Raw genomic sequence first — 55,329 nt, forward strand, 5'->3', positions numbered from 1 at the left:
AAGAACAGCTTATACCGGTCTCTCTTGAGGAATCGGTGCTTCACTATGCCAAGCTAACGAAGGCAGCAGGAGCTGACGGTGTTGTTTGTTCGGTTCATGAAGCAGCAGCGATTAGTGAGGCATGCGGAACGGAATTTTTGAAAGTAACACCAGGGATACGCATGAAGGAGGATGACGCAAACGACCAGCAGCGTGTAGCAGATCCGGCACTTGCCCGGACACTTGGCTCCTCTATGATTGTTGTTGGCCGTTCGATTACAAAGTCAGAGAACCCGATCGAAGCGTATCGAAAAGTAAAGCAGCAGTGGGAAGGGGAATAAGGATGTTAAATAAAGAAATAGCCCAGAAATTGTTGGAGATTAAAGCGGTATTCTTGCAGCCGAATGAGCCATTTACATGGTCGTCAGGGATTAAATCACCTATTTATTGCGATAATCGGCTGACATTGTCCTATCCAGACACGAGGAAAGCAATTGCTAAAGGCCTTGTTTCTTTAATTGAAGAGCATTACCCGGAGGCAGAGCTGATTGCTGGTACAGCGACAGCAGGCATTCCGCACGCCGCTTGGGTTAGTGACCTTATGAACCTTCCTATGTGTTACGTGCGCTCTAAGGCGAAAGAGCATGGAAAGGGAAATCAAATTGAAGGAAAAGCTGAAGCAGGAACGAAGGTAGTTGTTGTGGAGGACTTAATTTCTACTGGAGGAAGTGCGATTAAAGCAGTTGAAGCTCTTCGTGAAGCAGGATGTGAAGTGCTTGGAATCGCTGCGATCTTTACATACGAGCTGGAGTCCGGAAAGGAAAAGCTAGCGGATAGCGATATAACGGCCCATAGTCTAAGCAATTATTCTTCCTTAATTGAAGTAGCTGTTGAGAAGGAATATGTGCAGGAACGGGATTTAGAAACGCTGCGTAAATGGAAAGAAAATCCTTCCAATTGGGAATAAATAAGAAATAGCCACCGCTCAATTAGCGGTGGCTATTTCTTATTGTTTCATCGAAAGTACAAGATCTTCATTCGGTGTCACATAGACGGTTTGCTGGTTATCGTAAATGACGAATCCGGGCTTAGCACCGCTTGGTTTTTTCACGTGCCGCACTTTTGTAAAGTCAACAGGTACGGAGCTCGAAGATTTTGCTTTACTGAAATAGGCAGCCAGATTAGCGGCTTCGAGAATGGCTTGCTCAGAAGGGGCATCACTCCGAATAACGACATGAGAGCCTGGAATATCCTTTGTATGCAGCCAAACGTCATCTCGGCGAGCAAGCTTATTCGTTAAATAATCATTTTGCTTATTGTTTTTTCCAACATATACGAGTGTCCCGTCGCTTGTTTCATATGTTTCCAATTCAGGCTTGTGGTGAGCAGGCTTCTTTTTCTTCGTGATTCTAGCCTTCATATATCCTTCTTCGATCAGCTCTTCCCGAATTTCTTCGATATCCTTCGGTGAGGCAGATTCGATTTGCTGCAACAGATGATCCAAGTAGAGGATTTCTTCCTTTGTACTCTCAATTTGCTCATTTACTGCCACGACGGCATTCTTCGCCTTTTGATATTTGGAGAACCATTGCTGGGCATTTTCTGAAGGGGTCTTTTGCGGATCGAGCGGAATGGTAAGGGTGCCTCCGTTCTCATCGTAGTAATTAGTGACCTCAATTTCCTTCATTCCCTTTTCAACTGCATACAGATGGGCAGTCAGCAGTTCGCCATAGAGTTGAAGGTGATCAGCATTTTCAGCTTCCTCCAACGTGCGTCTAAGCTTAACCAGCTTCGCTTCATTCTTCTCTTTTTCGTTCTTGATGAAACGTTCGATATCATTGGCTTGCTGCCGCACTCTATCCCGGTCCGCCTTCCCTACGTAAAAGCGGTCTAGCAATTCGCTTAGTGAATCAAAAAGCTTCCGGTTCCCTGTTAAATGATTTAAGTCTTTAAAGTAGAAGTGTGTTTTGTCCTCCTGCTCGATCAGCACAGGTGTATATTCATGTTTCCGGCTTGCTTCCATTTCATTTATGAAGGCCTTCGGCAGTGTCTCGCGGTTCGCCATCCCGCTTTGAAATACAATTTCCTTCGCCATGAGCGGTGAAAGGCCGGCAAAACGGGCGACCAGCTGTCGATCAATCCGTCCGCTGTTAAAATCTACCTGTCGCAGCACATCTTCAGAACCGGCTTCCAGCGGATTTAATTTATCCTGGGCAGGAGGAAAAACATATTCATGACCGGGGAGTACGGTACGGTAGCTATTCACTGCCGCTGAAACGTGCTTTACGCTGTCAATAATCGTCTTCTTATTTTCATCCACAAGTACAATATTGCTGTGGCGACCCATTATTTCAACGAAAAGCTGCTTATAGGCTGTATCTCCGATTTCATTCTTTCCTTTGAAGCGCAGGATCACCAAACGGTCTAATCCAGCCTGTTCCACAGATTCAAGAATCGCCCCTTCTAAATGTTTTCGCAGCATCATGCAAAAAAGCGGAGGTTCCTTTGGATTCTCATATGACTCCTCTGTCATCTGTACACGGGCGTAAGAAGGGTGTGCGGAAAGCAAAAGCTTGCGGTTTTTGCCTTTAGCCCGAATATTTATGACGATCTCGTTTTTGTAAGGCTGGTGAATCTTGTTTACACGTCCGCCAAGCAGAGTTTCTGATAATTCTTTTGTGATTGCTCTTGTAAATAAACCATCAAATGACATAAGCTGTCTTCCTTTTCTCTCACATTAGTTTGTCGCTTCATATAAAATTGAAAAACTTAATTAAATCATAACATGTTTTCTTCCCGTGCTGAATAATCTTGCTATGAGAGGGATGAGTTTGTCCATTAAAGGGAGTGAAGAAATGAAGTTTCACGAGCTGAAACGAGAAGAAGTAGAATCGCAGCTTCAAACCAGCACTCAGCGCGGCTTGACAACGGAGGAGGCGGAAAAGCGAAGGGAAAAGCACGGCAGTAATGAATTAATGCAAGACAAGCTTCCGTCTGCCTGGATCGTATTCTTTCATCAGTTCAAAGACTTTATGGTCCTGGTGCTTATAGGGGCTACTATCGTCTCTGCCCTAATGGGAGAATACATTGATGCAGCCGCCATTTTTGCTATTATCATCATTAATGGGCTGCTCGGATTCCTGCAGGAAAGAAAAGCTGAAAAGTCTTTGCAGGCGCTGAAGCAGCTGTCAGCTCCTCAATCGCTTGTGTTAAGAGACGGCGAGTGGAAGAAGGTTCAGTCGGCTCATATTGTTCCGGGAGATGTGCTAAAGTTTACGGCGGGTGATCGGATTGGCGCCGATGTCCGGCTGGCCGAGACGATAGACTTAGAAATTGAAGAATCTGCTATGACGGGAGAATCGGTTCCGGTTGAAAAGCATGCCTTGCCCTTAAGAGAAGATGCCCCGGGGTTAGGGGATATGAAAAACATGGCCTTTATGGGCACGCTCGTAACGAGAGGCAGCGGGGTTGGCATCGTAACAGCTATCGGTATGAAAACCGCTATGGGGAATATTGCTTCTATGCTTCAGCAAGCTGGACAAACAGAGACCCCTTTACAGCGAAGGCTGGAGCAGCTTGGAAAAATACTCATTGCGGCTGCCTTATTCTTAACCTTGCTCGTTGTCGTGATTGGACTTGCACAAGGGCATGAGCTCTATACAATGCTTTTAACAGGCGTATCCTTGGCTGTAGCGGCCATACCAGAAGGGCTGCCTGCCATCGTGACGGTTGCTCTGTCTCTCGGTGTTCAGCGCATGATCAAGCAAAAAGCGATCGTTCGGCAATTAGCCGCTGTTGAAACGCTTGGATGCACAACGGTCATATGTTCAGACAAGACAGGAACGATGACACAAAACCAAATGACAGTAACCGATGCTTGGAGCGGCGGCAGGCATTGGCAGATTAGTGGAAAAGGATACGAGCCTAAGGGTAAATTCTTCGAAGGGACAACGGAAATTTCTCCTTCATCAGAAAAAAGCCTCTATCAGCTGCTTACCTTTGGGCTGCTCTGCAATCATGCCGAGCTGAAAACGAAGGAAAATGAGTTCATTATCCAAGGCGACCCGACAGAAGGTGCGCTCTTGACAGCTGCACTAAAAGCTGGATTAAGCCGTGAGCAGCTTTCCCATACCTTTACAATTGAAAAAGAATTTCCCTTTGATTCTAAACGAAAGCGGATGACGGTGATCGTTCGCGATGACAAGGGCAGCCGCTTCGCTGTAACAAAGGGGGCGCCTGACGTTCTGCTGAAAAAGTGCGATTTTGTTCTTTGGGACAAGAAGCGGGAGGTATTCTCTGCTCCCTATCAAAAACAAACGGAAGAAATGCTTCAAGCGCTGGCAGGAAGAGCTCTTCGAGTGATTGCTATTGCTTATAAGCCGCTCCAAGAGGAGAGCCGGGCCAATGAATCGGCGGATGTGGAAGAGGGGATGACATTCATTGGGATGCAGGGAATGATCGATCCTCCGCGCCCTGAGGTAAAGAAAGCTATAGCAGAGTGCCGGCAAGCAGGCGTAAAGACGATAATGATTACAGGAGACCATAAAGAAACGGCTGCTGCGATTGCGAAGGATCTTGGCCTCGCTAACAAATCCTCTCAGATCCTCGACGGGCAAGCATTGAGCGAGTTATCTGAGGAAGAGCTTGAGAAAGCGGCAGAAAAAACCTCCGTATATGCTCGTGTTTCTCCTGAGGATAAGCTGAAGATTGTACGAGCCCTGCAGAACAATGGCCATATTGTCGCGATGACTGGAGACGGAGTGAATGATGCTCCGGCGATTAAAGCGGCGGATATCGGCATTGCAATGGGCATAACCGGAACAGATGTAGCGAAGGAAGCATCCTCTTTAATTCTCGCCAACGACCACTTTGCTACTATTAAGGCAGCAGTGGAAGAGGGAAGAAACATCTATGAGAACATTCGAAAGTTTATCCGCTACCTTTTAGCATCGAATGTCGGGGAAATTCTGGTCATGCTATTTGCGATGATCTTAGCCATGCCGTTGCCGCTCGTTCCTATTCAAATCCTTTGGGTAAACCTGGTGACGGACGGACTGCCGGCATTAGCCCTTGGATTAGATAAAGCAGAAGACGATGTTATGAAGCGGCCGCCCCGGCATCCGAAAGAAGGTGTATTTGCTAGAGGGCTCGGCTGGAAGATTATTTCCCGAGGTTTCTTAATAGGTGCAGCGACCCTTGGTGCCTTCATGATTGTATACAATGGAGAATCAGATAATCTGGTGTATGCACAGACTGTCGCTTTTGCCACACTTGTCACAGCACAGCTGATTCATGTGTTTGATTGCCGCAGCGAGAAGTCGGTACTTGCGCGCAATCCTTTTGGCAATATGTATTTAATTGCCGCTGTGATCTCTTCGTTTCTGCTGATGCTTGCGGTCATTTACATTCCTCAGCTGCAGGTTATTTTCCACACAGTCCCTCTTGAAGCAAGGGAGTGGCTGCTTGTAATGGGGATGGGGGCTTTGCCGACATTTTTGCTGGCCGGGTCGCTTTTTGCAAGAAAAAGAAAATAAAATGTGTTATAATCCAAAAGGTAATAGGGAATGTTCTCTATTGCCTTTTATTATGTTAACAAGGTGTGTGGATGGCTGATGGCAGTGAGTATGACTGGATACGGAAACAGCAAATTAAAGTCAGCCGATTTGTCGGTGATGGTAGAAATGAAGTCGGTGAATCACCGCTTCAGTGAATTCCAAATAAGAATGCCGAGACAATTAATGAAAATTGAAGATAAAATAAGAAAGAAATTGGCATCATACATAAAAAGAGGACGGGTAGAAGTATTCATCACCATTGAAGGAAAAGGTCTCGTTCAACGAACGCTCCAGCCGGATTGGCAGCTGATCGATGAATTCGTCCATCTTGTCAAAGAAGCAGCTGCTAAATATAGCATGCCGGAAACAGTAGAGTGGACGGAGGTATTAAGCCGTCCTGACTTTATCGAAGTGGCAGAGAAAGAAGAAGAAAATGAGACGATCAATGAGCTGATTCTCGAAGCAGTAGGACTTGCAGCTGAACAACTGTACGCGATGAGACAAGCGGAAGGAGAAGAGCTTAAGAAAGACCTGTCCCTTTTGTTAAGCGAGATGGAGAAAGGACTTTCAAATGTGAAAGCGCTGGCGCCTGCCGTGGTAGAAGCCTACAGGGAGCGCTTGGAGCGCCGGATGCAGGAGCTGGCTTCATCTGCCGTTGATAAAGATAGACTAGAAGCAGAAGCAGCTATATTCGCGGAGAAGTCGGATATACATGAAGAATGCGTTCGGCTGGAAAGTCATATTCAGCAATTTCGGCGTACTCTTGAACTGGATGAGCCAATTGGTCGCAAGTTGGACTTTCTCATTCAAGAAATGAATCGCGAGGCAAATACCATCGGTTCGAAAGCCAATGATTCGAAAATCAGTTCAAGTGTGGTGGAATTGAAGACCAGCCTTGAAAAGATGAAAGAGCAAGTGCAAAATATTGAATAAAAAAGAAAAAAGCTGGCAGGGTGAAGACAGCTTTTACATTGGGGGAAGGATATGTCCATTCCATTGATAAATATTGGGTTTGGCAATATGGTGTCGGCGAACCGGATTATTTCTATTGTAAGTCCCGAATCAGCCCCCATTAAGAGGCTTATTCAGGAAGCAAGGGAAGCTCAAACACTCATCGATGCAACGTACGGACGAAGAACGAGAGCGGTCCTGATTATGGACAGCGATCATGTTATTTTATCCGCTGTACAGCCGGAGACCGTTGCCCAGCGTATTGTCTCCACAGAGGAAGTAACCGAAGAAGGGTAGGAAGAAAATGAAAGAAAAAGGATTGCTGATTGTGTTATCAGGTCCTTCTGGAGTGGGAAAAGGGACTGTAAGAAAAGAGCTTTTTTCCAAGCCAGATGTGGCGTTTGAATATTCAATTTCCATGACAACGCGCGCACCGCGTGAGGGTGAAGTAGATGGAGTGGATTATTTTTTTAAGACGAGAGAAGAATTTGAACAGCTGATTGATGACGGAAAGCTGCTGGAGTATGCTGAATTTGTTGGTAACTATTACGGAACCCCGGTAGATTATGTGCGGGAGACGCTTGATGCTGGCAAGGACATTTTCCTCGAAATTGAGGTCCAGGGAGCGAAGCAGGTACGGGAGAAGTTTCCGGAAGGGCTGTTTATCTTCCTTGCTCCGCCGAGTTTATCCGAGCTGTATAACCGTATCGTGAATCGCGGAACAGAAAGCGATGAAGTGATTCAAGGGCGGATGGAGAAGGCTCGTAAGGAAATTGAAATGATGAGCTTGTATGATTACGTCGTGGAAAACGACGAGGTAGAGAAAGCATGTGACCGTATTTTATCTATTGTGGTAGCTGAACATTGCCGCCGGGAGCGTATTCAGCACCGCTACCAAAAAATGTTGGAGAGTGATTAATATGTTGTATCCTTCGATTGATAGCTTGTTAACTAAGATTGATTCCAAATATTCATTGGTCAGCGTGGCTGCTAAGCGTGCGCGCAGCCTGCAGGAGGATGAAACCACTCACCTGCTTGGTTCTTATGTTTCTCATAAGTATGTTGGCCGGGCACTTGAAGAAATTCATGACGGTCAGCTTACAATGAAAGAGAAAGATGCCGGCGAAATATACGAGGATGAAGTCTAAGAGCAAGTAACGCAGCAATCTTCGCAGGTTGTTCTTTTCAGGCTGTTAAGTAATACCTGTTTCCTTTTAGTTAAATCATTTTGCAGTATCAGCCTGAAACTATCAAACAAAGACCGGATGTACAACCTGGATAACAACCTTTTAAAGGTTGTTATTTTTTTACTTAAAACGAGAAGTCATTTCGATTGACCGGCCTTTACCGATTGAATGTTTGTCATGACTAAAAATTAGGAGGCTCATCATGCTAGAGAATAAAAAAGTACTATTGTGTGTAGCCGGAGGAATCGCTGTATATAAAGCGGCTGCACTGACAAGCAAGCTGATACAGGCGGGGGCGGAAGTGAAGGTAATCATGACAGCTTCTGCCTGCCAATTTGTTACCCCGCTTACCTTTCAGGCATTATCACGAAATGATGTATATACGGACACCTTTGATGAAAAGCATCCCGAGGTGATCGCCCATATTGACTTGGCAGATTGGGCAGATTTAATCCTTATTGCACCCGCTACTGCCAATATGATCGGCAAGCTTGCGAACGGTATTGCAGATGACATGGTTTCTACCACATTACTTGCCTCTACTGCGCCTGTATGGATCGCGCCGGCGATGAATGTACATATGTACGATCATCCGGCGGTGAAGAGGAATATGGCGGTTCTGGCTGGTTACGGCTATCAGTTTATCGAGCCTGGTGAAGGGTTTCTCGCATGTGGATATGTTGGAAAAGGACGTTTGGAAGAGCCGGAGACCATTGTGGAACTTGTGGAGCAGTTTTTCGGTCAAAACAAAGAACAGCCGCTTGCTAACAAAACGGTTCTCATTACAGCAGGTCCAACGAGGGAAGCAATTGATCCTGTTCGTTTTTTGACAAACCATTCTACAGGAAAGATGGGTTATGCATTAGCTGAGACCGCTCATCAATTGGGGGCAGACGTGTATTTAGTCTCAGGTCCTGTCTCGATTGATCCGCCGCAAGGAGTGCAGGTAACGTATGTGCAGAGTGCTGAAGAGATGTATCAAGCTGTAATGGAGAGGTTTGCAGAATGTGATATTGTCATCAAAACAGCAGCAGTAGCAGACTATCGCCCGAAAGTGACGCACACGGAGAAAATGAAGAAGCAAGAAGGCGACCTCGTCATCGAAATGGAACGGACTCGGGACATTTTAAAAACACTTGGACAGGAAAAAACACACCAGATGCTTATCGGCTTTGCTGCCGAAACAACAAATGTAGAAGAATATGCGGTGAAGAAGCTCCGTACAAAGCAGGCAGATATGATAGTCGCTAATAACGTGAAGCTGGCTGGAGCAGGGTTTGGCAGTGACACAAACATTATTTCCATTTTTAAGAAGGATGGTACGCATAAAGACTTTGAATTGATGTCAAAGAAAGAAGCGGCAAGGCATATTCTGCTGGAGGCAGCAGCTGACTTGAAAGAAGGGGAAAATGAATGCAAATAGCGAGCGTCATCGTAGACGTAGCAGCTATGCAGACAGATCGGGAGTTCGATTATAAGGTTCCGGAAAAATGGGAAGGGATTGTGCAGCCAGGGATGCGGGTGATTGTGCCGTTTGGACGGCGAAAGCTCCAAGGCTTTGTAACTGCCTTAAAAAGCGAATCAACTGTAAAGAATTTAAAAGCCATTATTGAACCGATGGATTTGCTGCCAGTGTTAAATGAGGAACTATTGAACCTTGCTGACTGGCTGACGGAGACGACCCTTTGCTTCAAAGTGTCCGCTTATCAGGCGATGCTCCCTGCTGCTATGAAAGCAAAGTACGAAAAGGTATTCCATGTGCGTGACGAAGCGGTAAGTGCCGGACTGGCCGATCTCTTTGGCCGTCGTGAAGAAGTAACCTGGAAGGAAGCTGAAAAAGCAGGAAAACTCAATCGGCTGCGGCAGGAAGTGAAGGATGGACGTATTGAACTGATTTATAAAGTGAAGAGCAAAGGCAAGAAAAAAAGCATCCGTATGATTGGCACAAGGCTGTCAACGGAAGAGCTCAAGGTCCAGTCGGAAGCTTTGCCGGCTAATGCCCAGAAGCAAAAGGATGTACTGAACTACTGGATTCATGCAGATGAGTCCTTTATTTCCGCAAAAGAGCTTATGGAGCAAACGGGGGCAAAGAATGCCACATTAAAAAGCTTAATCGACAAAGATATTCTCGTTGAGCGTGAGCAGGAAATGTATCGGGATCCGTATGAGGATCGCCGCTTTGAGCGCACAGACCCCCTCCCTCTAACAGCGGAACAGCAGGAAGCTATTGCGCCTATTTTAGGTGCGATCGAAGAGAAGCGGCACCAGACCTTTCTGCTTTACGGTGTAACAGGAAGCGGGAAGACAGAAGTGTATTTGCAATCCATCCAAAGAGTCATGGAAGAAGGAAAAGAAGCCATTGTTTTGGTTCCGGAGATTTCTTTAACGCCGCAAATGGTTTCCCGTTTTAAAGCGCGGTTCGGAGACGACGTAGCCGTACTGCACAGCGGGCTGTCTATTGGAGAGAAATACGATGAATGGCGAAAAATTCAGCGCAAGGAAGTCAAGGTTGTTGTCGGTGCGAGATCGGCTGTATTTGCCCCGTTTGAAAATCTCGGACTGATCATTATTGATGAGGAGCATGAAACGAGCTATAAACAGGAAGAGAATCCGCGCTACCATGCAAGAGAGACAGCTATTAGAAGGGCCAGCTTCTATAATTGCCCCGTCATTCTGGGCAGTGCAACGCCTTCTTTAGAAAGCTTTGCCCGCGCTAAGAAAGGCGTGTACCAGCTTCTGACGCTTCCTAAGCGGATGAATAACCAAAGTCTGCCTGAGGTTGGAATTGTTGATATGCGCGAGGAGCTGCGCGACGGCAACCGCTCGATGTTTTCACGGGCGCTGTTTGAAAAGCTGACTGACCGTCTTGAAAAAGGAGAGCAAACCGTCCTTTTCCTAAACCGAAGAGGCCACTCGTCCTTTATTATGTGCCGAGACTGCGGCTATGTTGCCGGCTGTCCGCATTGTGACATATCGCTTACCTACCACCGGCACTCTCACCGTATGAAGTGTCATTACTGCGGATTTGAAGAGCCGGTTCCATCTGTTTGTCCTGAATGCGGAGGTGAGCATATCAGATACTTCGGTACAGGAACACAGAAGGTAGAGGAGGAACTGGCTAAATTGTTGCCGCATGCAAGAGTAATACGGATGGATGTAGATACGACAAGCCGGAAAGGAGCCCATGAAAGGCTGCTGGATCAGTTCAAAGAAGGAAAAGCAGACATTCTCCTTGGGACTCAAATGATCGCGAAAGGACTTGATTTTCCGAATATTACACTGGTTGGTGTACTTAGTGCGGATACGATGCTTCATTTGCCTGATTTCCGTTCTGCCGAGAAAACTTTTCAGCTTCTTACTCAAGTAAGCGGTCGTGCGGGCCGTCACCACCTGCAGGGAGAAGTCATTATACAGACATATACGCCGGAGCACTACAGCATCCAGCTGGCAGCTAAACAGGATTATGACCAATTCTACCAACAGGAGATGAGGATTAGAAAATTTGGCAGCTATCCGCCTTTTTACTACCTGGCACTCGTAACGGTCAGTCATGAAAATGTATTAAAGGCGACAAAGGTAACGGAAAACATTACCCAATACCTTCAGTCCCGTCTATCTGATGAAGCGATCATCCTTGGGCCCGCTGCTTCACCTATTCCTCGGATCAATGATAGATATCGTTACCAATGTTTGATAAAATACAAACGAGAACCGCAGCTAACAGATATGTTAAAGACGGTTATGGAGCATTACACAAGACAGCAGAAAGATAAGCACTTACAGGTTTCAATAGATGTCAATCCTTTTATGATGATGTAAAGGAACAGGCTTCAGCTTATTTAGACAACAAGGAGGATTTTTGTTGGCACAGTTACCAATCGTGAAATATCCGGATCCCATTCTCGAAAAAAAATGCGAACCGGTCACACAATTCGATAAAAAGTTAAAAAAACTTGTAAATAATATGTATGAGACGATGGTGGAGGCAGATGGAGTTGGTCTTGCGGCTCCACAGATAGGGAAAGACCTGCAGCTTGCCATCGTAGATATTGAAGATGAACATGGCCTAATCGTTCTAGTCAATCCCGTCATTGAAGAAGCAAAAGGGAGCGAAACAGATGTGGAAGGATGTTTAAGCTTTCCTGGCATATATGGCCATGTCACGCGCCCTTCTTATGTGAAAGTAAAAGCACAGGACGTGAAAGGGCGCTTTTTCACTTTGCAGGCAAAAGGGTATTTAGCGCGCGCGATTCAGCATGAGATTGACCACTTGAATGGCGTGTTGTTCACTTCGAAGGTCGAGAAGTATGTAAATGAAGAAGAGCTTGAAACGGAGGAGCTGTCATGACGAACATAGTCTTTATGGGAACGCCCGACTTTTCAGTACCAGTACTAAATGCGCTGATTGGGGATGGATACCATATTCAGGCGGTTGTCACACAGCCGGACCGTCCTGTTGGCAGAAAGCGGGTTATGACCCCCCCTCCGGTAAAGGCAGCTGCTTTGGAGCATGGCCTCCCAGTTTTACAGCCGGAAAAGCTGAGAGGCTCGGAGGAATTGCAACAGATCATTGATATGAACCCAGATGTTATCGTGACAGCGGCATACGGACAGATCCTCCCTAATGAGCTTCTTGAAGCACCAGCATACGGCTGTGTAAATGTTCACGCTTCCTTGCTGCCCGAGCTGCGCGGGGGAGCACCTATTCATTATGCGATTCTTCAAGGGAAGAAGAAAACAGGCATTACAATTATGTATATGGCAGAAAAGCTCGATGCAGGGGATATCATCAGCCAGGCGGAGGTAACAATAGAAGAGACGGATCATGTCGGAAGCCTGCATGATAAGCTAAGTCAAACAGGTGCCCGTTTGCTTTCTGAAACTCTGCCAAAGCTGATAGCAGGTGAGGTGTCCCCGGTTAAACAGGATGAATCAAAAGCTTCCTTTGCTTCTAACATAAGGAGGGAGCAAGAGAAGATTGACTGGTCAAAACAAGGTGAAGACATTTATAATCATATCCGTGGGTTGCATCCATGGCCGGTAGCTTACACGACACTCGAGGGACAAGTCGTGAAAATTTGGTGGGGCGAGAAAATTCCAGCAGGAAAAGAAGCTCCTCCAGGAACGATAATTGCAGTTGAAGAAGACGGCTTTGTTGTTGCCACAGGAAATGACACAGCTATTAAAGTCACGGATCTGCAGCCTTCCGGAAAGAAAAGAATGTCAGCTGAACAATATTTAAGAGGAGCCGGCGCGCATATTGCCCCTGGCTTGAAGTTAGGAGAATAACATTGCCACGAAAAAAGAAACGAGTGCGTGAAATTGCTCTTGATTTAATCGAAGCGGTAGAGAAAAATCAGTCGTACAGCAATTTGCTGCTCCATTCTGCCATAGAGAAGCATGAGCTCTCAGGAAGGGATGCCGCCCTGTTAACAGAGCTTACCTATGGCACGATTCAGCGGAAAATGACACTTGATTATTTTCTTGCTCCGTTTATCAAGAAGAAAATAGAGCCGTGGGTTCGCCAGCTTCTTCGGCTTTCCTTATACCAAATAGTCTATTTAGATAAGATCCCTGAACGGGCAGTCATTCATGAAGCGGTAGAAATTGCTAAATCGAAAGGGCATAAAGGCATTTCCAGCCTCGTAAACGGCGTGCTTCGTTCCGTACAGAGGAACGGCTTGCCGGATATTCAGGACATCAAGGATGAGGCAGAGCGGATCTCTATTGAGACGAGTCATCCTTTATGGCTCGTTAAAAGATGGATCGCTCAGTTCGGCGCCGAGAAAACAAGAGAAATGTGCCTAGTCAATTTAACCGCCCCGATGCAAACACTTCGCGTGAATGAAACAAAGGCTACGCGAGAGGAAGTCCTGGCGCTTCTCCAGCAGGAAGGGTTCGAGGCCGAGCCGAGCGAGGTTATTCCGGAAGCTATCCGAATGCTGAAGGGAAATGCCGCCCGTTCCCATGTGTTTGAGAGCGGCTTGGCCACCATTCAAGATGAAAGCTCGATGATCGTTGCTTATGCACTCGATATAGAGCCAGGCGAACGCATTTTAGATGCATGCGCAGCTCCGGGGGGCAAGACAACGCATATTGCTGAAAAGCTGCGCGGGGAGGGCTCTGTTTCCGCTCTTGACTTGCATGAGCATAAGATTAAACTAATCAAGCAAACTGCAGATCGTTTAGGATTAACGAATGTGGAAGCCAAGGCTTGGGACAGCCGCAAAGCAGCAGAGGTCTTCGGTGAAGAAACCTTTGACCGGATTCTTGTTGATGCCCCGTGTTCAGGGCTCGGCGTCTTGAGGAGAAAGCCGGACATTAAATATGTAAAAGACGAAAGAGACTTGTATGCGCTGCAGGAAGTGCAGCTTGATATATTATCGGCTGTTGCCCCGCTTTTGAAGAAAGGCGGCGTGCTGGTTTACAGCACTTGTACAGCTGACCGTGAAGAGAATGATGAAACTGTCGCAAAGTTTTTAGAGGCTCATACTGATTTCGAACCAGACAGCCTTAGGGGGCTGCCGCCACAAGTTCAAGCGCTAGCTGACGGCTATAAATTGCAGGTACTTCCGCAGGACTTTGGCGGAGATGGGTTCTTTATCAGTAAATTAAGAAAGAAGGTGCAATAGTGGAGCAAGCAGTAACAACAACGAGTGAACAAAATAAAGAGAAGCAGCTGCCATCTATTTATTCATTGCAATTACAGGATTTGAAGGATTGGTTAGAAGAACAAGGTGAGAAGCCATTCCGTGCGGAGCAGATTTTCGATTGGCTATATAAAAAACGAGTCACTTCTTATGAAGAAATGACCAACTTATCGAAAGGACTTCGTGACAAGCTCGAAGCTCACTTCAAGATTACTACTTTGAAAACTTTAATTCAGCAGGAATCTGCTGATGGAACGATTAAGTTTTTATTTGAACTGCATGACGGCTATTCGATCGAAACCGTTTTAATGCGCCATGAATATGGAAACTCTGTTTGTGTAACCACGCAGGTAGGCTGCCGAATCGGCTGTACTTTCTGCGCTTCTACGCTCGGCGGGTTAAAGCGTCACCTTGAAGCGGGAGAAATTGTTGCGCAGGTCGTGAAAGTCCAGCAGGCGCTTGACGAGAAAGAGGAGCGCGTCAGCTCCATCGTTATTATGGGGATTGGCGAGCCGTTTGATAATTACGATCAAATGCTGGCCTTCTTGAAAATCGTGAACCACGATAAGAGCTTGAATATTGGGGCACGCCATATTACTGTTTCAACAAGCGGAATTGTTCCAAAGATTTACAAGTTTGCAGATGAAAATATGCAAATCAACTTTGCGATCTCTCTTCATGCACCGAATAATGAACTGAGAACGAAGCTTATGCCGATTAACAGAGCCTATAAGCTTCCGGATCTCATGGAGGCGGCCAAGTATTATATTGAAAAAACGGGCCGACGCATTAGCTTCGAATACGGATTATTTGGTGGTCAAAATGACTCTTTAGAGCATGCAGAGGAGCTAGCTGAGCTTTTGAAAGGGATGAAGTGTCACGTTAATCTAATCCCTGTTAACTATGTACCGGAGCGCAACTATGTTCGTACGCCGAGAAACAAGATCTTCGCTTTTGAGAAAGCATTAAAAGAGCACGGCATCAATGTAACGATCCGCCGCGAACAAGGTCATGATATCGATGCGGCTTGCGGGCAGCTTCGGGCGAAAGAGCGGTCAGAAGAAACGAGGTGAGCCGTATGGATTCTGTCTTTCGGACAGATAGAGGCCGTGTTCGTCTTCATAATGAAGACAGCGGTGGAGTATTTGTTCATGCAAGCGGCAGCCGCCTAGCGATCGTAGCAGATGGCATGGGCGGCCACAATGCCGGTGACGTTGCCAGTCAAATGGCAGTCGAGGCCATTCAATCTCAATGGATGCAAGTGAAAAAAATTGACGACGCCAACCAGGCAGAACGGTGGCTGAGGGAAGCTATTAATGAAAGTAACGAAAAGGTCTTTTCTCATGCCAATTGTTCTCCTGAATGCAGCGGCATGGGGACGACACTTGTTGTTGCGCTATGCACCGACAGGTTTTGTACAATTGCGAATATCGGTGACAGCCGCTGTTATTTATTTAACGAAGATGGCTTCGTGCAATTAACTGAAGATCATTCTCTTGTCAACGAGCTCGTAAAGTCAGGTGAAATAACAAAGGAAGAGGCAGAGTATCACCCCCGCAAAAACATACTCACACGAGCGTTGGGCACAGCTTCTGAGGTGACAGCAGATTTTCATACAGTTATGTTTGAACAGGGGGATGCTCTTCTTCTTTGTTCAGATGGCTTATCCAATAAACTGGCACAGCAAGAAATGCAACAAATTATGGAAGCCTCCCTTCCGCTCGAGGAAAAAGCTGACTCATTTATCCAGACCGCCAATCAAAAGGGCGGGGAAGATAACATTACGCTTGTTATTCTCGAGTACTCTGCTGGCCTGGGAAATGGGTGACACATCATGTTAATCGGAAAGAGACTAAGCGGCCGCTACAAGGTTCTTGAGTTAATTGGCGGAGGCGGCATGGCCAATGTATATCTAGGCCGTGATATAATTCTAGAGCGCGAAGTAGCTATTAAAGTGCTGCGGCTGGATTTCGTAAACGAAGAAGAATTTCTTCGCCGGTTTCAGCGGGAAGCTCATTCTGCAACCAGCCTCGTGCACCCTCATATCGTCGGTATATATGATGTAGGGGAAGATGAAGGCATTCATTATATGGTGATGGAATATATCGAAGGAATGACGTTAAAGCAATACATCCAGCAGAACGCGCCTATTCCTGTAGAGAAAACAATTGATATTATGAAGCAGCTGGCCTCGGCTTTGGCTTTCGCTCATTATCATTCCATTATCCATCGCGATATTAAACCGCAAAATATACTGATAGACCGGGAAGAGAATGTAAAGATTACTGATTTTGGCATTGCTATGGCGCTTAGCGCTACATCCATTACTCAAACCAATGCTGTCTTAGGTTCTGTTCACTACATTTCTCCTGAACAGGCGCGAGGCGGTACCACCACTAAGAAGTCGGATATTTATGCCCTCGGAATTGTGATGTTTGAGATGCTTACAGGCCAGCTTCCTTTCTCGGGGGAATCGGCTGTATCCATTGCTTTAAAGCATTTGCAGGAAGAAACACCTTCAGTCAGAAGATGGAATTCATCCATTCCGCAAAGTGTGGAGAATGTGGTTCTCAGAGCAACGGCTAAGGATCCGTTTCACCGGTACGACAGTCTGAGCGAAATGGAAAGGGACTTGGACACGGCGCTCGATCCAGAAAGAGCCAATGAGGAGAGGTTCTCCATCAATGAGGAAGAAGAGAAGACAAAAGCCATTCCTGTTATTAAGGATGAGCCTGCCGACCCGGAGGCAACGGTTATTCATACTGCCGGAAAGAAGGAAGAAACAAAGCCTGTGCAGCAGGAGCAGCCGAGGAAGAAAAAGAAAAGAAAATGGCCTCTTGTTTTGCTGATTCTTGCTCTTCTTATTATTTTACCTGTCGCTGCCATTGCGTTCGTTCCATCTTTGCTCGGACCGAAGGACGTCAATGTGCCGGATGTGAGCGGCGAGCCATTAGATGACGCTATTTCTACACTGGTGACAGCCGGCTTCATAATAGGGGAAACGAAAGAACAGTTCAGTGATTCGGTTCCAGAGGGCAGTGTCATTAAAACAGACCCTGCTGCTCATCGAGTACTGAAAGAAGGAGACACGGTTGATATTTACTTAAGCTCAGGGAAGGAAAGAGTCTCCTTTGCAGATTACCGAGGACGGCCATTTGAAGAGGTGAAAAAGGAGCTTGAAGAATTAGGGTTTAAGTCGGTCGAGCAGCAAACGAGACACGATGAAAGCGAGCCCGGCACTATTCTCGATCAAGACCCTTCCTCTAATAATCAAGTGATACCTGAAGAAACAGAGGTAACTTTCACCGTCAGCACCGGACCAGAGCAGGTTTCATTGATTGATTTAACGGACTATAATGAAAAAAGCTTAAAGGATTACGCTCTTTCGTCGGGATTAAACGTTGTCGTCCTGAAAGAGGTATACTCTGATACAGTGCCTGAGGGATTGGTGGTTTCCCAATACCCGGATAAGGGGACAAAGCTGGATAGAGGGGATGAAGTACAAGTCACTTTGTCCAAAGGCAAAAAAGAAATCCCGCCAAAGACTGTTACAAAGGAAATTGTGATTCCTTATGAGCCGGAAGAAGAGGGGCAGCCTCAGGAAGTGCAAATATATATTGAAGATATGAATCACAGTATGACAGAGCCGTTTGAAGTACTGACGATTCAGGAAGATTTAAAGAAAACGCTGGAATTTGTAGTGACGAAGGACGGTAAAGCAGGCTATAAAGTGATCCGTGACCAGCGAGTCATTATTGATGAAACGATTCCTTATCCAGAAGAAGGAGAGGAAGCAAGCACAGAAGGAGAGGAAGAGCAGGCACCCCAAGCGGCGGCAGAAAAAGGGGTAGCCAGCGGAATATCGAGTACTAATTAAATGATTCACAGGAGGAATGCCATGCCTAAAGGAAAGATTGTCAAGGCGCTGAGCGGTTTTTATTATGTAGCGGATGGAGAGCAAATGATTCAGTGCAGGGGCAGAGGTGTATTCAGGAAGCGAAAAGTGTCGCCTCTCGTCGGAGATTATGTGGAATACCAGGCAGAAAACGAGCTGGAGGGCTACATTTTAGCTATTGATGAGAGGGAGAATGAGCTTGTTCGTCCTCCAATTGCTAATGTTGATCAAGTGATTTTAGTTTTTTCTGCGGTGCGGCCTGACTTCAGCACCGCCTTGCTCGACCGTTTTCTCGTCTTAGTGGAGTCAAAAAATATTGAACCCCTCATTTGCATTACAAAAACGGATTTGCTAAGCAAGGAAGAGGAAGACGTGATTCATCAGTATGCTGAACAGTACCGCTCGATTGGTTATCCAGTTATTTTGACCTCGCTAAATAAAGAGGAAGCCATTGGAGAGCTGAGGAGCTGCTTGAAAGGAAGAACTTCTGTGTTCGCCGGACAATCCGGCGTCGGGAAATCCTCTTTGTTGAATGCACTAAAGCCTGAACTGGAACTGAAAACAAATGACATTTCTGATTCTTTAGGCCGAGGAAAACATACTACTAGACATGTAGAGCTGATTAATGTAGAAGATGGACTTGTTGCTGATACGCCCGGTTTCAGTTCTTTAGAGCTTACGGAAATTGAAGCGGAGGAGCTGGCCGGCTGTTTTCCGGAGATGGTGGAACAGAGCGACGCCTGCAAGTTTAGAGGATGCCTGCACGTTAACGAGCCAAAGTGTGCAGTGAAAGGAGCCGTAGAAAGCGGCAGTATTCCGTCCTACCGTTATGAACATTATTTGCAGTTTATGGATGAAATTAAAGAGAGAAAGCCGAGGTATTAACATGGTTAAGATTGCCCCATCCATCTTGTCAGCTAACTTCGCGAAGCTGGGAGAGGAAGTAAAAGAGGTAGAGACAGGAGGCGCTGACTGGATACACGTTGATGTTATGGATGGTCATTTTGTGCCTAATATTACGATTGGACCGCTGATTGTTGATGCGATCCGCCCAGTAACCGATCTGCCTTTGGATGTTCACCTGATGATCGAAAACCCTGATCAATACATTGAAGCGTTTGCTAAAGCCGGCGCCGACTATATTACGGTGCACGCAGAGGCTTGTCCGCACCTTCATCGTACAGTGCAGCTGATCCGGTCATATGGAGTGAAGCCTGGAGTTGTGCTCAACCCCGCTACACCAGCCGAGGGATTGGAATATATCCTAGAGGATATTGATTTAGTGCTTTTAATGACTGTCAATCCAGGTTTTGGCGGACAGTCGTTTATTCATTCTGTCGTGCCGAAGATTCGAAAGGTGAAGGAAATGATTGAATCTAAAAACTTAGATGTCCTTATCGAAATCGACGGGGGCGTGAACACAGAAACGGCTCGCCTCTGTACGGAAGCCGGAGCGGATGTGCTTGTGGCGGGCTCAGCAGTATATAATAAGCAAAACCGTGCGCAGGCGATTGCTGATATTAGAAAGTCTGCTGAGCAATAATTATGATAGAATGACAGGAATGGAGATGGGGCCCTTAAAGGAGGCCCCATTTCGTCTATTAAGGGAGGATGGAGAGTTGAAAGCTGTTTTGGTAGCGGGTGGACCAGAAGCGGATTTGGCATCTATTGAGGAGTTCGTGAAAGAATCCGTTTGCTGGATAGGCATCGACCGCGGCACATTATACTTGCTGAATAGGGGGATAAAGCCTGAGGTTGCTTTCGGTGATTTCGATTCTGTAGCTGAGAGTGAATGGCAGCAAATCCAGCAGGAAGTGAAGCATATTCGCCAGTTTCCGTCTGTAAAGAATGAGACTGATTTAGAGTTAGCGTTACAGTGGGTATTGAAGCAGCAGCCCGAAGAGGTCATTATTTTAGGTGCAACGGGAGGGCGTCTGGACCATTTCTTTGGCACAGTCAGTCTGCTGACGAATTCCTTCATCATTTCTAGTAAAGCAAAGATAGAAATTGTCGATCAGGTGAACCGCCTATCAGTGTACAGACCAGGAGAGCATGCAATATTAAGGGATGAAAGGTATAAGTATGTCTCCTTCTTCTCCCTTTCTGAACGGGTCACAGGTTTCTCCTTGAAGGGCTTTAAATACCCGCTGGATAACCATACCATCGAGAGCGGTTCCACCCTGTATGTAAGTAATGAATTGGTCGGAGAAAGTGGTACTTTTTCCTTTGCTAAAGGCATATTAATGGTGATAAGAAGTACTGATGATTGAGCAGTTTTAAACTGGAGGGGTGCAATCATGAAATTCTATACCATTAAGCTGCCTAAGTTCTTGGGAGGGCTTGTGAAAGCGATGCTTGGAACTTTGAAAAAGTGAAAATCGGCATCATTGGAGATAAATGACATCATAAATAAAGAAAAACCGGCTGGAAACCAGCCGGTTTTTTGATGGGGAAATTATACGCGCTCAACTTTTCCGGATTTTAAAGCTCTTGCAGAAACCCAAACACGTTTAGGTTTGCCATCTACTAAAATACGGACTTTTTGAAGGTTTGCTCCCCAAGTACGTTTGTTAGCGTTCATAGCGTGAGAACGACTGTTGCCTGAACGGGCTTTACGGCCAGTTACAACACATTTCTTTGGCATATTTATTCACTCCTTACTATTGAAGTTGAACATACATTCATTTCATTACTTCATGGTATTCTAAAGATACCTTAATAATTTATCACACAACCTTCGTGAATGCAACAGTATTGCGACGGCTTTCAAGAAAAAAACCTTGACACCCTATGTCCAGTTTGAAATGATATAGAGCGGATGAGAGATTTCTTTTAAATTAAAGATAAGTATAGTAAAATAGCTGTAGCTTGCAACCAATTCAAGGGGGGATTCTTAGTGGCGCTTGAACTTAGAACAAAGTACGGACAAATTGATATTTCAAATGATGTAATTGCCATGATTGCGGGAGGAGCGGCTGTAGATTGTTACGGCATCGTGGGAATGGCATCGAAAAAACAAATTAAAGATGGTATCACTGAAATATTGCGCAGAGAAAACTTCACCCGGGGCGTCATTGTACGTCAAGAGGATGACCAGGTGTTTATCGATATGTACATCATTGTAAGCTACGGAACGAAAATTTCTGAAGTAGCAAGCAATGTGCAATCTAAAGTTAAGTATACGCTCGATCAAACAGTTGGATTATCTGTTGATGCGGTAAATATTTTTGTGCAAGGGGTTCGGGTGACGAACCCGTAGTGTGAGGAGGAAATACTTGTGTCAATTATTTCATTGGATGGTAAGCGGTTTGCCGGCATGGTTCAGGCAGGGGCTGCACACTTGTCAGAGCATGCAGAGATGGTAAACGCGCTCAATGTTTTTCCTGTTCCGGATGGAGACACGGGAACCAACATGAATTTATCAATGACTTCAGGAGCCAAGGAAGTCCAGCAGCAATCAACCGGCCATTTTGGACAAACTGCGGCAGCCCTTTCAAAAGGCTTGCTTATGGGCGCGCGAGGAAACTCTGGCGTTATCCTGTCCCAATTATTCCGGGGATTTTCCAAAGCGGTAGAGGACAAGTCTGAGGTATCGGCGAAGGAACTGGCCCAAGCGTTTGAATCAGGCGTAGAAACAGCCTACAAAGCAGTGATGAAGCCGGTAGAAGGAACGATTCTCACGGTAGCGAAAGAAGCGGCAAAGAAGGCCGTTGCGGCTTCAAAAAACCGCGGGGATGTCACTTCTGTGCTTGAGGCGTTAGTAGAGGAAGCGCAAAATTCACTGGCCCGGACGCCTGAGCATCTTCCTGTATTAAAGGAAGTTGGGGTAGTCGATAGTGGAGGACAAGGTTTGCTCCTTATCTATGAAGGGTTCCTAGCTGATTTGAAGGGTGAGAAGCTGTCAAAGGCCAGTGCGACCACGCCGACAATGGATGAGCTTGTTAACGCACAGCATCATCAAAGTGTGCACGGTTTTATGAACACAGAAGATATCGAATTTGGTTATTGCACGGAATTTATGGTGCGCTTTGATGAAGAAAAGCTAAAAGATCAACCTTTCTCCGAAGAAGTCTTTCGTATGGACTTAAGCCGATATGGAGACTCTTTGCTTGTCATCTCAGATGAGGAGATAGCAAAAGTACATATCCATTCTGAACAGCCGGGAGAGGTATTGACTTACGGCCAGCGCTACGGCAGCTTAATTAACATGAAGATCGAAAATATGCGTCAGCAGCATAGTAATTTAGTTGACAAGGCAACTCAGTCTCCAGCAGTTTCTGCTGCCCCACAAAAAGAGAAGCAGGAGTTCGGAATTGTAACTGTATGTATGGGAGAAGGAGTAGCGAAGCTATTTAAGAGTATCGGTGCTTCCTCCATCATTGAGGGCGGACAAACGATGAATCCGAGCACGGAGGATATTGTAAAGGCCATCGAACAGACAAATGCGAAGAAGGTTATTGTGCTGCCGAATAATAAAAATATTATCATGGCGGCTGAGCAGGCGGCTGAAGTAGCAGATGCAGAGGTGAAGGTAGTACCTTCTAAAACAATTCCACAGGGCATGTCTTCTTTGCTTGCCTATAACCCGGAAGCAAGTCTGGAGGATAATGAATCCGCTATGACGGCGGCCCTTGCTCATGTGAAGACAGGGCAAGTTACCTTCGCGGTACGAGATACAAATATTGACGGCGTTGATATTGCTAAAGGTGACTTTATGGGTATTGCTGACGGCAAGATTTTGCTGACGAATAAAGATCAGGTTCAGGCAGCTAAGGAATTGCTGCAGGAAATGGTAGATGAGGATTCGGAAATTGTCACAGTGATTTATGGAGAAGACGCTTCTGAGGAATCAGCTGAAGCTGTTTCCCAATTTATTGAAGAACAATTTGAGGATGTAGAGGTTGAAGTTTATGAAGGACAGCAGCCGCTCTATCCGTTCATTTTTGCAGTCGAATAACGCATAAAAGAGAAGGGAAGCCACCCCTTCTCTTTTCTATGTATGCGTTTTTAGGGAAAGAGTAGTAAAATAGAGATAATGAGCAGCTCCCTCAAAAGCTGACAGATATAAAATATGTAAAAGTTTAATCACTAGCAAAGTGGAGGAGGCGTGCCATGAATAGAAAGAAAAAGTGGCGCAGACGAATTAGCTGAGGCGGTGAAGCCTCCTCTTATTCATCTTATATACGTTACACATAGAGGAAGAAGCACCAAGAATCTTAAAATGCAGGTTGGAGGAAGACATGTATGAAAGACAGCTCTGTTCTTAATGGTCATTCATCACCTCTGTACCAATCAGTAGAAGTACTAAAGGGAGTCGGCAAGGAAACAGCTTCCGCACTAAATGGGCTAGGCATCGAGACGATTGCCGATTTAATTGATTATTTTCCTTACCGATACGAGGACTACCGACTCCGAGACTTAGCAGAGGTAGAGCATGACGAGAGGGTGACGGTAGAAGGAAAGGTACAAAGTCAGCCATCAATAATGTTTTATTCAAAGAAAAAATCGCGCCTGACATTTAAGCTGCTTGTGGGCAGATATTTAGTTAACGTTGTGTTTTTTAATCAGCCTTATTTAAAGAGCAAGATCAGCTTAAATGAGACAGTGACCGTTACCGGAAAATGGGATAAACATCGGCAGAACATTACTGCTCAGCAATTTACACAGGGGCCCCATAAGCAGCAGGGGGATTTTGAGGCTGTTTATTCATTAAAGGGCGCCGTGTCACAGAGACTGTTCCGGAAATATATCGGTCTCGCTCTATCGGAGTACAGTGACTGCCTAGAGGAAACGCTTCCCAATCATTTTTTGTCTCAATATAAATTGCTCAACCGCCGCGAGGCTATCCGTGCTCTTCATTTTCCGGCTTCGCCCGAGGAGCTGAAGCAAGCACGCAGGCGTTTCGTGTATGAGGAGTTTCTTGCTTTCCAGCTAAAAATGCAGGCACTCCGGAAGTATGAAAGAGAGCATTCAGCAGGGATAGCACAAAAATATGATCTGCAGAAGCTGAAGCAATTTATAGATTCTTTGCCATTTACAATGACAAATGCTCAAAAAAGAGTCGTCAATGAAATATGTGCGGATCTAAAATCACCTTACCGGATGAACCGTCTGCTTCAAGGAGATGTGGGCAGCGGCAAAACGGCTGTAGCAGCCGTTTGTCTGTATGCCAGTGTAACAGCGGGCTACCAGGGCGCATTAATGGTACCGACAGAGATATTAGCTGAGCAGCACGCAGAATCACTTTTTCAGCTGTTCAAAGAGACAGACATCAAAGTGGCGCTTTTAACAAGCTCAGTGAAAGGAAAACGCCGAAGAGAGCTGCTGGCTCTTTTGGAATCTGGAGCAATCGACATTTTAATAGGCACGCATGCGCTTATTCAGGATGACGTAAACTTTAGCCGTCTCGGCCTCGTCATCACGGATGAACAGCATCGGTTTGGGGTTGAACAGCGCCGGGTCCTGCGCGAGAAAGGTGAAAGCCCTGACGTTCTGTTTATGACAGCGACACCAATCCCGCGAACCTTGGCAATTACGGTATTTGGTGAAATGGACGTATCTATTATTGATGAAATGCCTGCCGGCAGAAAAGCAATTGAAACATACTGGGCGAGGGAAGAAATGCTTGACCGCGTTCTTACCTTTATGGAGAAGGAACTGGCGAAAGGAAGACAGGCTTACGTGATCTGTCCGCTAATTGAAGAGTCAGAGAAGCTGGATCTTCAAAATGCGCTGGATGTCCATAATCAGCTCGTTCAGTATTTTCATGGACGCTGTAAGGTTGGATTGATGCATGGGCGGTTATCAGCCGATGAAAAAGAAGAAGTAATGAAAGCCTTCACTGACGGAGAAGTAGATGTGCTTGTCTCTACAACCGTTGTAGAGGTGGGTGTGAATGTACCGAATGCGACACTGATGGTCGTGTATGATGCGGAAAGGTTTGGACTGTCGCAGCTGCACCAGCTTCGAGGTCGGGTAGGACGGGGCAGTGAGCAGTCCTATTGTATTTTACTTGCCAATCCGAAGACGGAAGTCGGCCAGGAACGGATGAAAATTATGACGGAAACGAATGACGGCTTTGTTCTAAGTGAGAAAGACCTTGAATTACGGGGACCTGGTGACTTTTTTGGAAAGAAACAAAGCGGGCTTCCTGAGTTTAAAGTAGCTGATATGGTCCATGATTACCGGGTGCTGGAAGTAGCAAGAGAGGATGCTAAGAGCCTTATTGAGTCAGAGGTATTTTGGCAGAGCAAAGAATATAAGAACCTCCGAGGCTATTTAGAAAAATCGGGCGCTTTATCCGGAGAAAAGCTGGATTAGAAAAGAATGTAAGGTTTTTCTTGCATTCTTTTTTTTAAGCTCTTATACTACTGTTAGTACCTAGTCCTAATATCGGATGGTGTGAATATGAAACGTACAAAGAAAGAAAGACAGCAGCTGCTGCAGGAAACGATCGGGGAAAACCCCTTCGTAACAGATGAGGACCTGGCAGAGCAGTTTGGAGTTAGCGTGCAGACAATCCGGCTCGACCGCATGGAATTGTCTATACCGGAGTTGCGTGAAAGAATTAAGCACGTGGCAAAAAGCAGGCTGACGGATGAGGTTCGGTCATTGCCTATTGAAGAAGTAATCGGGGATGTCATTGATATTGAGTTAGACAGCAGTGCGATTTCTATATTTGATGTAAGAAAAGAGCACGTATTCGTCAGAAACGGTATTGCCCGGGGCCATCACCTGTTTGCACAGGCGAACTCATTGGCTGTTGCCGTGATCAATGATGAGCTTGCTTTAACAGAACGGGCGACTATCCGCTTTACACGACCAGTCCGCGAGGGAGAAAGGGTAGTTGCAAAAGCGAAGGTAACAGAAGTCAATGCAAAAAAAGAGCGAACAAAGGTAGAAGTAAAGAGTTATGTTGAAAAGGAACTCGTCTTCCGGGGTGACTTTATCATGTATCGTTCTAATATAAGAGCGGAGGGTGAAGCAGAATGAAAGTAGCGGTAGACGCCATGGGAGGCGACCATGCCCCGAAAGAAATTATTTTAGGGGTAAATAAAGCACTGGCTGACATGCCGGATTTAGAAGTGCTGATTTACGGTGATCAAGAAAAGATTGCTCCTTTGCTCGAAAAAAACAGCCGGGCGAAAATTATACATACAAATGAAAAGATTTTAGGGACAGATGAGCCGGTCCGGGCAGTAAGGAAGAAAAAGAAAGCCTCTATGGTTATGATGGCTCAGGCTGTCGCTGACGGAGAGGCAGATGCGTGTGTATCAGCAGGAAACACGGGTGCCCTTATGGCGGCCGGTCTGTTTGTTGTTGGCCGTATTCCTGGCATTCAAAGGCCTGCGCTGGCTCCAACTTTGCCGACTGTGGACGGAAGAGGCTTTGTTATGCTGGACTTGGGAGCGAATGCGGATGCGAAGCCTGAGCATTTGCTGCAATATGCTCTAATGGGCTCAATTTATGCTGAAAAAGTAAGAGAAATTTCTGAGCCGCGTGTAGGACTTTTAAATATCGGCACAGAAGAGAAAAAGGGAAATGATTTAACGAAAGAAGCCTATCAGCTGCTCAAACAGCAGGAAAACATCCATTTTATCGGAAATGTAGAGGCGCGTGACTTGCTGAATGGGGTAGCTGATGTTGTAGTAACAGACGGCTTTACAGGAAACATGGTATTAAAAACAATTGAGGGAACAGCGCTTTCCGTTTTCTCTATGATGAAAGCGGCTCTTACCTCCTCAATGAAGGCTAAGCTTGGAGCCGGCCTTTTAAAGGGTGAGCTCTACCAGCTCAAAGAGAAGATGGATTACACAGAATATGGAGGAGCTGGCCTTTTCGGATTGAAGGCCCCGGTGATCAAAGCCCATGGATCCTCCAACGCAACAGCCTTTTATAATGCATTGAAGCAGGCATATATGATGGCAGAAGCGGGTGTTGCCCGCAAAATTGCGGAATCGGCAAACGATATTGCTTTAGAAAAACAATAAGGGGGAGAAAAAATGGGGAAAGTAGCTTTCGTATTCCCGGGACAAGGGTCTCAAACGGTAGGCATGGGCAAGGCCTTGGCTGATGAATTTCAAGAGGTTAAAGAGCTGTTTGAAGCAGCAGATGCTAAGCTTGGCTTCCCGTTAACCGATTTAATGTTTAACGGTCCAGATGAACAGCTCACCTTGACCATGCATGCTCAGCCAGCTATTCTGGCTGCGAGCATAGCGGCCTTGAAGGTGTTTGAGAAAGAAGGAATCACTGCGGATTTTGCAGCGGGTCACAGCTTAGGCGAATATACGGCACTTACGGCTGCCAAGGCCATGTCTTTTGAGGAAGCGGTATATGCTGTACATAAGCGAGGTCAGTTTATGGAACAGGCTGTTCCTGCCGGAGAAGGCACGATGGCAGCTGTGCTCGGTATGAAGCGGGAGGAGCTGCAGCAGGTGACAGATGAAATCACCAATGCCGGTGATGTAGTGGGGCTTGCCAACTTGAACTGTCCTGGACAGATCGTCATCTCAGGAACGAAAGACGGAGTAAAAAAAGCAAGAGAAGCAGCGAAGGAAAAAGGAGCAAAACGAGTACTCCCGTTAAATGTGAGCGGTCCTTTCCACTCCCCGTTAATGGAGCCGGCATCGGACCAGCTTGAAGCTGTACTTAATGAAATAACTATTAATAACTGTGAGATTCCTGTGATTGCGAATGTGGATGCACAGCCGGTTACGCAGGCGGCGGATATCCGTAAGAAGCTCTTGCAGCAGCTATATTCTCCTGTCCTATGGGAAGACAGTGTGGAAACGTTAATTAATGAGGGTGTCGACACATTTATCGAGATTGGGCCAGGAAAAGTGCTGTCAGGCCTCATTAAAAAAGTGAATCGCCGGGTGAAAACATATGCTGTTCAAGACAGTGCCTCAATCCAGGAAGCAGTGAAGGCATTAAAAGAGGAGGCTGCACAATGAAGCTAGAAGGAAAGACAGCGTTAGTTACGGGAGCATCCCGCGGGATTGGCCGCGCAGTAGCGCTTGAGCTTGCTAGAGAAGGAGCAAGGGTCATTGTTAACTACTCTGGCAGTGAAGAAAAAGCGAAGCAAGTAGTAGAAGACATCAAAGCAATTGGCCGCGAAGCGATAGCTGTAAAGTGTAACGTAGCGGACAGTGAAGAAGTAGCAGATATGTTCAAGCAAGCACTTGAAGCTTTTGGCAAGGTTGATATTCTTGTCAACAATGCGGGTATCACGCGCGATAATCTATTAATGCGTATGAAAGAAGAGGAATGGGATGCCGTTATCAATACGAATTTAAAAGGCGTCTTCCTTTGTACTAAAACGGCGACACGTCCAATGATGAAGCAGCGCAGCGGAAGAATCATTAATATTGCTTCCGTAGTAGGAGTAAGCGGAAACCCAGGACAGGCTAACTATGTCGCTGCTAAAGCCGGCGTGATTGGGCTGACAAAAACGACAGCGAAAGAGCTCGCTCCTCGGGGCATCACTGTCAATGCGCTGGCACCTGGGTTTATTACGACTGATATGACCGATGCACTGCCGGAAGAGAACAAAGAGGCACTGCTAAGTCAAATTCCTCTTGGCCGTTTAGGAGATCCTGAAGACATCGCTAAAGCAGCTGCATTTCTTGCTTCGGATGATGCTGGCTATATCACAGGTCAGACCATCCATGTAAATGGCGGCATGGTGATGTAATAAAACTTATTTTATCTTCATTCAAAATCGTCTATAATGACTTGAGGGGAGGTGAACGATAATGGCAGAAGTACTAGATCGCGTAACAAAGATTATTGTCGACCGTCTTGGAGTGGAAGAATCCCAAGTAACTCTTGAAGCTTCTTTTAAAGAAGATCTTGGAGCTGATTCTCTTGACGTAGTTGAGCTTGTAATGGAATTGGAAGATGAATTTGATATGGAAATTTCTGACGACGATGCAGAGAAAATCGCAACAGTGGGTGACGCTGTGGATTACATAAATAGCAAGCAGTAATCGTTGGAAAGCTGGAAGCTCCGTTTTGTAAACGGAGCTTCACACTGTTGACAAGCATTCACCATCCTTGATGAGCGATTGTTGTCTACAAACTAAAGCTCCGTTTCATAAACGGAGCTTTAGTTTGTAGACAGGTATATGAGAACCCTTTATAATAGGCTGTTTTTTGCGATTTTATCCAATTTGGACTACACTGCTTGTGTGGATATAAATTAGTTTGATAGCGGAGGAAATTCCATGAAAAAACCACATAGAGAACACAAAAAACATGTTAATAAAAGAGATCAGCTCTTTAAACAGCTGCAATCTGAGCTGGACATTCAGTTTCAAAACGAAAAACTTCTAAAAAATGCTTTTACACATTCATCCTATGTGAATGAGCATCGAAAAAAACCTTATGAAGACAATGAGCGGCTGGAATTCTTAGGAGATGCTGTGCTCGAGCTCACTGTTTCTCATTACCTGTATAAGAAGTATCCGCTTATGTCAGAGGGAGATTTGACGAAATTAAGAGCAGCAGTTGTTTGCGAGCCATCCCTTGTTACATTTGCTAACGAGCTGAACTTTGGCCAATATGTACTTCTCGGCAAAGGAGAAGAATTGACTGGAGGGCGCATGAGACCCGCTTTGTTGGCAGATGTCTTCGAAGCATTTGTGGGTGCCTTATTCTTAGACCAGGAAATGGAAGCCGTTCTCTCATTTCTTGAAAAAGTTGTTTTCCCGAAAATTGATTCCGGTGCTTTTTCTCATATGATGGATTATAAAAGTCAGCTGCAGGAGTACGTACAGCGACAAACGAAAGGTTTATTGGAGTATGATATTTTGCAGGAGAAAGGACCGGCCCATAGCAAGGAGTTCATTTCCCAAGTATCTCTTAATGGAGAAGTATTAGGAAAGGGAAAAGGAAAATCTAAAAAAGAAGCAGAACAGCTCGCCGCTCAAATGGCATTAGCAGCATTGAAACAACATAATGAATAAAAGGCAGGGGAAGGCACATGTTCCTGAAACAGTTAGAAGTTGCGGGCTTTAAGTCGTTTGCAGATCGGGTGTCGATAGAATTTATTGATGGAATTACGGCTGTAGTTGGCCCTAACGGTTCGGGAAAGAGCAATATTACAGACGCAATCCGCTGGGTACTTGGTGAGCAGTCAGCTAAAAGCCTGCGCGGCGGCAAAATGGAGGATGTTATTTTCGCTGGCAGTGACAGCCGGAAGCCTGTGAATGTGGCAGAAGTCACATTGACGCTTAACAACGAAGCTCATACGCTCCCCATTGATTTCCATGAAGTCAATATAACAAGAAGAGTGTACCGGTCAGGTGACAGCGAATACTTCATTAATAAACGAGCCTGCCGATTAAAGGACATTGTCGATTTATTTATGGATTCAGGGCTTGGCAAAGAAGCCTTCTCCATTATCGGTCAAGGAAAGGTGGAGGAGATTTTAAACAGCAAGCCGGAGGACCGCCGTGCCATCTTCGAAGAGGCGGCTGGCGTGTTAAAGTACAAGACTCGTAAGAAGAGAGCGGAACGAAAGCTTGATGAGACACAGGAAAATCTGCTGCGTGTTCAGGATATTTTGCATGAGCTGGAGGGCCAGCTGGAGCCTTTGCGAATGCAAGCGTCCATTGCCCGGGATTATATTGACAAGAAAGAAGAAATGACGAACTACGATATTGCCGTTCTCGTATACGAAATTGAAGAGCTTCATGAGGCCTGGGAGAAGGTCAAGGCTGACTATCAGCAGCATGAAACAGAAGCCGCCAACCTGGCCTCCGTTCTCCAAAGAAAAGAAGCGGAGACAGAAAAGCTTCGCCGCCAGATCCATGCGATGGATGAATCAGTAAATGATCTTCAGGCTGCTTTATTAACGGTAAGTGAGGAGCTTGAGAAGCTGGAGGGACGCCGGCAGGTCCTTGAAGAGCGAAAGAAGCATGCGAACCAAAATAAAGATCAGCTTGCGGATAACTTATCGGAGACGAAGGAAAGAATGCGTCTTTTGTCTGAACAAGCGAAGGCAAGAAGAGAAAAGCTGGCAGCTGATCAGGCAGAGAAAGAAAAGTGGGAAGAACAGCTAGCTGTGAAACAGAAGGAGCTTGCGAGTCTTTCAGGGAATCTGGAAGATGCGATCGAGTCGCTGAAAGCCGATTATATTGAGATGCTGAACGCCCAGGCATCCGCTAAAAATGAAAAGCAATACGTTCAGCAGCAGCTCGAGCAGATTGTCAGCAAGAGAGCGCGCCTGGAATCAGCGAATCAGAAGCAAGTGGCTGAGAGGCAGGAAGCAGAGGCAAGAGGACAAGCCTTAAAGCAAGCTTTAGAGCTAGAGCAGAAGCGCTTGGCTGACCATGCTGCTGCTTTAAAGCAGGAGCTGGAAATGCTTGAGAAGATGAAATCGAACTATGCGTCTCAGGAGTCACGGCTGTATAAGGCCTACCAGCTTCTGCAAGATGCAAAATCAAGAAAAGGCATGCTCGAGTCTTTAGAGGAAGATTATTCAGGCTTTTTTCAAGGAGTAAAGGAAATCCTGAAAGCAAGAGGGCAAGCGCTTCAAGGAATTGAAGGAGCTGTTGCCGAAGTGATTGAGGTGCCGAAAGAATACGAATCGGCGATTGAGATTGCACTTGGAAGCAGTATGCAGCACGTTATTGTCTCAGATGAACAAGCAGCCCGACAGGCTATTCAGTATTTAAAGAAGCATAAATTTGGACGGGCAACGTTTCTGCCTCTGACCTCTATGAAAGGTAAAGTTTTTCCTGCTTCCTTGTATGCATCGCTAAAAAATGAACGCAATTTTATTGGTATTGCTTCAGAGCTGATCCGCTTTCCCGATAAATACAGTCCCGCTATTACCCAGCTGCTTGGGCAGACGGTTGTTGCTTCTGACTTGGAAGGTGCCGGTGCTTTAGCGAAATTGTTAAATTACCGCTATCGCATTGTGACACTTGAAGGGGATGTTGTTAACCCGGGAGGCTCCATGACAGGAGGGGCGATGAAGCAAAAGGGACATTCGTTCATCAGCCGGAAGAATGAATTGGAATCTTTAAGGGATAAGCTCGCGGTCATGGAAGCGAAAACGGAAACGGCTGAGCGGGAAGTCCGGAAGCTGAAGGAGAACATTGCGATGAAAGAGGCTCTTGTTCAAAAGCTTCGCGGCGAGGCAGAGGAAATCAGGGAGAAGGAACAAGAATGCAAAAGCAGCTGGCTGGAATGGCAGTTTGCTTTTCAGTCAGTCAATAATCAGCTTGCTATCTATGATGCTGAGAAGAACGAATTCGCGGAAGAGAAGCTTCGTCTTGAGAAGCGGCTTACTGAGCTTAACGACCGGTTGCAAAGGAGCCGTAAAGAGATAGAGGCTGCTGATGCAGAGATTAAACAGTTAACAGAGAAAAAGACGAAGGAAAGCTCAATACGGGAAGAGCTCGTTCAGTCGGTCAGTGAATTGAAATCTCGGCTTGCCGTTAAGAAGGAGCAGCTGGCTTCAGGGAATGAGCGTCTGCAGCAGGTGCTCGGGGAGCTGAAGGAGGCTGAAAAAAGGTACCAGCAATGGACGGAGGACTTTCATTGGCTTCAATCGGAAATGTCCGCCAGCTGCAAGGGAGAGGAAGAGTTGGAGGAAGCTATCCGCACGAAGCGCAAAGATAAGGAAGAAACGGCTAAGCAGATTACAGAGCGCCGGAAGGAACGGACAGAGAAGCTAAACCTGCTAGAAGAAAACGAGAAAGAGCTTAAAGAGGTTAAGCGCCTTCACAAAGCAATGACAGAGGCGATTCAGGAGGAAGAAATCAAGATGAATCGCCTGGATGTAGAGCTTGAGAATCGCTTGGAGCAGCTAAGGAAGGAATATATGCTGAGTTACGAGGCAGCTAAAGCTAATTATCCTCTTTCTTCCTCCATTGAAGAAGCGAGGAAGAAGCTGCGTTTAATTAAGCTGTCGATTGAGGAGCTTGGAAACGTCAATCTTGGAGCAATTGAAGAATATGAACGGGTATCTGACCGATACGCTTTTCTTGAGGAACAGCGAGCCGACCTGCAAGAAGCAAAGGATACGCTCTTCCAGGTGATTGAGGAAATGGACGAGGAAATGACAAGAAGGTTTAAGGAAACGTTCGAAGCGATCCGTGCTGAGTTTCTTCCTGTATTTCAGGCGCTGTTTGGCGGCGGGCGGGCAGAGCTAACGTTAACAGATTCAGAGGATTTGCTGAATACAGGCGTGGATATTGTCGCACAGCCGCCAGGGAAGAAGCTCCAAAACCTCAGCCTGCTGTCAGGAGGAGAACGAGCATTAACGGCGATCGCTCTGCTGTTTGCTATTTTAAAAGTGCGTCCTGTTCCTTTCTGCATTCTCGATGAGGTAGAGGCTGCCCTTGATGAAGCCAATATCGTCCGGTTCAGCCAGTACTTAAAACAGTTCAGCCAGGATACCCAGTTCATCGTCATTACACACAGGAAAGGCACAATGGAACAGGCTGATGTTCTTTACGGCGTCACTATGCAGGAATCAGGCGTCTCCGCGCTTGTCTCGGTTAAAATAGACGAGAGAAAAGCGGAAGCACCCGTCTGATTTAGAAACAGCCGGCTGTGGAAGCTGTATGATGAGAAAGCAGTAGTGCCTGCTTCATATAAAGCGAATATGTACTTGCAGGAGGAGAGAAAATGGGATTTTTTAAGAAGTTAAAAGATAAACTTACAACATCAACCGATCAGGCTACAGAGAAATTTAAAAGCGGGCTGACCAAAACAAGAGACAATTTTTCCAATAAAGTAAATGACTTAGTAGCCCGTTACCGAAAAATCGACGAAGATTTCTTTGAAGAGCTGGAAGAAATTTTAATTGGAGCGGATGTCGGCTTTGACACCGTTATGGAGTTGATCGACGAGCTGAAACATGAAGTAAAACGCCGAAACACCAAGGACCCTGAAGAAGTTCGAGATATTATTACAGAGAAAATGGTAGAGATTTACCAGGGGGACGACGAAGCACCTAACGAACTGAATATGCAGGAAGGCGAATTAACCGTTATTCTTTTCGTCGGTGTAAATGGAGTAGGAAAAACAACGACGATCGGTAAAATGGCTCATCAGTTCAAGGAGGATGGCAAGAAAGTATTGCTGGCGGCTGGAGACACGTTCCGAGCAGGAGCTATTGAACAGCTGGAGGTATGGGGGGAGCGCACCGGCGTAGATGTTATCAAGCAGGCGGAAGGGTCGGATCCAGCCGCTGTTATGTACGATGCGATCCGTGCTGCCAAATCGAGACAGGCCGACGTGCTGCTGTGTGATACAGCGGGTCGCCTTCAAAATAAGGTAAACCTGATGAAGGAACTGGAGAAAGTCAAGCGGGTAATTGAAAGAGAAATACCAGGAGCTCCGCATGAGGTGCTCATTGTATTGGATGCCACAACTGGCCAAAATGCGATGATTCAAGCGAAAACCTTCAAGGAAGCAACCGATGTAACGGGGATCGTTTTAACGAAGCTGGATGGAACCGCTAAGGGAGGAATCGTGCTAGCCATTCGCCATGAGCTTGATATTCCGGTGAAGTTCGTAGGCCTCGGTGAAAAGGTCGACGACTTGCAGCCATTTAACGCCGAACAATACGTATACGGGCTATTTGCTTCCGCTTTTGAAGAAAAAGAAGATGATGAGAGCGAAAGCGAGGACGAGTAACCGACCACACGATTTCAGTCAAGTGCGTAAAGATATTTTCTTGACATATCCCCCGAAAATGAGTAAACTAATTTAGTGTAAAGTGTTTTAACTTAACAAGGGGGGCTGTTTATGCTGGAGAAAACAACAAGAATGAATTACCTGTATGATTTTTATCATTCCTTGTTAACTGATAAACAGCGCAGTTATATGTCCTTGTACTACCTGGATGATTTCTCCCTTGGCGAGATCGCAGAGGAATATGAAGTAAGCCGTCAGGCGGTTTACGACAATATTAAGCGAACAGAAGCTATGCTGGAAGAGTATGAAAGCAAATTATCGCTATTTAAAAAATTTCAGGAGCGCAACCATTTATTGGAGCAATTAAAGAGGCTTGTTTCAGAGGATGGGCTCGCTTTAATTGACGCGCTTGAGAAATTAGATTAGGAGGCGGCATTATGGCATTTGAAGGACTAGCCGACCGACTGCAAAATACTATGCAAAAGATCCGCGGCAAGGGAAAAGTAACCGAAGCAGATGTAAAAGAAATGATGCGGGAAGTGCGCCTTGCCCTTCTTGAAGCGGATGTTAACTTTAAGGTCGTAAAAAACTTCGTTAAGAAAGTCAGTGAACGCTCTGTCGGCCAAGAGGTAATGAAAAGCTTAACTCCCGGCCAGCAGGTCATTAAAGTAGTAAAAGAAGAGTTGACTGAGCTGATGGGTGGAGAGCAGAGCCAAGTGGCTGTGGCCAAACGTCCGCCGACGGTTATTATGATGGTTGGTCTGCAAGGGGCCGGTAAAACGACCACTACAGGCAAGCTGGCGAACCTTTTACGAAAGCGTTACAACCGCAAACCTCTCTTAGTTGCTGCGGATATTTACCGTCCAGCGGCGATTAAGCAGCTTGAAACATTAGGAAAGCAGCTGAGTATGCCGGTTTTCTCTCTCGGCGACCAAGTGAGCCCGGTAGAAATCGCCAAGCAGGCAATTGCAAAGGCGAAGGAAGATCACCACGATTACGTGCTGATTGATACAGCGGGACGCCTGCACATCGATGAAGAACTAATGGGCGAGCTGAAAGAAATTAAAGAGCTGTCTAACCCTGACGAGATCTTTCTTGTAGTTGATGCTATGACCGGACAGGATGCAGTCAACGTTGCTCAGAGCTTTGATGAGCAGCTAGGCGTCACTGGTGTGATCCTTACGAAACTGGATGGCGATACCCGGGGCGGGGCCGCTCTATCGATCCGGGCCGTAACAGAAAAGCCGATTAAGTTTGCAGGTATGGGCGAGAAGCTCGATGCGCTGGAACCTTTCCACCCTGAACGAATGGCTTCTCGCATTCTAGGTATGGGTGATGTACTCACACTGATCGAAAAAGCACAGACAAACGTAGATGAAGGAAAGGCAAAAGAGATGGAACAAAAAATGCGTACCATGTCATTTACGTTTGATGACTTTTTAGATCAGCTGGGACAAGTGCGCAGCATGGGGCCTCTCGATGAGATTATTAAAATGCTTCCAGGCGCCAATAAGATGAAAGGCTTGAATAATATCCAAGTGGATGAGAAGCAGATTTCTCATATCGAAGCGATTATCCAATCGATGACGAGTGAGGAGAAGCAGCATCCGGAGATCATTAATGCAGGCCGCAGGAAGAGGATTGCGAAAGGAAGCGGTACGTCTATTCAGGAAGTGAACCGTCTTTTAAAGCAATTTGAAGAAATGAAGAAAATGATGAAACAAATGTCCAATATGCAGCAAAAAGGCAAGAAGAAAGGAATGGGCGGCATGCCTTTTAAATTCCCATTCTAAAGAGAAGTGTGGACAGTTTCCGGGGCTCGTAAGCTGGGCTAGATAAAATGTAAAGAAAAAAACCTTTACAAACCATATTGTTGTTTGTTATTATTCTATCTTGTGTAAAACTATTCGGAGGTGCTTTAAAAATGGCAGTAAAAATTCGTTTAAAACGCATGGGTTCTAAAAAATCCCCATTCTATCGTATCGTAGTAGCAGATTCCCGTTCTCCTCGTGATGGACGTCAAATTGAAACAGTAGGCACATACAATCCTGTTGCTAAGCCTGCAGAAGTAAAGATTGATGAAGAGCTAGCTCTTAAATGGCTTCAAAATGGTGCAAAGCCATCTGATACGGTTCGCAATCTTTTCTCTAAAGAAGGCATTATGGAGAAGTTCCATAACGCTAAACTTGGCAAATAAGAAGTATGGAAGAATTAATCTTAGCAATTGTGTCTCCTCTTATTGATCATCCGGAAGAAATGACCATTGAGAAGAGAGAAGAAGAACATAAAGACATTTATCGTTTGTTTCTTCATTCCGATGACATAGGAAAAGTCATTGGAAAGCAAGGAAGAGTTGCTAAGGCGATTCGCACCATTGTGACAGCAGCAAATGCGGATCACTCAAAAAAAGTGTATGTAGAAATAGCCGAATAGGGAGGGAAACCTCCCTTTTTTCGTATAAATTTTTCGGTGTTTTCTTCAATTTTGTGAAGAATAGAAAAGACTAGAAGAACTGATCTGCAATGATCAGTACGACGGACAAGTTAAAAAGGTACGCCTGTCATAGAAGGGGAGGCGGAAGCATGCAAATTTTGCAGAAGGTTATCGTAAAGCAGGTTTTAACTGAGAAAATGAAGCAGGCACTCCTCTCTTCTTATGAAGAGAAACAGAATCAGCTTGAGAAAGAATATAGGCAGCTGCAATTTGAACAGAAGAAGGCAGAGAGGCAGTGGAAGAACCAATCTGCAAAAACTTATCATTTCTATGAAAAAGAAATGGAAAAACGGGAAGAAATGATAAAGAATGTTGAATTTCAAAGAAGCCAGCTGGAACTCTTGCCTTTAGGGAGTGAGCTGAAAGAAAAAGAAGCTCAATCCATTGTTGATATTCGTGTAGGCGACCGCTGGGAAGGCACGGAAAAAACAGTCATTGTAAAGGATGGCATTGTCATTGAGATTCGTTAGAGGTGAATCAAAAATGGAAAAGTGGTTAAATGTAGGGAAAATTGTCAATACTCATGGTATTCGCGGTGAAGTCAGAGTCATTTCGAGAACAGATTTTGCGGAGGAAAGATACCAGGTTGGAAATACCCTGTATCTGTTCATGCCGGGGGAATCAGAAGGCCGGCCGCTTACCATAGCATCCCATCGCAAGCATAAGTCATTCGATCTTTTAACCTTTGAGGGGTACGAAGGCTTGAATGCTGTGGAGCCGTTAAAAGAAGGCATTCTTAAGGTAGATGAATCACAGCTTGGTGAGCTGGAAGAGAATGAATTTTACTTTTATGAGATTATCGGCTGCACGGTGGTGACGGTTGAGGATGAGGAAGTTGGCAGGGTGACAGAAATTTTAACACCTGGAGCCAATGATGTATGGGTTGTAAAGGGGAAAGACGGCAAGGAGCATTACATCCCGTATATTGAGGATGTAGTCAAAAAGGTGGATATAAAGGAAAAGAAAATTGTCATTGAAGTAATGGAAGGTTTGTTATCATGATGAAAATTGATGTTCTGTCTCTTTTTCCTGAAATGTTTGAAGGGGTGCTTAACTCCTCCATGCTGAAGAAGGCGGCAGAGAAGGAAAAGGTAGAGTACAATATCATCAACTTTCGTGATTATGCGGAAGGAAAGCATAAAGTAGTAGATGATTACCCATACGGCGGCGGAGCCGGAATGGTGCTCAAGCCTCAACCGGTGTTTGATGCGGTGGCTGCTGCTAAAGAGAAGGCTTCCCATCCCGCTCCCCGCGTCATCCTAATGTGTCCCCAAGGAGAGCGCTATACTCAGAAGAAAGCCGAGGAACTGGCCAAGGAGGAGCATTTAATCTTTATATGCGGGCATTATGAGGGCTACGACGAGCGAATCCGTGAACATTTAGTAACAGACGAGATTTCCATTGGTGACTTCGTGCTTACCGGGGGAGAGCTAGGGGCGATGGTGGTCATAGACAGTGTTGTCCGACTGCTGCCGGATGTGCTGGGTAATGAGGATTCACCCGTACTGGACTCTTTTTCTTCAGGCTTGCTGGAGCATCCTCAATATACACGGCCATCTGACTTCAGAGGGTTAAAAGTACCGGATGTACTGCTTTCGGGCAACCACCGGTTAGTGGATGAATGGCGTGATAAGCAGTCGCTGAAGCGTACATGGGAGCGGCGTCCAGATCTGCTGGAGCGCTATGCCTTAACTGAGAAACAGCAAAACTGGTTAAAAGAATGGAAAAAAGAAAGAGACTCTTGATTTGCAAGTCTTTCTGTGGTAGGATTTCTTAGTGGGTTCTGACAACGGTCGGCCCTTATTATAACGGTGTTCCGCTGCGATTCTTCCTATAATTGTATGAGCATCGGTAGAAGGAGAGGAATTCAATTATGAACAAATTGATTCAGGAAATTACTCAAGAACAGCTTCGCACAGATATCCCAGCTTTCCGTCCTGGAGACACTGTACGTGTACACGTAAAGGTTGTCGAAGGAACACGTGAGCGTATTCAGATATTTGAAGGCGTTGTAATCAAGCGACGCGGCGGCGGAATCAGTGAAACATTCACTGTTCGCAAAATCTCTTACGGTGTAGGTGTTGAGCGTACATTCCCGCTTCATACACCAAAAATCGAGAAAATCGAAGTAATTCGCCGTGGTAAAGTTCGTCGTGCGAAACTATACTACTTGCGTAATCTTCGCGGTAAAGCAGCTCGTATTAAAGAAATTCGATAATCATAAGCACGCAGCAAAAGGAGCTTGGAGACAAGCTCCTTTTCGTTTGCAAAGAAATATTTTTTCCTTATGTACTCAGATAAGTAAAAAGGGGATATTTTCAAATTCGGCGAGTCCTTTCTTTTCTCTTTGTCAGTCGAAGTGATATGATAATTACATAAAAAAATAGGTGGTGGCAAACTTGGCAAAAGAAAAGAATGAGTTTTGGGAATGGGTGAAAGCCTTCTTAATCGCAATTGGCTTAGCAGCAGTTATTCGTTATTTTATTATCGCCCCAATTGTGGTTGATGGTGAGTCGATGATGCCCACACTAAATGATGGCGACTGGATGATCGTCAATAAGCTGGGAGAAACAGAACGGTTTGATATCGTCGTTTTTCACGCGCCCGAGAACAAAGATTACATTAAGCGAGTAATTGGACTGCCGGGCGATACAGTGGAGTATAAGGATGATAAGTTATATATTAATGGCAAGTATTATGAAGAACCTTATTTAGAACAATATAAAGAACAGACCAGCGGCCCTCTCACGCCTGACTTTACCCTAGAGGAGATCACAGGAAGAAAGACCGTGCCTGAGGGGGAGGTTTTTGTGCTGGGCGATAACCGCTTATTCAGTAAAGATGGCCGCCATATTGGCACGGTCGATATGGATGAAGTGGTAGGTGAAACAAGCGTTGTTTTTTGGCCGTTGAATAAGCTGAGAATCGTCGATTAACAGGCTAGTAATTATAGATGGAAGAGAGGTGAGGCTGATGACCATTCAATGGTTTCCCGGCCATATGGCCAAAGCAAGGAGAGAAGTAACAGAAAAGCTTAAGCTCGTAGATATTATTTTTGAACTTGTAGATGCACGTCTTCCAATTTCTTCGCGGAACCCAATGATTGATGAGATCATACAGCACAAACCGAGATTAATCTTACTGAACAAAGCAGATATGGCAGACCCAACTGTCACCGCTGCCTGGCTTTCTTACTTTAAAGAGAGAGGGATCCATGCCCTCGCCATTAACTCTCATGCAGGGAGCGGTTTAAATGCGATCAGCAGGGCAGCAAAAGAGATCTTAAAGGAAAAGTTTGACCGAATGAAAGCGAAAGGCATTAAGCCGAGAGCCATGCGGGCTATGATTGTTGGGATTCCCAATGTAGGGAAATCTACACTGATTAACAGGCTTGCGAAGAAGAATATAGCAAAGACGGGCAATACACCTGGGGTAACAAAAGCCCAGCAATGGATCAAAGCCGGCAAAGAAATGGAACTGCTAGATACACCAGGTATTCTATGGCCCAAGTTTGAGGATCAGGAGACCGGCTATAAACTGGCTCTCACTGGAGCAATTAAGGATACCATTCTAAATTTACAGGATGTAGCTGTTTATGGTTTGCGCTTTCTTGAAAAAAGGTATCCGAACCGCTTGAAGGAGCGGTATCAATTTGAAGAGATACCCGAAGACCTGCTGGAGCTGTTTAACCACATTGGCAGGCTGCGCGGCTGCCAGGCAGGCCGCGGTGAAGTGGATTACGATAAAACTGCCGAAGTCATCATTCGTGATATTCGCGGTGAGAAATTAGGAAGGTTGACGCTTGATTTTCCAGAGGAACAACACAAAGCTGAATAAATAAAGGTCCTTTTACAAGGGCCTTTATTTTATTTCAAAAAGTCCGATAGTAAGAGAGAAGAAAATTAATTGTTTCTAAAAACATTTTGTGCAAAATTCAAAGTAATATATACATAAAAACAGGAGGGTGAGCAGGATGTCCTTATCAGTGTCGGAAATAAAGAAGCTGCTGCAGACGATGCAGTCAGAAGAGGACCCTCAATTTCAGGAGTGGTTAAATGACCCAAGGAAAGGTGTTCAACAAGAGATAAAGAAGTGGTACCGCTTGAAGGAGCAGAAAGAAAAGGAGCGTTTACAATATAGGAAAATGACGGCATATGAACAGGACCTATTAAATAAAGGAATAGCTTCTATTGCGGGAGTAGATGAAGTAGGAAGAGGGCCGCTTGCCGGTCCGGTCGTTGCAGCCGCTGTCATCTTGCCAACAGATGCAGAGCTGACAGGCATTAACGATTCTAAGAAACTGAGCAAAGCAAAGAGAGAATCTTTCTATAAAGAAATAATGGAAAAGGCAGATGTAGGAATCGGAATTATCGAAGCTTCAGAAATTGATGCCATGAATATTTACGAAGCGACGAAAGAGGCGATGAAGCTGGCTATTAGCAATTTATCGCAGGTGCCCGAGCATTTATTAATTGATGCTATGAAGCTGCCTTTATCTATTCCCCAAACAGCCATTATAAAGGGGGACAGCTTGAGCGCTTCCATAGCCGCGGCCTCTATAGCTGCTAAAGTGACGAGAGATAAATTAATGGAACAGTACGCTGCACAGTACCCCCATTACGCGTTTGAGAAGAACATGGGCTATGGAACGAAGGAGCATTTGGAGGGGCTTGAAACATACGGACCGTGTCCTATACACCGAAATAGCTTTTCCCCGGTCAAAGAGATGAGAAGAGTCCAGCAGAGATAAGGAGGCAATTGATGTGAGAATTGAACAAACAGCTCTTCTGCAGGAACCATTTACCAAGGATAAGCCATTGCAGTTAAAAGATGGACAGGTGCTGCCAGCAAAAGTAGTAAAAGTACTGCCAAATGGGATGGCTGAGCTCTCAGCCGGTTCGGCAAAGGTTATAGCTAAGCTGGAAGCTTCTCTTCAAGTAGGAGGAAAGTATTGGTTCCGGGTTTCCATGCAGACAGATGGCTGGCTGCTGAAAGTTGTCGCTCCTCAAGCCAGTAACGTAAAGGACAGAGCCCAAACGGCTGAATATTTGCTTCGTTCATTTAGCTTGCCGCTGACCCAAGAAAATAAAGCCGTAGCTGAAATGCTTATACGTGAAAAGCTCGTCTTATCCAAAGAAGTGCTTGAGCATGCTGGGAGGTGGCTGTCTAAAGGAAAGGTTTCTGAAGGAGTGCAGACCATCCAGTCCATGCTGAACCGTTCGCTGCCAATGACGAACGAGATCTATCAATCGCTAAGAACTGTTTATTCTCCTGCACCAATGGTACAGGTTATAAGCGAGCTGGAGAGCCAGTTAAAACTGCTGTCGAATCCGCCAGAGGCAGCTGTACGGGTAATTCAGTTGTTGGATAATTGGCGGCAGCCTCCGTACAGCAAACAGTTAATCCAGCAGGTGCTGTCCGCTTTAGTCGAGCAGACTTTCTCCTCCATCCAGTTAAGCAGTTCTTCGTCTGCTGTAGAATTGTTGAAGTCATGGGGAATTACTTCCACAGAGGCAGAGACAGCAGAGGAAGCGATTGTTCAGATAATAAGTCAGTGGAGCAAGCAGATAGGAAAACAGGAGGGCGGTACAGCTGAAACCCTGGCACAGCTGAAGGAAACAACAGGCCGGCTTCTTATGCAAGGGACGTACTCTAAAGAGGCTCTGCTTCCCTTACAGCAGGCGTTTGAAGGGATGGTGAAGGCAGCGAAGGCAAGCAAACAGCCTGTCTTGGCGTTAGAAGTTCAGCAGCTTCTCACACGGCTGGATACACCGGGCTTGTCGGGCGAGAAGCTGACAAGCCTATTCAAGGCAACCGCAAGAGCCGTCGTTTACCATACGGAGCCAGATGAAGCAATCAGACAATTGTCTTCACTTTTCCAGCAAGGGGAGGATGAATTGCTTCATAAGGTCGCTGCCGGAATGGATAGGCTGGCGGCTATGCCGGCAAAGCTTCTGGCAAAAGAGCCGTCTTTATCTCAGTATATAGCAGCAGCAGCGAAGGCTGAACAAACTGGATATCTAACTGGAAGCGCAGCTTACTCACTATTAAAGGATGCTCTCCGTTTCCTTGGGGGGAATATGGAGAGCATGCTCGCAGCAGAAAGAGTAAAGGCTCAGGAGATGGAGGACATGTTAAAGCCTCATCTTCTGCGGCTCACAGCCTCACCTCTTCCTTCACATACGAAAGAATTAGCTGAGCAGCTGATTGGCCGTATCCAAGCTCAATCCCTCCTTTCATTAGAAAGCGGTCCTTTTCAGCAGCTCGTTATGAGTCTTCCGATCAATTTATTTGGCTTTCAAACGGATATGATTATGCAGTGGTCTGGAAGAAGGAATGAGAGAGGCGAGCTTGATGCGAACGATTGCCGTGTCCTCTTTTATTTAGAGCTCCAGTTCCTCCGCGAAACTATCATTGATATGCAGGTGCGAAATCGCTTTGTTTATTTGCAAATATATAATGCCCACACTGATCTGAAGCAGCTGGCTGGCCCGCTTCTGCCTATGCTCGAAGAGGGGCTTAAGAATCAAGGCTATCAATTATCAAGCATCCAATTTCGAAAAACTAAGCTCGCTGGCAGCAGGTTGCTGGTGCAGGCAGCTGAAGCGGAGCCGTATGAAGGGATAGATGTGCAGGTATGAAGGAAAAACAGAAAAGAAAGCAGGCAGCCGCTTTATCTTATCAGCCAGAATGGACACAGGCACCTCAGTTAATAGCGAAAGGCAAGGGAAAAGTAGCCGAGCAGATCCTTGAGCAGGCTAGGAAGCATGGCATTCCGATACAGGAGGACCCCGCTCTCGTCGAACTGCTGGGGAATTTGGAAATCAATGAGAAAATTCCTGAAGAGCTTTATAGAGCGGTGGCAGAAGTTTTTGCTTTTATTTACCAGCTTGATCAGCAGAAGCAGAATTAAAATTACCTCTTTTTTTCCTTTCGTGTCCTATAATTACTGGAAAATGTCAGAATATGCTGTCTAAAAAATAAATTTCAGCTCAAATTATAGACATAAATTCAGGATTTATATACAATGAAAACGCAGTCTACTTTTGAGATTGAAGGATAGGAGGATAAAGAATGAATATCCATGAGTATCAAGGCAAAGAAATCCTCAGAAACTATGGGGTGGCCGTTCCAAACGGCAAGGTTGCATTCTCTGTAGAAGAAGCAGTAGAAGCAGCAAAAGAACTCGGCACTGATGTGTGTGTCGTAAAAGCACAAATCCACGCTGGTGGCCGTGGTAAAGCTGGCGGCGTTAAAGTAGCCAAAAATCTTGATGAAGTGCGTACATATGCTGAAGAAATTTTGGGCAAAACACTTGTCACGCATCAAACTGGTCCAGAAGGAAAAGAAGTAAAGCGCTTATTAATTGAAGAAGGCTGCGATATTCAAAAAGAATATTACATTGGTTTCGTTTTAGATCGCGCGACTTCTCGGGTTGTATTAATGGCTTCTGAAGAAGGCGGTACTGAAATTGAAGAAGTAGCAGAAAAAACACCGGAAAAAATCTTCAAAGAGTATATTGATCCGGTACTAGGCTTAATGCCGTATCAGGCACGCCGCATTGCATTCAACATCAACATTCCAAAAGAGCTTGTCAACAAAGCAGTGAAATTCATGACTGGTCTTTATACAGTATTCGTCGAAAAAGACGCTTCTGTTGCTGAGATCAACCCGCTTGTTGTTACAGGTGACGGCAATGTTATGGCGCTTGATGCAAAGATCAATTTCGATTCTAACGCATTGTACCGCCATAAAGATATTATGGAATACCGCGATTTAGAAGAAGAAGATCCAAAAGAAATCGAAGCATCTAAATATGACTTAAGCTATATCTCCTTAGATGGCAACATTGGCTGTATGGTCAATGGGGCAGGTCTTGCTATGTCCACAATGGATATCATCAAGCACTACGGCGGCGATCCAGCTAACTTCCTTGATGTTGGCGGCGGCGCAACAGCTGAAAAAGTAACAGAAGCATTTAAAATTATTCTTTCCGATAAAAACGTAAAAGGTATCTTCGTTAACATCTTCGGAGGTATCATGAAGTGTGACGTTATCGCAAGCGGTGTAGTAGAAGCTGCGAAGCAAGTCGGCTTATCGGTGCCTTTAGTTGTCCGCTTAGAAGGTACGAATGTTGACTTAGGTAAGAAAATTTTAAGTGAGTCTGACATTGACGTTGTTCCAGCTGATTCAATGGCTGACGGTGCACAGAAAATCGTTGAGCTTGTAGGCAAATAATTCGAAGAGTTGACCATAGAAAGGCAGGTATAGGCATGAGTGTATTTGTTAATAAAGACACAAAAGTAATCGTTCAAGGTATTACTGGTTCTACCGCTCTATTCCACACAAAGCAAATGCTTGAATACGGTACAAAAATCGTAGGTGGAGTAACTCCAGGAAAAGGCGGCATGGAAGTAGAGGGAGTACCAGTATTTAATACAGTAAAAGAAGCTGTTGAGCAAACTGGCGCTACTGTTTCCGTTATTTACGTTCCTGCTCCATTTGCTGCAGATTCAATCGTAGAAGCGGTGGACGCTGAGTTAGATCTTGCTATCTGTATCACAGAGCACATTCCAGTACTGGATATGGTAAAAGTAAAGCGTTACATGGAAGGCAAGAAAACTCGCTTAATCGGACCGAACTGCCCAGGTGTTATTACAGCAGACGAATGTAAAGTTGGTATTATGCCTGGTTACATTCATAAAAAAGGCCACGTGGGTGTTGTTTCCCGCTCTGGTACATTAACTTATGAAGCAGTTCACCAATTAACTCAAGCTGGCATCGGCCAAACTACCGCTGTTGGTATTGGTGGAGACCCGGTAAACGGAACAGACTTCATTGATGTATTAAAAGCATTCAACGAAGATCCTGAAACGAAAGCGGTTATCATGATTGGTGAAATCGGCGGAACAGCTGAAGAAGAAGCAGCTGAATGGGTGAAAGCGAATATGACAAAACCTGTTGTTGGCTTCATCGGCGGCCGCACAGCACCTCCAGGAAAACGCATGGGCCATGCGGGTGCGATCATTTCTGGCGGTAAAGGAACAGCTGACGAAAAAATCCGCGTAATGAACGAATGCGGCATTAAAGTAGCTGAAACTCCATCTGTTATGGGTGAAACATTAATCGAAGTGCTAAAAGAAAATGGCATTTACGAAGAGTGTAAAACTCACTAATTACAAACGAACGTTTGAGAAACAGCCTCAATGAGGCTGTTTCTGTTATATAAAGGAGGCGTTAACACTGGATGATGTGACTGCAAAATTGATTCACCTGCAGCATTGTCAGCATGTGAGCTGGAAAATGATCTATTTGCTTTTAAAGCAGGAACGTGACTTATCGAGCCTTTACAATTATTCTTCCTCCGATTTATCAACTCTTCTATCCATTTCCTCTGCCCGTTCACTCTCCATTGTCCGGCAGCTTCACGAGGTCCCTATTTACTCCTTATTACAGCAATATCAGCAGCAAGACATCCGTTTCATTCCCATTTACCACTCGGAGTATCCTCATTGCTTAAAAAATCTGCCCCAGCCCCCGTGGGGTCTTTATGTAATGGGTAAAAAGGGAATGCTGGCGGATGTTTCCATGAGTCTGGCCATTGTTGGTGCACGCCAGGCGGATAGGTATGCTTATCAGTCCATTCAACTGTTGATGCCTGGTTTGGTAAAGAGCGGTCTTCTCATTATCAGCGGGCTTGCAAGGGGAGCCGATACCTTTGCCCACGAGGCAGCATTGCGGGCAGGGGGGAAAACGGCCGCTGTTATTGCAGGAGGATTTTATCATCTATACCCAAAAGAAAATAAGACTCTGGCAAAGAGAATTTTATCAAATGGCTTGCTTATATCTGAATATCCGCCCGTTACTAAGCCGGCCAAGTGGCAATTTCCTGCCCGCAACCGACTAATCAGCGGTCTATCCTTAGGTACATTAGTTGTACAAGCCGGAAGAAAAAGCGGTTCCTTAATCACAGCATATTGTGCACTGGAGCAGGGGAAGGAAGTCTTTTGTATTCCGGGAAGAATCACCGATCACTTATCTGACGGGACAAATGATTTGATCAGTGATGGGGCAAAGCTAGTGCGTTCCAGCGAGGATATCCTAGCGGAAATCATAAGAAAATAAGCCGAGATTCCTGTTCTTAAATTTGCCCATTCATAAAAAAAGGTTGCTTTTATGAGGAAAGTATATTAAATTTTGCAAAAGAACCATCTGTCTTTTTTTCAGAAAAAGGTGGACAGGCATAGAATGAATACCGTGTGAGTAGAGAAAGATAGAAGTATTTAATTGACAATGATCACAAACGTAACTAATAATGGTTGTTACATCTATCTATTTTTTACCTCTGGGGGAGGTTAAGGCATGTCAGAGTTTTTAGTAATTGTAGAATCCCCTGCGAAAGCGAAAACAATTGAACGTTATCTGGGGAAGAAATATAAAGTAAAAGCATCTATGGGGCACGTCCGTGATTTGCCAAAGAGCCAAACGGGTGTTGATATAGAAAATAACTATGAACCGAAATACATTACCATCCGCGGGAAAGGCCCCGTATTAAAAGAATTAAAAACAGCAGCAAAGAAAGCAAAGAAAATCTACTTAGCAGCTGACCCCGATAGAGAAGGGGAAGCTATTGCCTGGCATTTAGCCCACAGCTTGGACCTTGATGTATCGTCCGATTGCCGGGTAGTGTTTAATGAAATTACGAAGGACGCGATTAAAGAATCATTTAAGCATCCAAGGCCGATCAACATGGATCTTGTAGATGCACAGCAGGCCCGCCGGATTCTTGATCGGTTGGTTGGGTACAATATCAGCCCGCTTCTTTGGAAAAAGATCAAAAAAGGACTTAGTGCCGGACGGGTTCAATCGGTTGCTTTACGTTTAATTATCGACCGAGAGAAAGAAATCAATGATTTCAACCCTGAAGAATACTGGACGATTGAAGCGCAGTTTTTAAAGGGTAAAAGTACATTCCAGGCAGCTTTTTATGGAAAGAATGGAAAAAAAGTTGCTTTAAAGTCGGAAGAAGATGTTAAGGAAGTGCTTTCAGCTATTCAAGGCAATGAGTTTGCATTGAAAAGTGTAACGAAGAAGGAGCGAAAGCGGAACCCAGCTCCGCCGTTTACGACTTCTTCCCTTCAGCAGGAAGCAGCGAGAAAATTAAATTTCCGTGCGAAGAAAACGATGATGCTGGCTCAGCAGTTATATGAAGGTATTGACCTGGGTAAAGAAGGAACCGTCGGTTTGATTACGTATATGCGAACCGATTCTACCCGCATATCAGAGGTGGCTCAAAAGGAAGCTGCTGAGTTCATCGAATCGACTCATGGTAAAGAATATTTAAAAAGCACTGAGAAAAAGCCGGGAAAAAAATCAGACCAAAAGCAATCTAACGCTCAGGACGCTCATGAAGCGATCCGACCGACAAGCGTATTGAAAGAGCCGGGCTCGTTGAAGGAGTTCTTATCGCGTGATCAGTTGAGGTTATATAAGCTGATTTGGGAACGGTTTCTCGCAAGCCAAATGGCGCCGGCTGTAATGGATACAGTAAGTGCAGACCTGGTGAATAATGACATTATTTTCCGTGCGACAGGCTCTAAAGTGAAATTCCAAGGATTCATGAAGGTGTATGTAGAAGGATCAGACGATACTCAGGAAGAGAAAGAGAAACAATTGCCGAACTTAGAAGAAGGCGATAAGGTGACGTATGAGTCAATGGATCCAAAGCAGCACTTCACTCAGCCGCCGCCCCGTTACACAGAAGCCCGCCTTGTTAAAACATTGGAGGAGTTGGGGATTGGCAGACCTTCCACCTTTGCCCCTACGCTGGACACGATACAGAAACGCGGCTATGTTGCTTTAGATAATAAGCGCTTCATCCCAACAGAGCTTGGTGAAATTGTCCACGAGTTGATGGTCGAATACTTCACCGACATCGTTGATGTAGAGTTCACGGCGAAGATGGAAAAAGACCTGGATAGTGTAGAAGAGGGCAAAGTAGAGTGGAAAAAAGTGATTGATGAGTTTTATCAGGAATTTAAAGTAGATCTGGCTAAAGCGGAAGAAGAAATAGAAAAGATTGAAATTAAAGATGAGCCTGCAGGTGAAGATTGTGAAAACTGCGGTCATCCGATGGTATTTAAAATGGGTCGCTATGGAAAGTTCATGGCTTGCAGCAATTTTCCCGATTGCCGCAATACGAAAGCCATTGTTAAAGAAATCGGAGTGAAATGTCCGAAGTGCGAAGACGGCAATATAATAGAAAGAAAAAGTAAAAAGCGCCGGATTTTTTATGGATGTGATAACTTTCCGGAATGTGACTTTCTTTCTTGGGATAAGCCGATTGAGAGGAAATGTCCAAAATGCGAGCACATGCTTGTTGAAAAGAAATTGAAAAAAGGTGTTCAAATTCAGTGTACAGAATGTGATTATAAAGAAGAACCACAAGTATAAAAGCGGGGCTATCCCGCTTTTTCTTTGTGCATTTCCTTCTCTCCCGTCAAAGGACAGAAGGTAAAAGGCAAGTATGGAAAATTCAAGAATGTGAACAATATAATGAATGTTTTATAAGCCTTAAAGCTTTTTTTATGCGAACGTCTGTTGTACAATGCTTTAGGGATGAATTGTACGGCAGCTATTTTAGGAGGGTCAAGAAATGGAAGCAGTAGTAAATGTAATAGGAGCCGGCTTGGCAGGAAGTGAAGCGGCTTTCCAAATCGCTGAACGTGGTGTGAAGGTAAACTTATATGAAATGCGACCGGTCCGTCAGACACCGGCTCATCATACAGATAAATTTGCTGAACTTGTCTGCAGCAACTCCCTGCGGGCTAACGCGCTAACAAATGCAGTTGGTGTGCTAAAGGAGGAAATGAGAGCTCTGAGTTCAGTTATCATTTCTTCTGCAGATGATTGCTCGGTGCCGGCAGGCGGTGCGCTTGCGGTCGATCGCCATGAGTTTGCGGCCAAAGTAACAGAACGCGTTAAAAACCATCCAAATGTGACTGTATATAATGAAGAAATGACGGCTATTCCACAGGGGATTACTGTTATTGCAACCGGTCCGCTAACTAGTGAAGCATTGTCCCAGCAGCTAAAAGAGCTAACTGGTGAGGAATATTTATATTTTTATGATGCAGCAGCGCCTATTATTGAAAAGGACAGCATAGATATGAATAAAGCCTATCTTAAATCCCGTTATGATAAGGGAGAGGCTGCTTATTTAAACTGTCCAATGAACGAGGAAGAGTTTGATCGCTTCTATGAAGCACTGATTTCTGCAGAGACTGTTCCATTAAAGGAATTTGAAAAGGAAATTTTCTTTGAAGGCTGCATGCCTGTAGAGGTACTGGCACAGCGCGGAAAGAAAACATTGCTGTTTGGTCCTATGAAGCCGGTTGGCTTGGAAGACCCGCGCACTGGAAAAAGACCATATGCCGTTGTTCAGCTTCGGCAGGACGATGCAGCGGGAACTCTTTATAATATTGTTGGCTTCCAAACGCACTTGAAATGGGGACCGCAAAAAGAAGTCCTTCAGTTAATTCCAGGGCTTGAAAACGCAGAAATCGTCCGTTACGGAGTGATGCATCGCAATACGTTTATTAATTCACCAAAGGTATTAAAACCTACGTACCAGTTTAAAGGTCGCCATGATTTGTTCTTTGCCGGCCAAATGACTGGAGTAGAGGGTTATGTGGAGTCAGCAGCAAGCGGGTTAGTTGCTGGTATAAATGCGGCCCGCCTTGCATTAGGACAGGACCCGGTCATTGTTCCTAGGGAAACAGCTATTGGCAGCATGGCTAATTATATTACTACAGCTGATCAGAAAAATTTTCAGCCAATGAATGCAAACTTTGGTTTATTTCCAAGTCTTGAGGTTAAAATGAAAAGTAAGAAAGAGCGAGCGGAGGCGCAAGCTGAGCGAGCATTAGAAACAATTCGCACTTTTGTGAAAAGTTTGTAAACTTAGTTGCATGGGCTACTATAGTATGCTACTATTTAGTAGCCCTAATTGAGGTGTGTAGATGTCGCAACTTTTCAATAATTATTTAGATGGATTTTTAACGTATTTACAGATTGAAAAACATTATTCATCCTATACGGTGCAGTTTTATCGTTATGATATTGAGGAGTTCTTTAAGTTCACTGCTGAACAAAACTTAAACAGTCTAGAAGATATTGAATATTTGGATGTCCGTCTTTACTTGACAGATCTTTATGAAAGAAAGATGTCCCGGGCGGCTGTTGCCAGAAGACTCTCCAGCTTGCGCAGTTTTTATCGTTTTTTGTCCAAGGAAAATGTCGTGGCTGTTAATCCTTTTTCTTTCGTGCAGCCGCCGAAAGAAGCGAAAAGGCTTCCTTCCTTCTTTTATGAAGAGGAAATGGAAAAGCTCTTTGCAGAATGTGAAGGGAGCGATAAACCGCTAGCCGTTCGGGACAGAGCACTGCTGGAGCTTTTGTATGCAACTGGAATTCGGGTCAGTGAATGCTCAGGCATCAAGCTAAGCGATATTGATTTTGACCTTTCCGTCTTATTAGTTAGAGGAAAGGGGAATAAAGAGCGGTATGTACCTTTCGGTTATTTTGCCCACGAAGCTGCACAAGAATACATAGCAACTGCCCGAAGCTTTTTGGTGAAAGATACGGAACCGCATCCGTTTTTATTCGTTAATCACCGAGGCAAGCCGCTCACGCCGAGGGGCATCCGGTATGTGCTAAATAAATTAATGGAAAAAGCATCATTGACGAGAAAGATTCATCCGCATATGCTCCGGCATACATTTGCCACTCATTTGTTAAATAACGGGGCTGACTTAAGAACTGTACAAGAATTGCTCGGACATGAGCATCTTTCTTCTACGCAAGTATATACTCATGTAACAAAAGAGCATTTGCGGAAGACGTATTTAAGTCATCACCCCCGTGCGTAAGTAAAGGAGGAAGGAAATTATGGAGCAATTCCATGCAACGACGATCTTTGCTGTCCAGCATAAAGGTAAAAGCGCCATGGCTGGTGACGGTCAAGTAACCTTTGGCAATGCGGTAGTAATGAAGCATACCGCTAGAAAGGTGCGCAAACTGTTTAACGGGAAAGTTATTGCCGGCTTTGCTGGATCGGTGGCTGACGCTTTTACTCTATTCGAATTATTTGAAGGAAGACTAGAAGAGTATAATGGTAACCTGCAGCGTGCAGCCGTAGAAATGGCAAAGGAATGGCGATCTGATAAAGTGCTTCGCCGTTTGGAAGCGATGCTGATCGTGATGGATAAGTCTAATATGTTGCTTATTTCCGGTACTGGTGAAGTCATTGAACCGGATGATGGAATTTTGGCTATTGGCTCAGGAGGGAATTTTGCTTTAGCAGCAGGCCGCGCCTTAAAGAATTACTCTGGAGACCATTTAGCAGCCAAAGACATTGCTGAAGCTGCTCTTAAAATAGCTGGTGAGATTTGTGTATACACAAATGATCAGATTATTGTAGAAGAATTAGAGTAAGGGAGTGAAAGGCATGGATAACAAATCACTGCAATTAACGCCGAGACAGATGGTTGACCGGCTTGATCAATATATTGTTGGCCAGAAAGAAGCGAAGAAAGCAGTTGCTGTAGCCTTACGGAATCGTTATCGCCGAAGCCTGCTGGATGATCGAATGCGGGATGAGGTTATTCCGAAGAACATACTAATGATCGGGCCTACAGGCGTAGGAAAAACAGAGATTGCCCGGCGGATTGCTAAGCTCTCGGGCGCTCCCTTTGTAAAGGTAGAGGCAACAAAGTTTACAGAGGTCGGTTACGTTGGACGGGATGTAGAGTCTATGGTTCGTGATTTAGTAGAAACGTCTGTACGGATTGTGAAGGAAGAGAAGATGCAATCTGTTCAGGGAGCTGCTAGAGAAGCCGCTGATCGCCGTCTGGTTGAGCTGCTTGTCCCTTCTAAGAAAAAAGTGAACAACGTTAAGAATCCATTTGAAATGCTGTTCGGCGGAACTAATGAACAGGAGCAGCCAAGAGCGGAAGAGGCAGAAGAAATGTCGATCCGCGAGAAAAGAAAGATAGCGGCTGCAAAGCTGGAACGCGGTGAACTGGAGGATGAAGTTGTGACGATTGAGGTAGAAGAGCAGCCTCCTTCTATGTTCGACATGTTCCAGGGATCTGGCATGGAGCAAATGGGCATGAACATGCAGGATATGCTTGGGGGCTTAATGCCGAAGAAAAAGAAAAAAAGAAAGCTCTCTGTAAAAGAGGCGCGAGACGTTTTAACCAATGAAGAAGCGCAAAAGCTGATCGATATGGATGATGTGACTCAAGAGGCAATTAGGCGAACCGAGCAAATGGGGATTATCTTTATCGATGAAATTGATAAGGTAGCAGCCAAGGGGGCCGCGTCTTCCTCTGCGAGTGTTTCTAGAGAAGGGGTTCAACGTGACATCCTGCCAATTGTTGAAGGTTCTACGGTTATGACGAAGTATGGAGCGGTCAAAACAGACTATATCTTATTTATTGCAGCTGGAGCATTCCATATTTCAAAGCCGTCTGATCTAATTCCAGAGCTGCAGGGACGCTTCCCGGTCCGGGTAGAACTGCAGAAGCTAACGGTAGAAGATTTCGTGAGAATTCTGGTAGAGCCGGATAATGCATTAATTAAACAATATGTAGCATTATTGGAAACTGAAGGTATAGAAATTGAATTTTCTGACGATGCTATTGAACGTATAGCAGAAATTGCTTTCGAAGTCAATCAAGATACAGATAACATTGGTGCGCGCCGCCTTCATACTATTATGGAGAAACTTCTTGAAGACTTATCATTTGAAGCATCTGATATTAACATGGGAACCATCAAAATTACACCTTCGTACGTAAATGAGAAATTAGAAAAGATCTCAAGCAATAAAGATTTAAGCCAATTTATCCTATAGATGTTTAAGAAGAAGTTTCCAGAGGGAACATAATCAATAATATCTATGTGTAAATGACAGTTAAAATAGTGAATACAAACTAGCTATAGATGAACCAGTGAATGTAGGAGGATTTTATTATGAATTTGCTAGAAAAAACAAGAAAGATTAATAAGCTGCTTCAAGACGCAGCAGGAAAGTCAGTTAACTTCAAGGAAATGGCCGAATCCCTGTCTGAGTTGATTGAAGCGAACGTATATGTGGTCAGCCGCCGTGGAAAACTCCTTGGCTTTGGGGTGAACCAGCAGATTGAAAATGAGCGGATGAAGAGTATGCTTGCCGATCGCCGTTTCCCGGAAGAGTACACAAACAATTTATTTAACATCGAAGAAACATCCCCAAACCTTGATGTGGAGAGTGAGTATACAGCTTTCCCTGTTGAGAACAAAGAGTTATTTAAAAATGGTTTAACGACCATTGTACCGATTAAAGGGGCTGGTGAGCGCTTAGGTACACTTGTGCTGGCTCGTGTAGCAGAAAAATTCCACGATGAAGATTTAATCTTAGCAGAATATGGAGCAACAGTAGTTGGAATGGAGATTCTTCGCGAGAAAACAGAAGAAATTGAAGAAGAAGCAAGAAGTAAAGCTGTTGTACAGATGGCAATCAGTTCATTGTCATACAGTGAATTAGAAGCGATTGAGCATATTTTTGAAGAACTAGATGGAAAAGAAGGTCTGTTGGTCGCTTCTAAAATTGCTGACCGAGTTGGCATTACCCGTTCGGTAATTGTAAATGCACTTCGCAAGCTTGAAAGTGCAGGAGTCATTGAATCTCGCTCACTAGGTATGAAAGGAACATATATTAAAGTATTAAATGATAAATTCCTCATGGAATTGGAAAAATTAAAGTCTAATTAACCAAATAAAGTAAAAAAACCGTCTGTCGAATGCAGGCGGTTTTTTACTTTGTTTTTTTGGCTCTATAATATTTGTTGGGGTTTAAACAAAATTTTGTGTGCATAAAAAAACACGCAAACTCCTCATTCTTTTATACTTGAATTGTCGAG

General features: G+C 45.1%; 54 protein-coding genes (1 of these 54 running past the window's edge). 52 read left to right on the top strand and 2 right to left on the bottom strand.

Annotated features, from left to right (window positions below):
* Nucleotides 1-320 carry the end of an orotidine-5'-phosphate decarboxylase gene (gene pyrF, locus QY97_RS00865; protein WP_039232031.1) on the top strand. The gene continues 385 nt to the left of window position 1, outside the view, so only the last 320 of its 705 coding nucleotides appear in the window; its start codon lies off the left edge, out of view; the stop codon is at nucleotides 318-320.
* A 2-nt stretch (nucleotides 321-322) separates the two neighbouring features.
* Nucleotides 323-946 carry an orotate phosphoribosyltransferase gene (gene pyrE, locus QY97_RS00870; RefSeq protein WP_039232034.1) on the top strand — a complete coding sequence of 208 codons (624 nt, stop codon included), beginning with the start codon at nucleotides 323-325 and terminating at the stop codon, nucleotides 944-946.
* A 39-nt stretch (nucleotides 947-985) separates the two neighbouring features.
* On the opposite strand, the gene QY97_RS00875 is transcribed toward pyrE, so the two are convergent.
* The gene (locus QY97_RS00875; RefSeq protein ID WP_039232036.1) at nucleotides 986-2,692 is read right to left on the bottom strand and encodes an Rqc2 family fibronectin-binding protein; all 1,707 of its coding nucleotides are present in this window, start codon (nucleotides 2,690-2,692) and stop codon (nucleotides 986-988) included.
* A gap of 142 nt (nucleotides 2,693-2,834) precedes the next feature.
* Between QY97_RS00875 and QY97_RS00880 the strand changes: the two genes are divergently transcribed.
* The 17 genes from QY97_RS00880 (at nucleotide 2,835) to spoVM (ending at nucleotide 20,592) form a co-directional block, all read left to right on the top strand.
* Nucleotides 2,835-5,513, top strand: coding sequence for a cation-translocating P-type ATPase (locus QY97_RS00880; RefSeq protein ID WP_039232234.1), 2,679 nt, complete (start codon nucleotides 2,835-2,837; stop codon nucleotides 5,511-5,513).
* 78 nt (nucleotides 5,514-5,591) lie between these two features.
* Nucleotides 5,592-6,467, top strand: a complete 876-nt coding sequence (locus QY97_RS00885) for a YicC/YloC family endoribonuclease (RefSeq protein WP_039232237.1) — start codon at nucleotides 5,592-5,594, stop codon at nucleotides 6,465-6,467.
* Nucleotides 6,468-6,518: 51 nt separating this feature from the next.
* The gene (gene remA, locus QY97_RS00890; RefSeq protein ID WP_039232038.1) at nucleotides 6,519-6,782 is read left to right on the top strand and encodes an extracellular matrix/biofilm regulator RemA; all 264 of its coding nucleotides are present in this window, start codon (nucleotides 6,519-6,521) and stop codon (nucleotides 6,780-6,782) included.
* Between the two features lie 7 nt (nucleotides 6,783-6,789).
* The gene (gene gmk / locus QY97_RS00895; protein WP_039232040.1) at nucleotides 6,790-7,404 is read left to right on the top strand and encodes a guanylate kinase; all 615 of its coding nucleotides are present in this window, start codon (nucleotides 6,790-6,792) and stop codon (nucleotides 7,402-7,404) included.
* Between the two features lies 1 nt (nucleotide 7,405).
* Nucleotides 7,406-7,633: a DNA-directed RNA polymerase subunit omega gene (gene rpoZ / locus QY97_RS00900; RefSeq protein WP_039232042.1), complete on the top strand. Its 228-nt coding sequence runs from the start codon at nucleotides 7,406-7,408 to the stop codon at nucleotides 7,631-7,633.
* A 241-nt stretch (nucleotides 7,634-7,874) separates the two neighbouring features.
* Complete coding sequence (gene coaBC / locus QY97_RS00905; RefSeq protein ID WP_039232044.1) at nucleotides 7,875-9,095, top strand: bifunctional phosphopantothenoylcysteine decarboxylase/phosphopantothenate--cysteine ligase CoaBC; 1,221 nt, start codon at nucleotides 7,875-7,877, stop codon at nucleotides 9,093-9,095.
* A complete protein-coding gene (priA, locus tag QY97_RS00910; RefSeq protein ID WP_039232046.1) occupies nucleotides 9,086-11,491 on the top strand; it encodes a primosomal protein N' in 2,406 nt (801 codons plus the stop codon). Before coaBC ends, priA begins: the two co-directional genes overlap by 10 nt.
* Before the next feature lie 43 nt (nucleotides 11,492-11,534).
* Complete coding sequence (gene def, locus QY97_RS00915) at nucleotides 11,535-12,020, top strand: peptide deformylase (RefSeq protein WP_039232053.1); 486 nt, start codon at nucleotides 11,535-11,537, stop codon at nucleotides 12,018-12,020.
* Entirely contained in the window at nucleotides 12,017-12,961 is a 945-nt protein-coding gene (fmt, locus tag QY97_RS00920; RefSeq protein WP_039232056.1) for a methionyl-tRNA formyltransferase, read from the top strand. The genes def and fmt overlap by 4 nt, the downstream gene beginning before the upstream one ends.
* A 2-nt stretch (nucleotides 12,962-12,963) precedes the next feature.
* The gene (rsmB, locus tag QY97_RS00925) at nucleotides 12,964-14,304 is read left to right on the top strand and encodes a 16S rRNA (cytosine(967)-C(5))-methyltransferase RsmB (RefSeq protein ID WP_039232058.1); all 1,341 of its coding nucleotides are present in this window, start codon (nucleotides 12,964-12,966) and stop codon (nucleotides 14,302-14,304) included.
* A complete protein-coding gene (rlmN, locus tag QY97_RS00930; RefSeq protein WP_039232061.1) occupies nucleotides 14,304-15,395 on the top strand; it encodes a 23S rRNA (adenine(2503)-C(2))-methyltransferase RlmN in 1,092 nt (363 codons plus the stop codon). The genes rsmB and rlmN overlap by 1 nt, the downstream gene beginning before the upstream one ends.
* Before the next feature lie 5 nt (nucleotides 15,396-15,400).
* Nucleotides 15,401-16,150: a Stp1/IreP family PP2C-type Ser/Thr phosphatase gene (locus QY97_RS00935; protein WP_039232064.1), complete on the top strand. Its 750-nt coding sequence runs from the start codon at nucleotides 15,401-15,403 to the stop codon at nucleotides 16,148-16,150.
* Nucleotides 16,151-16,156: 6 nt separating this feature from the next.
* Entirely contained in the window at nucleotides 16,157-18,199 is a 2,043-nt protein-coding gene (gene pknB / locus QY97_RS00940; RefSeq protein ID WP_083965734.1) for a Stk1 family PASTA domain-containing Ser/Thr kinase, read from the top strand.
* A gap of 21 nt (nucleotides 18,200-18,220) precedes the next feature.
* Complete coding sequence (rsgA, locus tag QY97_RS00945; RefSeq protein WP_039232066.1) at nucleotides 18,221-19,102, top strand: ribosome small subunit-dependent GTPase A; 882 nt, start codon at nucleotides 18,221-18,223, stop codon at nucleotides 19,100-19,102.
* A 1-nt stretch (nucleotide 19,103) separates the two neighbouring features.
* Complete coding sequence (gene rpe / locus QY97_RS00950) at nucleotides 19,104-19,760, top strand: ribulose-phosphate 3-epimerase (protein ID WP_039232069.1); 657 nt, start codon at nucleotides 19,104-19,106, stop codon at nucleotides 19,758-19,760.
* A 76-nt stretch (nucleotides 19,761-19,836) separates the two neighbouring features.
* Complete coding sequence (locus QY97_RS00955) at nucleotides 19,837-20,487, top strand: thiamine diphosphokinase (RefSeq protein WP_039232072.1); 651 nt, start codon at nucleotides 19,837-19,839, stop codon at nucleotides 20,485-20,487.
* Between the two features lie 27 nt (nucleotides 20,488-20,514).
* A complete protein-coding gene (gene spoVM / locus QY97_RS19760) occupies nucleotides 20,515-20,592 on the top strand; it encodes a stage V sporulation protein SpoVM (RefSeq protein ID WP_082090066.1) in 78 nt (25 codons plus the stop codon).
* 80 nt (nucleotides 20,593-20,672) lie between these two features.
* Here spoVM and rpmB read toward each other — a convergent pair whose 3' ends face one another.
* Nucleotides 20,673-20,861, bottom strand: a complete 189-nt coding sequence (gene rpmB / locus QY97_RS00960; protein WP_039232075.1) for a 50S ribosomal protein L28 — start codon at nucleotides 20,859-20,861, stop codon at nucleotides 20,673-20,675.
* 252 nt (nucleotides 20,862-21,113) lie between these two features.
* Here rpmB and QY97_RS00965 point away from each other — a divergent pair, with 252 nt between their 5' ends.
* The 33 genes from QY97_RS00965 to codY all read left to right on the top strand — a co-directional run bounded on the left by QY97_RS00965 (nucleotide 21,114) and on the right by codY (nucleotide 55,180).
* A complete protein-coding gene (locus QY97_RS00965; RefSeq protein ID WP_039232079.1) occupies nucleotides 21,114-21,476 on the top strand; it encodes an Asp23/Gls24 family envelope stress response protein in 363 nt (120 codons plus the stop codon).
* 18 nt (nucleotides 21,477-21,494) lie between these two features.
* Nucleotides 21,495-23,174, top strand: a complete 1,680-nt coding sequence (locus tag QY97_RS00970) for a DAK2 domain-containing protein (RefSeq protein WP_039232084.1) — start codon at nucleotides 21,495-21,497, stop codon at nucleotides 23,172-23,174.
* 287 nt (nucleotides 23,175-23,461) lie between these two features.
* Nucleotides 23,462-25,537: an ATP-dependent DNA helicase RecG gene (recG, locus tag QY97_RS00975; protein WP_046128653.1), complete on the top strand. Its 2,076-nt coding sequence runs from the start codon at nucleotides 23,462-23,464 to the stop codon at nucleotides 25,535-25,537.
* Between the two features lie 87 nt (nucleotides 25,538-25,624).
* The gene (fapR, locus tag QY97_RS00980) at nucleotides 25,625-26,209 is read left to right on the top strand and encodes a transcription factor FapR (protein WP_039232087.1); all 585 of its coding nucleotides are present in this window, start codon (nucleotides 25,625-25,627) and stop codon (nucleotides 26,207-26,209) included.
* Entirely contained in the window at nucleotides 26,206-27,207 is a 1,002-nt protein-coding gene (gene plsX / locus QY97_RS00985; protein ID WP_039232091.1) for a phosphate acyltransferase PlsX, read from the top strand. Before fapR ends, plsX begins: the two co-directional genes overlap by 4 nt.
* Before the next feature lie 12 nt (nucleotides 27,208-27,219).
* Nucleotides 27,220-28,170, top strand: coding sequence for an ACP S-malonyltransferase (fabD, locus tag QY97_RS00990; RefSeq protein ID WP_039232094.1), 951 nt, complete (start codon nucleotides 27,220-27,222; stop codon nucleotides 28,168-28,170).
* A complete protein-coding gene (gene fabG, locus QY97_RS00995) occupies nucleotides 28,167-28,910 on the top strand; it encodes a 3-oxoacyl-[acyl-carrier-protein] reductase (RefSeq protein WP_039232100.1) in 744 nt (247 codons plus the stop codon). Before fabD ends, fabG begins: the two co-directional genes overlap by 4 nt.
* Nucleotides 28,911-28,971: 61 nt before the next feature.
* A complete protein-coding gene (gene acpP / locus QY97_RS01000) occupies nucleotides 28,972-29,205 on the top strand; it encodes an acyl carrier protein (RefSeq protein WP_039232103.1) in 234 nt (77 codons plus the stop codon).
* A 237-nt stretch (nucleotides 29,206-29,442) separates the two neighbouring features.
* Nucleotides 29,443-30,183 carry a ribonuclease III gene (rnc, locus tag QY97_RS01005; RefSeq protein ID WP_039232106.1) on the top strand — a complete coding sequence of 247 codons (741 nt, stop codon included), beginning with the start codon at nucleotides 29,443-29,445 and terminating at the stop codon, nucleotides 30,181-30,183.
* A gap of 17 nt (nucleotides 30,184-30,200) precedes the next feature.
* Nucleotides 30,201-33,767 (top strand): chromosome segregation protein SMC, encoded by a 3,567-nt coding sequence (smc, locus tag QY97_RS01010; RefSeq protein ID WP_039232108.1) that lies wholly within the window; start codon nucleotides 30,201-30,203, stop codon nucleotides 33,765-33,767.
* A 92-nt stretch (nucleotides 33,768-33,859) separates the two neighbouring features.
* A complete protein-coding gene (ftsY, locus tag QY97_RS01015) occupies nucleotides 33,860-34,873 on the top strand; it encodes a signal recognition particle-docking protein FtsY (protein WP_039232110.1) in 1,014 nt (337 codons plus the stop codon).
* A 111-nt stretch (nucleotides 34,874-34,984) separates the two neighbouring features.
* Nucleotides 34,985-35,299: a putative DNA-binding protein gene (locus QY97_RS01020; protein ID WP_039232113.1), complete on the top strand. Its 315-nt coding sequence runs from the start codon at nucleotides 34,985-34,987 to the stop codon at nucleotides 35,297-35,299.
* Nucleotides 35,300-35,310: 11 nt separating this feature from the next.
* Nucleotides 35,311-36,666, top strand: a complete 1,356-nt coding sequence (ffh, locus tag QY97_RS01025) for a signal recognition particle protein (RefSeq protein ID WP_039232116.1) — start codon at nucleotides 35,311-35,313, stop codon at nucleotides 36,664-36,666.
* A gap of 131 nt (nucleotides 36,667-36,797) precedes the next feature.
* Complete coding sequence (rpsP, locus tag QY97_RS01030) at nucleotides 36,798-37,070, top strand: 30S ribosomal protein S16 (protein ID WP_039232120.1); 273 nt, start codon at nucleotides 36,798-36,800, stop codon at nucleotides 37,068-37,070.
* A gap of 5 nt (nucleotides 37,071-37,075) precedes the next feature.
* On the top strand, nucleotides 37,076-37,306 hold the full coding sequence (locus tag QY97_RS01035) for a KH domain-containing protein (protein ID WP_039232122.1): 231 nt from the start codon (nucleotides 37,076-37,078) through the stop codon (nucleotides 37,304-37,306).
* Between the two features lie 149 nt (nucleotides 37,307-37,455).
* On the top strand, nucleotides 37,456-37,836 hold the full coding sequence (locus QY97_RS01040) for a YlqD family protein (RefSeq protein ID WP_039232124.1): 381 nt from the start codon (nucleotides 37,456-37,458) through the stop codon (nucleotides 37,834-37,836).
* 13 nt (nucleotides 37,837-37,849) lie between these two features.
* Nucleotides 37,850-38,368, top strand: a complete 519-nt coding sequence (gene rimM, locus QY97_RS01045; protein WP_039232128.1) for a ribosome maturation factor RimM — start codon at nucleotides 37,850-37,852, stop codon at nucleotides 38,366-38,368.
* Nucleotides 38,368-39,111 (top strand): tRNA (guanosine(37)-N1)-methyltransferase TrmD, encoded by a 744-nt coding sequence (trmD, locus tag QY97_RS01050; RefSeq protein ID WP_039232246.1) that lies wholly within the window; start codon nucleotides 38,368-38,370, stop codon nucleotides 39,109-39,111. The genes rimM and trmD overlap by 1 nt, the downstream gene beginning before the upstream one ends.
* 128 nt (nucleotides 39,112-39,239) lie before the next feature.
* The gene (gene rplS, locus QY97_RS01055; protein WP_039232130.1) at nucleotides 39,240-39,584 is read left to right on the top strand and encodes a 50S ribosomal protein L19; all 345 of its coding nucleotides are present in this window, start codon (nucleotides 39,240-39,242) and stop codon (nucleotides 39,582-39,584) included.
* A 181-nt stretch (nucleotides 39,585-39,765) separates the two neighbouring features.
* A complete protein-coding gene (lepB, locus tag QY97_RS01060; RefSeq protein WP_039232133.1) occupies nucleotides 39,766-40,302 on the top strand; it encodes a signal peptidase I in 537 nt (178 codons plus the stop codon).
* Nucleotides 40,303-40,339: 37 nt separating this feature from the next.
* Entirely contained in the window at nucleotides 40,340-41,203 is an 864-nt protein-coding gene (ylqF, locus tag QY97_RS01065; protein WP_039232136.1) for a ribosome biogenesis GTPase YlqF, read from the top strand.
* A 136-nt stretch (nucleotides 41,204-41,339) separates the two neighbouring features.
* On the top strand, nucleotides 41,340-42,116 hold the full coding sequence (locus QY97_RS01070) for a ribonuclease HII (RefSeq protein ID WP_039232139.1): 777 nt from the start codon (nucleotides 41,340-41,342) through the stop codon (nucleotides 42,114-42,116).
* Between the two features lie 13 nt (nucleotides 42,117-42,129).
* On the top strand, nucleotides 42,130-44,007 hold the full coding sequence (locus QY97_RS19420; RefSeq protein ID WP_052728904.1) for a hypothetical protein: 1,878 nt from the start codon (nucleotides 42,130-42,132) through the stop codon (nucleotides 44,005-44,007).
* Nucleotides 44,004-44,279, top strand: coding sequence for an EscU/YscU/HrcU family type III secretion system export apparatus switch protein (locus QY97_RS01080; RefSeq protein WP_039232142.1), 276 nt, complete (start codon nucleotides 44,004-44,006; stop codon nucleotides 44,277-44,279). Before QY97_RS19420 ends, QY97_RS01080 begins: the two co-directional genes overlap by 4 nt.
* 161 nt (nucleotides 44,280-44,440) lie before the next feature.
* The gene (gene sucC, locus QY97_RS01085; protein WP_039232145.1) at nucleotides 44,441-45,604 is read left to right on the top strand and encodes an ADP-forming succinate--CoA ligase subunit beta; all 1,164 of its coding nucleotides are present in this window, start codon (nucleotides 44,441-44,443) and stop codon (nucleotides 45,602-45,604) included.
* 35 nt (nucleotides 45,605-45,639) lie between these two features.
* Nucleotides 45,640-46,542: a succinate--CoA ligase subunit alpha gene (sucD, locus tag QY97_RS01090; RefSeq protein WP_039232148.1), complete on the top strand. Its 903-nt coding sequence runs from the start codon at nucleotides 45,640-45,642 to the stop codon at nucleotides 46,540-46,542.
* Between the two features lie 76 nt (nucleotides 46,543-46,618).
* Complete coding sequence (dprA, locus tag QY97_RS01095; RefSeq protein WP_232506207.1) at nucleotides 46,619-47,491, top strand: DNA-processing protein DprA; 873 nt, start codon at nucleotides 46,619-46,621, stop codon at nucleotides 47,489-47,491.
* 237 nt (nucleotides 47,492-47,728) lie between these two features.
* On the top strand, nucleotides 47,729-49,819 hold the full coding sequence (gene topA / locus QY97_RS01100; protein WP_039232154.1) for a type I DNA topoisomerase: 2,091 nt from the start codon (nucleotides 47,729-47,731) through the stop codon (nucleotides 49,817-49,819).
* 202 nt (nucleotides 49,820-50,021) lie between these two features.
* A complete protein-coding gene (gene trmFO, locus QY97_RS01105) occupies nucleotides 50,022-51,326 on the top strand; it encodes an FADH(2)-oxidizing methylenetetrahydrofolate--tRNA-(uracil(54)-C(5))-methyltransferase TrmFO (protein ID WP_039232158.1) in 1,305 nt (434 codons plus the stop codon).
* Between the two features lie 61 nt (nucleotides 51,327-51,387).
* Nucleotides 51,388-52,293, top strand: coding sequence for a tyrosine recombinase XerC (gene xerC, locus QY97_RS01110; protein ID WP_039232161.1), 906 nt, complete (start codon nucleotides 51,388-51,390; stop codon nucleotides 52,291-52,293).
* A gap of 19 nt (nucleotides 52,294-52,312) precedes the next feature.
* On the top strand, nucleotides 52,313-52,858 hold the full coding sequence (gene hslV / locus QY97_RS01115; protein WP_039232165.1) for an ATP-dependent protease subunit HslV: 546 nt from the start codon (nucleotides 52,313-52,315) through the stop codon (nucleotides 52,856-52,858).
* A gap of 13 nt (nucleotides 52,859-52,871) precedes the next feature.
* Entirely contained in the window at nucleotides 52,872-54,281 is a 1,410-nt protein-coding gene (gene hslU, locus QY97_RS01120) for an HslU--HslV peptidase ATPase subunit (protein ID WP_039232168.1), read from the top strand.
* Nucleotides 54,282-54,400: 119 nt separating this feature from the next.
* Nucleotides 54,401-55,180 (top strand): GTP-sensing pleiotropic transcriptional regulator CodY, encoded by a 780-nt coding sequence (gene codY / locus QY97_RS01125; protein WP_039232170.1) that lies wholly within the window; start codon nucleotides 54,401-54,403, stop codon nucleotides 55,178-55,180.
* The last annotated feature ends 149 nt before the right edge of the window (nucleotides 55,181-55,329 follow it).

The organism is Bacillus thermotolerans (assembly GCF_000812025.2).
GTDB lineage: Bacteria > Bacillota > Bacilli > Bacillales > Domibacillaceae > Quasibacillus > Quasibacillus thermotolerans.

Coding starts and splice junctions, on each gene's coding strand:
- pyrE (WP_039232034.1), top strand. CDS start 323: ATGTTAAATAAAGAAATAGCCCAGAAATTGTTGGAGATTAAAGCGGTA.
- QY97_RS00875 (WP_039232036.1), bottom strand. CDS start 2,692: ATGTCATTTGATGGTTTATTTACAAGAGCAATCACAAAAGAATTATCA.
- QY97_RS00880 (WP_039232234.1), top strand. CDS start 2,835: ATGAAGTTTCACGAGCTGAAACGAGAAGAAGTAGAATCGCAGCTTCAA.
- QY97_RS00885 (WP_039232237.1), top strand. CDS start 5,592: ATGGCAGTGAGTATGACTGGATACGGAAACAGCAAATTAAAGTCAGCC.
- remA (WP_039232038.1), top strand. CDS start 6,519: ATGTCCATTCCATTGATAAATATTGGGTTTGGCAATATGGTGTCGGCG.
- gmk (WP_039232040.1), top strand. CDS start 6,790: ATGAAAGAAAAAGGATTGCTGATTGTGTTATCAGGTCCTTCTGGAGTG.
- rpoZ (WP_039232042.1), top strand. CDS start 7,406: ATGTTGTATCCTTCGATTGATAGCTTGTTAACTAAGATTGATTCCAAA.
- coaBC (WP_039232044.1), top strand. CDS start 7,875: ATGCTAGAGAATAAAAAAGTACTATTGTGTGTAGCCGGAGGAATCGCT.
- priA (WP_039232046.1), top strand. CDS start 9,086: ATGCAAATAGCGAGCGTCATCGTAGACGTAGCAGCTATGCAGACAGAT.
- fmt (WP_039232056.1), top strand. CDS start 12,017: ATGACGAACATAGTCTTTATGGGAACGCCCGACTTTTCAGTACCAGTA.
- QY97_RS00935 (WP_039232064.1), top strand. CDS start 15,401: ATGGATTCTGTCTTTCGGACAGATAGAGGCCGTGTTCGTCTTCATAAT.
- pknB (WP_083965734.1), top strand. CDS start 16,157: ATGTTAATCGGAAAGAGACTAAGCGGCCGCTACAAGGTTCTTGAGTTA.
- rsgA (WP_039232066.1), top strand. CDS start 18,221: ATGCCTAAAGGAAAGATTGTCAAGGCGCTGAGCGGTTTTTATTATGTA.
- rpe (WP_039232069.1), top strand. CDS start 19,104: ATGGTTAAGATTGCCCCATCCATCTTGTCAGCTAACTTCGCGAAGCTG.
- spoVM (WP_082090066.1), top strand. CDS start 20,515: ATGAAATTCTATACCATTAAGCTGCCTAAGTTCTTGGGAGGGCTTGTG.
- rpmB (WP_039232075.1), bottom strand. CDS start 20,861: ATGCCAAAGAAATGTGTTGTAACTGGCCGTAAAGCCCGTTCAGGCAAC.
- recG (WP_046128653.1), top strand. CDS start 23,462: ATGAAAGACAGCTCTGTTCTTAATGGTCATTCATCACCTCTGTACCAA.
- fapR (WP_039232087.1), top strand. CDS start 25,625: ATGAAACGTACAAAGAAAGAAAGACAGCAGCTGCTGCAGGAAACGATC.
- plsX (WP_039232091.1), top strand. CDS start 26,206: ATGAAAGTAGCGGTAGACGCCATGGGAGGCGACCATGCCCCGAAAGAA.
- fabD (WP_039232094.1), top strand. CDS start 27,220: ATGGGGAAAGTAGCTTTCGTATTCCCGGGACAAGGGTCTCAAACGGTA.
- fabG (WP_039232100.1), top strand. CDS start 28,167: ATGAAGCTAGAAGGAAAGACAGCGTTAGTTACGGGAGCATCCCGCGGG.
- acpP (WP_039232103.1), top strand. CDS start 28,972: ATGGCAGAAGTACTAGATCGCGTAACAAAGATTATTGTCGACCGTCTT.
- rnc (WP_039232106.1), top strand. CDS start 29,443: ATGAAAAAACCACATAGAGAACACAAAAAACATGTTAATAAAAGAGAT.
- smc (WP_039232108.1), top strand. CDS start 30,201: ATGTTCCTGAAACAGTTAGAAGTTGCGGGCTTTAAGTCGTTTGCAGAT.
- ftsY (WP_039232110.1), top strand. CDS start 33,860: ATGGGATTTTTTAAGAAGTTAAAAGATAAACTTACAACATCAACCGAT.
- QY97_RS01020 (WP_039232113.1), top strand. CDS start 34,985: ATGCTGGAGAAAACAACAAGAATGAATTACCTGTATGATTTTTATCAT.
- ffh (WP_039232116.1), top strand. CDS start 35,311: ATGGCATTTGAAGGACTAGCCGACCGACTGCAAAATACTATGCAAAAG.
- rpsP (WP_039232120.1), top strand. CDS start 36,798: ATGGCAGTAAAAATTCGTTTAAAACGCATGGGTTCTAAAAAATCCCCA.
- QY97_RS01035 (WP_039232122.1), top strand. CDS start 37,076: ATGGAAGAATTAATCTTAGCAATTGTGTCTCCTCTTATTGATCATCCG.
- QY97_RS01040 (WP_039232124.1), top strand. CDS start 37,456: ATGCAAATTTTGCAGAAGGTTATCGTAAAGCAGGTTTTAACTGAGAAA.
- rimM (WP_039232128.1), top strand. CDS start 37,850: ATGGAAAAGTGGTTAAATGTAGGGAAAATTGTCAATACTCATGGTATT.
- trmD (WP_039232246.1), top strand. CDS start 38,368: ATGAAAATTGATGTTCTGTCTCTTTTTCCTGAAATGTTTGAAGGGGTG.
- rplS (WP_039232130.1), top strand. CDS start 39,240: ATGAACAAATTGATTCAGGAAATTACTCAAGAACAGCTTCGCACAGAT.
- ylqF (WP_039232136.1), top strand. CDS start 40,340: ATGACCATTCAATGGTTTCCCGGCCATATGGCCAAAGCAAGGAGAGAA.
- QY97_RS01070 (WP_039232139.1), top strand. CDS start 41,340: ATGTCCTTATCAGTGTCGGAAATAAAGAAGCTGCTGCAGACGATGCAG.
- QY97_RS01080 (WP_039232142.1), top strand. CDS start 44,004: ATGAAGGAAAAACAGAAAAGAAAGCAGGCAGCCGCTTTATCTTATCAG.
- sucC (WP_039232145.1), top strand. CDS start 44,441: ATGAATATCCATGAGTATCAAGGCAAAGAAATCCTCAGAAACTATGGG.
- sucD (WP_039232148.1), top strand. CDS start 45,640: ATGAGTGTATTTGTTAATAAAGACACAAAAGTAATCGTTCAAGGTATT.
- topA (WP_039232154.1), top strand. CDS start 47,729: ATGTCAGAGTTTTTAGTAATTGTAGAATCCCCTGCGAAAGCGAAAACA.
- trmFO (WP_039232158.1), top strand. CDS start 50,022: ATGGAAGCAGTAGTAAATGTAATAGGAGCCGGCTTGGCAGGAAGTGAA.
- xerC (WP_039232161.1), top strand. CDS start 51,388: ATGTCGCAACTTTTCAATAATTATTTAGATGGATTTTTAACGTATTTA.
- hslV (WP_039232165.1), top strand. CDS start 52,313: ATGGAGCAATTCCATGCAACGACGATCTTTGCTGTCCAGCATAAAGGT.
- hslU (WP_039232168.1), top strand. CDS start 52,872: ATGGATAACAAATCACTGCAATTAACGCCGAGACAGATGGTTGACCGG.
- codY (WP_039232170.1), top strand. CDS start 54,401: ATGAATTTGCTAGAAAAAACAAGAAAGATTAATAAGCTGCTTCAAGAC.